The 56573-nt window shown below is 65.6% G+C and carries 50 protein-coding genes and 1 tRNA gene (2 of these 51 running past the window's edge); 22 read left to right on the top strand and 29 right to left on the bottom strand.

Annotation, left to right across the window (positions count from 1 at the left end; all coding sequences use genetic code 11):
- Nucleotides 1–544: the 3' portion of an OmpA family protein gene (locus LU671_RS11170; RefSeq protein ID WP_028689530.1), read on the top strand. The gene continues 176 nt to the left of window position 1, outside the view; the window shows 544 of its 720 coding nt (coding positions 177–720); its start codon lies off the left edge, out of view; the stop codon is at nucleotides 542–544.
- 145 nt (nucleotides 545–689) lie between these two features.
- Here LU671_RS11170 and pta read toward each other — a convergent pair whose 3' ends face one another.
- Together pta and LU671_RS11160 are read right to left on the bottom strand one after the other, a co-directional pair.
- Nucleotides 690–2780 (bottom strand): phosphate acetyltransferase, encoded by a 2091-nt coding sequence (gene pta, locus LU671_RS11165; protein ID WP_203650604.1) that lies wholly within the window; start codon nucleotides 2778–2780, stop codon nucleotides 690–692.
- Between the two features lie 32 nt (nucleotides 2781–2812).
- Nucleotides 2813–3115: a DUF3565 domain-containing protein gene (locus tag LU671_RS11160; protein ID WP_232855704.1), complete on the bottom strand. Its 303-nt coding sequence runs from the start codon at nucleotides 3113–3115 to the stop codon at nucleotides 2813–2815.
- Between LU671_RS11160 and LU671_RS11155 the strand changes: the two genes are divergently transcribed.
- Nucleotides 3114–3599, top strand: coding sequence for an FKBP-type peptidyl-prolyl cis-trans isomerase (locus LU671_RS11155; RefSeq protein ID WP_050706853.1), 486 nt, complete (start codon nucleotides 3114–3116; stop codon nucleotides 3597–3599). The genes LU671_RS11160 and LU671_RS11155 overlap by 2 nt on opposite strands.
- A gap of 146 nt (nucleotides 3600–3745) precedes the next feature.
- On the top strand, nucleotides 3746–4228 hold the full coding sequence (locus LU671_RS11150) for a glutathione peroxidase (RefSeq protein ID WP_203650605.1): 483 nt from the start codon (nucleotides 3746–3748) through the stop codon (nucleotides 4226–4228).
- A gap of 223 nt (nucleotides 4229–4451) precedes the next feature.
- On the opposite strand, the gene fecA is transcribed toward LU671_RS11150, so the two are convergent.
- From fecA to LU671_RS11135, 3 genes are all read right to left on the bottom strand, one after another.
- Nucleotides 4452–6761: a TonB-dependent Fe(3+) dicitrate receptor FecA gene (gene fecA, locus LU671_RS11145; protein WP_232855703.1), complete on the bottom strand. Its 2310-nt coding sequence runs from the start codon at nucleotides 6759–6761 to the stop codon at nucleotides 4452–4454.
- A 148-nt stretch (nucleotides 6762–6909) separates the two neighbouring features.
- The gene (locus LU671_RS11140; protein ID WP_232855702.1) at nucleotides 6910–7836 is read right to left on the bottom strand and encodes a FecR domain-containing protein; all 927 of its coding nucleotides are present in this window, start codon (nucleotides 7834–7836) and stop codon (nucleotides 6910–6912) included.
- 214 nt (nucleotides 7837–8050) lie between these two features.
- A complete protein-coding gene (locus LU671_RS11135) occupies nucleotides 8051–8545 on the bottom strand; it encodes a sigma-70 family RNA polymerase sigma factor (RefSeq protein ID WP_232855701.1) in 495 nt (164 codons plus the stop codon).
- 179 nt (nucleotides 8546–8724) lie between these two features.
- Between LU671_RS11135 and LU671_RS11130 the strand changes: the two genes are divergently transcribed.
- From LU671_RS11130 to LU671_RS11105, 6 genes are all read left to right on the top strand, one after another.
- Nucleotides 8725–9030 (top strand): DUF3649 domain-containing protein, encoded by a 306-nt coding sequence (locus LU671_RS11130; RefSeq protein ID WP_186712930.1) that lies wholly within the window; start codon nucleotides 8725–8727, stop codon nucleotides 9028–9030.
- Entirely contained in the window at nucleotides 9027–10589 is a 1563-nt protein-coding gene (locus LU671_RS11125) for a PepSY-associated TM helix domain-containing protein (RefSeq protein WP_232855700.1), read from the top strand. The genes LU671_RS11130 and LU671_RS11125 overlap by 4 nt, the downstream gene beginning before the upstream one ends.
- On the top strand, nucleotides 10589–10915 hold the full coding sequence (locus LU671_RS11120) for a DUF3325 domain-containing protein (RefSeq protein ID WP_232855699.1): 327 nt from the start codon (nucleotides 10589–10591) through the stop codon (nucleotides 10913–10915). The genes LU671_RS11125 and LU671_RS11120 overlap by 1 nt, the downstream gene beginning before the upstream one ends.
- Nucleotides 10916–10919: 4 nt before the next feature.
- Complete coding sequence (locus LU671_RS11115; RefSeq protein WP_232855698.1) at nucleotides 10920–11471, top strand: RNA polymerase sigma factor; 552 nt, start codon at nucleotides 10920–10922, stop codon at nucleotides 11469–11471.
- The gene (locus LU671_RS11110) at nucleotides 11468–12439 is read left to right on the top strand and encodes a FecR family protein (protein WP_232855697.1); all 972 of its coding nucleotides are present in this window, start codon (nucleotides 11468–11470) and stop codon (nucleotides 12437–12439) included. Before LU671_RS11115 ends, LU671_RS11110 begins: the two co-directional genes overlap by 4 nt.
- Before the next feature lie 180 nt (nucleotides 12440–12619).
- Nucleotides 12620–15022: a TonB-dependent siderophore receptor gene (locus LU671_RS11105; RefSeq protein ID WP_232855696.1), complete on the top strand. Its 2403-nt coding sequence runs from the start codon at nucleotides 12620–12622 to the stop codon at nucleotides 15020–15022.
- A 115-nt stretch (nucleotides 15023–15137) separates the two neighbouring features.
- Here the strand turns inward: LU671_RS11105 and LU671_RS11100 are convergent, their stop codons facing one another.
- The gene (locus tag LU671_RS11100; protein WP_232855695.1) at nucleotides 15138–16013 is read right to left on the bottom strand and encodes a helix-turn-helix domain-containing protein; all 876 of its coding nucleotides are present in this window, start codon (nucleotides 16011–16013) and stop codon (nucleotides 15138–15140) included.
- 222 nt (nucleotides 16014–16235) lie between these two features.
- Between LU671_RS11100 and LU671_RS11095 the strand changes: the two genes are divergently transcribed.
- Nucleotides 16236–17138 carry a DMT family transporter gene (locus LU671_RS11095; RefSeq protein ID WP_203650618.1) on the top strand — a complete coding sequence of 301 codons (903 nt, stop codon included), beginning with the start codon at nucleotides 16236–16238 and terminating at the stop codon, nucleotides 17136–17138.
- A gap of 112 nt (nucleotides 17139–17250) precedes the next feature.
- On the opposite strand, the gene LU671_RS11090 is transcribed toward LU671_RS11095, so the two are convergent.
- Both LU671_RS11090 and LU671_RS11085 read right to left on the bottom strand, forming a co-directional pair.
- Nucleotides 17251–18225, bottom strand: a complete 975-nt coding sequence (locus LU671_RS11090; RefSeq protein WP_232855694.1) for a 2-hydroxyacid dehydrogenase — start codon at nucleotides 18223–18225, stop codon at nucleotides 17251–17253.
- Nucleotides 18226–18450: 225 nt separating this feature from the next.
- A complete protein-coding gene (locus LU671_RS11085; protein WP_028689548.1) occupies nucleotides 18451–19398 on the bottom strand; it encodes a LysR family transcriptional regulator in 948 nt (315 codons plus the stop codon).
- A 180-nt stretch (nucleotides 19399–19578) separates the two neighbouring features.
- Here LU671_RS11085 and LU671_RS11080 point away from each other — a divergent pair, with 180 nt between their 5' ends.
- The 4 genes from LU671_RS11080 to LU671_RS11065 are packed head-to-tail and all read left to right on the top strand — an operon-like array spanning nucleotide 19579 to nucleotide 24340.
- Nucleotides 19579–21105, top strand: coding sequence for an efflux transporter outer membrane subunit (locus LU671_RS11080; RefSeq protein ID WP_232855693.1), 1527 nt, complete (start codon nucleotides 19579–19581; stop codon nucleotides 21103–21105).
- Nucleotides 21102–23279, top strand: a complete 2178-nt coding sequence (locus tag LU671_RS11075) for an FUSC family protein (RefSeq protein WP_232855692.1) — start codon at nucleotides 21102–21104, stop codon at nucleotides 23277–23279. Before LU671_RS11080 ends, LU671_RS11075 begins: the two co-directional genes overlap by 4 nt.
- Nucleotides 23269–23469 (top strand): DUF1656 domain-containing protein, encoded by a 201-nt coding sequence (locus LU671_RS11070; RefSeq protein WP_028689551.1) that lies wholly within the window; start codon nucleotides 23269–23271, stop codon nucleotides 23467–23469. The genes LU671_RS11075 and LU671_RS11070 overlap by 11 nt, the downstream gene beginning before the upstream one ends.
- Nucleotides 23470–23479: 10 nt before the next feature.
- The gene (locus LU671_RS11065; RefSeq protein WP_203650630.1) at nucleotides 23480–24340 is read left to right on the top strand and encodes an efflux RND transporter periplasmic adaptor subunit; all 861 of its coding nucleotides are present in this window, start codon (nucleotides 23480–23482) and stop codon (nucleotides 24338–24340) included.
- Between the two features lie 44 nt (nucleotides 24341–24384).
- Here the strand turns inward: LU671_RS11065 and LU671_RS11060 are convergent, their stop codons facing one another.
- From LU671_RS11060 to LU671_RS11050, 3 genes are all read right to left on the bottom strand, one after another.
- A complete protein-coding gene (locus tag LU671_RS11060; protein WP_232855691.1) occupies nucleotides 24385–24882 on the bottom strand; it encodes a type II toxin-antitoxin system YhaV family toxin in 498 nt (165 codons plus the stop codon).
- The gene (locus LU671_RS11055; protein ID WP_050704328.1) at nucleotides 24879–25205 is read right to left on the bottom strand and encodes a type II toxin-antitoxin system PrlF family antitoxin; all 327 of its coding nucleotides are present in this window, start codon (nucleotides 25203–25205) and stop codon (nucleotides 24879–24881) included. The genes LU671_RS11060 and LU671_RS11055 overlap by 4 nt, the downstream gene beginning before the upstream one ends.
- A gap of 109 nt (nucleotides 25206–25314) precedes the next feature.
- Nucleotides 25315–25761, bottom strand: coding sequence for a universal stress protein (locus LU671_RS11050; RefSeq protein ID WP_232855690.1), 447 nt, complete (start codon nucleotides 25759–25761; stop codon nucleotides 25315–25317).
- Nucleotides 25762–26002: 241 nt separating this feature from the next.
- Between LU671_RS11050 and LU671_RS11045 the strand changes: the two genes are divergently transcribed.
- The 4 genes from LU671_RS11045 to LU671_RS11030 all read left to right on the top strand — a co-directional run bounded on the left by LU671_RS11045 (nucleotide 26003) and on the right by LU671_RS11030 (nucleotide 31318).
- Nucleotides 26003–26923: a LysR family transcriptional regulator gene (locus LU671_RS11045; protein ID WP_232855689.1), complete on the top strand. Its 921-nt coding sequence runs from the start codon at nucleotides 26003–26005 to the stop codon at nucleotides 26921–26923.
- A gap of 238 nt (nucleotides 26924–27161) precedes the next feature.
- The gene (locus LU671_RS11040) at nucleotides 27162–28685 is read left to right on the top strand and encodes an MFS transporter (RefSeq protein WP_203650638.1); all 1524 of its coding nucleotides are present in this window, start codon (nucleotides 27162–27164) and stop codon (nucleotides 28683–28685) included.
- 27 nt (nucleotides 28686–28712) lie between these two features.
- On the top strand, nucleotides 28713–29774 hold the full coding sequence (locus tag LU671_RS11035; protein ID WP_232855688.1) for an HlyD family secretion protein: 1062 nt from the start codon (nucleotides 28713–28715) through the stop codon (nucleotides 29772–29774).
- 149 nt (nucleotides 29775–29923) lie between these two features.
- Nucleotides 29924–31318: an efflux transporter outer membrane subunit gene (locus LU671_RS11030; protein ID WP_232855759.1), complete on the top strand. Its 1395-nt coding sequence runs from the start codon at nucleotides 29924–29926 to the stop codon at nucleotides 31316–31318.
- Nucleotides 31319–31393: 75 nt separating this feature from the next.
- On the opposite strand, the gene LU671_RS11025 is transcribed toward LU671_RS11030, so the two are convergent.
- The 15 genes from LU671_RS11025 to yaaA form a co-directional block, all read right to left on the bottom strand.
- Nucleotides 31394–32206: an SDR family oxidoreductase gene (locus tag LU671_RS11025; RefSeq protein WP_232855687.1), complete on the bottom strand. Its 813-nt coding sequence runs from the start codon at nucleotides 32204–32206 to the stop codon at nucleotides 31394–31396.
- A gap of 134 nt (nucleotides 32207–32340) precedes the next feature.
- On the bottom strand, nucleotides 32341–32805 hold the full coding sequence (locus LU671_RS11020) for a multidrug transporter (protein ID WP_232855686.1): 465 nt from the start codon (nucleotides 32803–32805) through the stop codon (nucleotides 32341–32343).
- 166 nt (nucleotides 32806–32971) lie between these two features.
- On the bottom strand, nucleotides 32972–34426 hold the full coding sequence (locus tag LU671_RS11015) for a mannose-1-phosphate guanylyltransferase/mannose-6-phosphate isomerase (protein WP_203650646.1): 1455 nt from the start codon (nucleotides 34424–34426) through the stop codon (nucleotides 32972–32974).
- 34 nt (nucleotides 34427–34460) lie between these two features.
- On the bottom strand, nucleotides 34461–35108 hold the full coding sequence (locus LU671_RS11010; RefSeq protein ID WP_203650648.1) for an alginate O-acetyltransferase AlgF: 648 nt from the start codon (nucleotides 35106–35108) through the stop codon (nucleotides 34461–34463).
- A 20-nt stretch (nucleotides 35109–35128) separates the two neighbouring features.
- On the bottom strand, nucleotides 35129–36280 hold the full coding sequence (locus tag LU671_RS11005) for an alginate O-acetyltransferase (protein ID WP_203650650.1): 1152 nt from the start codon (nucleotides 36278–36280) through the stop codon (nucleotides 35129–35131).
- Nucleotides 36281–36290: 10 nt separating this feature from the next.
- Entirely contained in the window at nucleotides 36291–37748 is a 1458-nt protein-coding gene (locus tag LU671_RS11000) for an MBOAT family O-acyltransferase (RefSeq protein WP_232855685.1), read from the bottom strand.
- 214 nt (nucleotides 37749–37962) lie between these two features.
- On the bottom strand, nucleotides 37963–39066 hold the full coding sequence (locus tag LU671_RS10995) for a mannuronate-specific alginate lyase (RefSeq protein WP_232855684.1): 1104 nt from the start codon (nucleotides 39064–39066) through the stop codon (nucleotides 37963–37965).
- Nucleotides 39067–39073: 7 nt separating this feature from the next.
- Complete coding sequence (locus tag LU671_RS10990) at nucleotides 39074–40519, bottom strand: alginate O-acetyltransferase (protein WP_203650669.1); 1446 nt, start codon at nucleotides 40517–40519, stop codon at nucleotides 39074–39076.
- Between the two features lie 13 nt (nucleotides 40520–40532).
- Nucleotides 40533–42089 (bottom strand): mannuronan 5-epimerase AlgG, encoded by a 1557-nt coding sequence (gene algG, locus LU671_RS10985; RefSeq protein WP_186712910.1) that lies wholly within the window; start codon nucleotides 42087–42089, stop codon nucleotides 40533–40535.
- A gap of 19 nt (nucleotides 42090–42108) precedes the next feature.
- The gene (locus LU671_RS10980) at nucleotides 42109–43587 is read right to left on the bottom strand and encodes an alginate export family protein (protein WP_203650671.1); all 1479 of its coding nucleotides are present in this window, start codon (nucleotides 43585–43587) and stop codon (nucleotides 42109–42111) included.
- Nucleotides 43584–45119, bottom strand: a complete 1536-nt coding sequence (gene algK, locus LU671_RS10975; RefSeq protein WP_232855683.1) for an alginate biosynthesis TPR repeat lipoprotein AlgK — start codon at nucleotides 45117–45119, stop codon at nucleotides 43584–43586. Before algK ends, LU671_RS10980 begins: the two co-directional genes overlap by 4 nt.
- Before the next feature lie 12 nt (nucleotides 45120–45131).
- Nucleotides 45132–46298 carry an alginate biosynthesis protein Alg44 gene (locus LU671_RS10970; protein ID WP_232855682.1) on the bottom strand — a complete coding sequence of 389 codons (1167 nt, stop codon included), beginning with the start codon at nucleotides 46296–46298 and terminating at the stop codon, nucleotides 45132–45134.
- A gap of 34 nt (nucleotides 46299–46332) precedes the next feature.
- Nucleotides 46333–47814 carry a glycosyltransferase family 2 protein gene (locus LU671_RS10965; protein ID WP_203650674.1) on the bottom strand — a complete coding sequence of 494 codons (1482 nt, stop codon included), beginning with the start codon at nucleotides 47812–47814 and terminating at the stop codon, nucleotides 46333–46335.
- Between the two features lie 71 nt (nucleotides 47815–47885).
- Nucleotides 47886–49202 (bottom strand): nucleotide sugar dehydrogenase, encoded by a 1317-nt coding sequence (locus LU671_RS10960; protein ID WP_050704345.1) that lies wholly within the window; start codon nucleotides 49200–49202, stop codon nucleotides 47886–47888.
- An 859-nt stretch (nucleotides 49203–50061) separates the two neighbouring features.
- A complete protein-coding gene (yaaA, locus tag LU671_RS10955) occupies nucleotides 50062–50841 on the bottom strand; it encodes a peroxide stress protein YaaA (RefSeq protein WP_232855681.1) in 780 nt (259 codons plus the stop codon).
- Between the two features lie 149 nt (nucleotides 50842–50990).
- Between yaaA and LU671_RS10950 the strand changes: the two genes are divergently transcribed.
- Nucleotides 50991–52109, top strand: coding sequence for a polysaccharide deacetylase family protein (locus LU671_RS10950; RefSeq protein WP_232855680.1), 1119 nt, complete (start codon nucleotides 50991–50993; stop codon nucleotides 52107–52109).
- Nucleotides 52110–52124: 15 nt separating this feature from the next.
- Here the strand turns inward: LU671_RS10950 and LU671_RS10945 are convergent, their stop codons facing one another.
- Nucleotides 52125–53015, bottom strand: a complete 891-nt coding sequence (locus LU671_RS10945) for a bestrophin family protein (protein WP_232855679.1) — start codon at nucleotides 53013–53015, stop codon at nucleotides 52125–52127.
- A gap of 191 nt (nucleotides 53016–53206) precedes the next feature.
- Between LU671_RS10945 and LU671_RS10940 the strand changes: the two genes are divergently transcribed.
- Nucleotides 53207–53368, top strand: coding sequence for a hypothetical protein (locus tag LU671_RS10940; protein ID WP_232855678.1), 162 nt, complete (start codon nucleotides 53207–53209; stop codon nucleotides 53366–53368).
- A 157-nt stretch (nucleotides 53369–53525) separates the two neighbouring features.
- Here LU671_RS10940 and LU671_RS10935 read toward each other — a convergent pair whose 3' ends face one another.
- On the bottom strand, nucleotides 53526–54005 hold the full coding sequence (locus LU671_RS10935) for a GNAT family N-acetyltransferase (RefSeq protein ID WP_232855677.1): 480 nt from the start codon (nucleotides 54003–54005) through the stop codon (nucleotides 53526–53528).
- Nucleotides 54006–54421: 416 nt separating this feature from the next.
- Nucleotides 54422–54506: transfer RNA gene (locus tag LU671_RS10930), tRNA-Leu, on the bottom strand.
- Between the two features lie 108 nt (nucleotides 54507–54614).
- Between LU671_RS10930 and queA the strand changes: the two genes are divergently transcribed.
- Together queA and tgt are read left to right on the top strand one after the other, a co-directional pair.
- Nucleotides 54615–55664, top strand: a complete 1050-nt coding sequence (gene queA / locus LU671_RS10925; protein ID WP_203650703.1) for a tRNA preQ1(34) S-adenosylmethionine ribosyltransferase-isomerase QueA — start codon at nucleotides 54615–54617, stop codon at nucleotides 55662–55664.
- 14 nt (nucleotides 55665–55678) lie between these two features.
- Nucleotides 55679–56573, top strand: partial view of a tRNA guanosine(34) transglycosylase Tgt gene (gene tgt / locus LU671_RS10920; protein ID WP_023629281.1) — the 5' portion only. Its footprint extends 221 nt past the window's final position; the window shows 895 of its 1116 coding nt (coding positions 1–895); the start codon lies at nucleotides 55679–55681; its stop codon lies off the right edge, out of view.

Here is a 56573-nt window from a genome sequence, read left to right as displayed (position 1 = left end):
CGATCACAACAACCGCGGCAAGGGCGCGCTGATCGGCGCCGCCGCGGTGGGCGCCGCCGCCGCCGGCTACGGCTACTACGCCGACAAGCAGGAAGCCGAGCTGCGGGCCAAGATGGCCAACACCGGCGTCGAGGTGCAGCGCCAGGGCGACCAGATCAAGCTGATCATGCCGGGCAACATCACCTTCGCCACCGATTCGGCGAACATTTCCCCGAGCTTCTACTCGCCGCTGAACAACCTGGCCAACTCGTTCAAGCAGTTCAACCAGAACACCATCGAGGTGGTGGGCTTCACCGACAGCACCGGCAGCCGCCAGCACAACATGGACCTGTCGCAGCGCCGTGCCCAGGCGGTCAGCACCTACCTGACTTCCCAGGGCGTGGACTCGTCGCGGGTCAGCGTGCGTGGCATGGGGCCGGACCAGCCGATCGCCAGCAACGCCGACGCCAATGGCCGTGCGCAGAACCGCCGGGTCGAGGTCAACCTGAAGCCGATCCCGGGTCAGCAGTATGACCAGCAGGGGACTGTGCAGCAGTATCCGTAAGTTATAGTTCTGAACTGATGGGGCTGCTTCGCGGCCCTTCGCGGGTAAACCCGCTCCCACAGGGTTTGTGCATGACTTTGGCCTTGCGCGATACCTGTGGGAGCGGGTTTACCCGCGAAGGGGCGCGTAGCGGCCCCATCTGTTTTCAGCGCTCGGTACTGGCCTGGATCGCCGTCAACGCGATGGTATGCACGATATCGTCCACCTGCGCCCCACGGGGCAGGTCGTTGACCGGTTTGCGCAGCCCCTGCAGCATCGGCCCGAGGCTGACGCAGTCGGCGCTGCGCTGTACCGCCTTGTGGGTGGTGTTGCCGGTGTTCAGGTCGGGGAACACGAACACCGTGGCGCGTCCGGCCACCGGGCTCGACGGCGCCAGTTGCCGGGCGATCTCGGGGTTGGCAGCGGCGTCGTACTGCAACGGCCCGTCGATCACCAGGTCGTGCTCGGCCTGTTGCGCCAGGCGCGTGGCCTCGCGCACCTTTTCCACTTCCTCGTCGCTGGCCGCCGAATCGCTGGAATAGCTGAGCATCGCCACCCGTGGCGCGATGCCGAACGACTCGGCGGACTCGGCGCTCTGCCGGGCGATTTCGGCGAGCTCCGCGGCACTGGGGTGCGGGTTCATCACGCAGTCGCCGTAGACCAGCACCTGGTCGGGGAACAGCATGAAGAACACCGACGACACCAGGCTGCTGCCTGGCGCGGTCTTGATCAGCTGCAAGGCCGGGCGGATGGTGTTGGCGGTGGAGTGCACCAGGCCGGAGACCAGGCCGTCCACCTCGCCGAGGGCGAGCATCATGGTGCCGATCACCACCGGGTCTTCCAGTTGCTGTTCGGCCATCGGCGCGTTGAGGTTCTTGCTCTTGCGCAGCTCGACCATGGGTTCGACATAGCGGCCACGGATCAGCTCGGGGTCGAGCACTTCCAGGTCCGGCGGCAGGCTGATGCCCTGGGCGCGGGCCACGGCCTGCACGTCCTCGGGCTTGGCCAGCAGCACGCAACGGGCAATGCCACGGGCCTGGCACAGGGCGGCGGCCTGCACCAGCAGGGGCTCGGCGCCCTCGGGCAGGACGATGCGCTTGTTGGCCTGCTGGGCGCGCTGGATCAGCTGGTAGCGGAACACCGCCGGCGACAGGCGCAGTTCCCGTGGCGTGCCGCAACGCTGGTGCAGCCAGGCGGCGTCCAACTGGCCGGCGACGAAGTCGGTGATGAACTCGGCGCGCTCGCGGTCGTCCACCGGGATCTCGCGGTTCAGCGAGTTGAGCTGGTTGGCGGTGTCGTAGGAGCCGGTGCTCACCGACAGGATCGGCAGGCCGGCCTGCAGGGCGCCGCGGCACAGTTCGAGGATGCGCGGGTCGGGCTTGCTGTCGCTGGTCAGCAGCAGGCCTGCCAGGGGCACGCCGTTGATCGCGGCCATGCACACGGCGAGGATGATGTCGTCGCGGTCGCCCGGCGTCACCACCAGGGTGCCGGAGGTCAGCAGCGGCACGGTGTTGGCCACGGTGCGGGCACAGATGATGATCTTGCTCATGCGCCGCTGGTCGTAGTCGCCGGCGTTGAGCACCTGGGCACCGAGCAGCTCGGCCACGTCGCGGGTTCGCGGGGCGTTGAGCTCGGCCTGGTAGGGGATGCAGCCGAGCAGGCGGAAGTCGTTGCCACGCAGCAGCGGCGAATGCTCGCGCAGGCGCGTGGCGAAGTCGGCCATGCTTTCGTCGGTGCGCACTTTGTTGAGAATCACACCGAGCACCTTTGGGTCCCGCGGGCCGCCGAACAACTGGGCCTGCAGCTCGACGCGGCCGGACAGCTCGCTCAGTACCTCGTTCTCCGGCGCCGACACCAGGATCACCTCGGCGTCGAGGCTCTTGGCCAGGTGCAGGTTGACCCGGGCGGCATAGCTGGCGTGGCGGGTCGGCACCATGCCCTCGACCACCACCACGTCCTTGCCGACGCACGCCTGCTGGTAGAGGCGGATGATCTCCTCGAGCAGTTCATCGAGTTGGCCGTCACCGAGCATGCGCTCGACATGCCCCAGGCTCAGGGGCGTGGGCGGCTTGATGCCGTGGGTGCGGGCGACCAGTTCGCTGGAACGCTCCGGGCCGGTGTCGCCGGGGTGCGGCTGGGCGATCGGCTTGAAGAAGCCGACCTTGAGCCCCGCGCGCTCCAGGGTGCGCACCAGGCCCAGGCTGATGGAGGTCAGGCCGACACCGAAGTCGGTCGGCGCGATGAAAAATGTCTGCATGCGTGCTTCTCGAAATAAGCGGTGCAAGGAATTCAGCGGCCAAGGGTATCGCTAACCGCCCCTTGTGCGCACCAGCCACAGGCGAATACCTGGCCGATGCGTCGGGCGCGTTCGTCGGCGTCGAGCACCCAGGGCCGCGCCTGCCACGGCGGCTGGTGGCGCAGGTGCTGGGTGTGGCCGCAGGACAGCTCGACCACCCAGTGGCCCTCCTCGTCGAGGCGAAAGCCGGTGATCCGACTGATGGGCGGCCCTTGGTCCGAGTCGCGTTCGCAATCGGTCGATGCGTTGGTTACACTTGTCCGTTCTACATTCTTTTGCAAAAGGTCTTGCCCCATGCTGATCGCCGCCAACAAGGCTGTCTCCATCGACTATACCCTCACCAACGACGCTGGTGAGGTCATCGACAGCTCCGCCGGTGGTGCGCCGCTGGTCTACCTGCACGGTGCCGCCAACATCATCCCGGGCCTGGAAAAAGCCCTGGAAGGCAAGCAGGCCGGTGACGAGCTGACCGTTGCCATCGAACCGGAAGAAGCCTACGGCGAGTACTCGGCCGAACTGGTCAGCACCCTGAACCGCAGCATGTTCGAAGGCGTCGACCAACTGGAAGTCGGCATGCAGTTCCACGCCTCGGCGCCGGACGGCCAGATGCAGATCGTCACCATTCGCGACATCGACGGCGACGACGTGACCGTCGACGGCAACCACCCGCTGGCTGGTCAGCGCCTGAACTTCAAGGTCAAGGTTGTCGACGTGCGTGACGCCAGCGAAGAAGAAATCGCTCACCGTCACATCCACGGTGAAGGTGGCCATCACCACTGATTTTCTGCGCTAAGCTCAGAGAGTCGCCAGGCGCTCGGGCAAGCCGGACTTGCCCTCCTCAGGAGGGTGGACGGTTTGGCCGCGCGCCTTTTTAGTGGGCGGGATTCGCCCCAGCGGCAATCGGGAACCTGAGAGGGGATTTCATCATGAGTGCATTTCACGACCTGACGTTGAAGGCGTTGAACGGTGAGGACCTGCCGCTGGCCCCGTTCAAGGGCCAGGTGGTGCTGGTGGTCAATGTCGCCTCCAAGTGCGGGCTGACGCCGCAGTACAAGGCCCTGGAGAACCTGTATCAGGATTACCGGGACAAGGGCTTCAATGTGCTGGGCCTGCCGTGCAACCAGTTCGCCGGCCAGGAACCTGGCAGCGAGAAGGAAATCCAGGAATTCTGCAGCCTCAACTATGGGGTGAGCTTCCCGCTGGGCGCCAAGCTCGAGGTCAACGGCCCGCAGCGTCATTCGCTGTACCGCCTGCTGGCGGGCGAGGGCGCCGAGTTCCCCGGCGATATCACCTGGAACTTCGAGAAGTTCCTGGTTGGCAAGGATGGTCGGGTGCTGGCGCGTTTTGCCCCGCGTACCGCGCCGGACGATCCGACCGTGGTGCAGGCGATCGAGAAGGCGCTGGGCTGATCCATACCCACACCCCTGTAGGAGATTACGCAGCCCTTCCTGGCTGCGCTGTCGCGCAGGGAACAGGGTTCCAGCGTGGGAGCGGGCTTGCCCCGCGATCACCGGCGAAGCCGGTGCCAAACGCCGCATCGCGGGGCAAGCCCGCTCCCACGCTGCTCCAGTCAAATCACAGAATTATGTTTTGTTCCATGAGAGCGGCGTCATATACCTCTGCCCTAGGCCGTCAGAACGCTACCGACGTCTGCACATACAGCGTCCGCGGCTCGCCCACGTACTTGCCCTTGTTGTTGTCGTCGAACGAGCGGGTGTAGTACTCGCGGTTGAACAGGTTCTTCACTCCCACCGCCACCTTCAGGTTCGAAAGCGCAGGGCCGAAGTCATAGCCGGCGCGGGTGCTGACCAGCATGTAGCCGGGGATGCGCCCGGTGCTGCCGTCGGCGCTCTCGCCGCCGGTGTTGGCGTTGTCGGCGTACTGGCTGCTCTGGAAGCTGCTGTCCAGGTTCAACTGCCACGGGCCTTCGGTGTAGCCGATCCCCAGCGTGCCCTTGTGGCGGGACGAGAACGGTACCTGGTTGCCCTTGTTCGGGCCGTCCTCGCGGATGGTGGCATCGACGAAGGCGTAGCCGGCGTGCACGTCGAAACCGGCCAGGGCCGGGCTCAGGCCGTCGAGGGCGTAGCGCACGCTGGTTTCGATGCCCTGGTGACGGGTTTCGCCACGGGCGATCACCGAGTCGTTGGTCTGGTTGCTTTCGTACTGGTTATCGAAATTGATCAGGAAGGCGCCGATCTCGGCCTGCAGGTCGCCATTGTCGTAGCGAGTGCCGACTTCCCAGGTGCGCGCCTTCTCCGGTTTCACCTCGCCGCTGCTGACCCGGTTGGGCATTTGGCTGTACTGCACGCTGCCGAACGAGCCTTCGGTGTTGGCGTAGAGGTTCCAGTTGTCAGTGAGGTGGTACATCACGTTCAGTGCCGGCAGGGCGGTGTTGTAGCTGCCCTGGTACTGCTGGCCATTGAGCTTGTTGCTCTGCTCGGAGTCGATCATCTCGTAGCGGATGCCCGGGGTGATGGTCCAGCGGCCGATGTCGATGCGGTCGTCCAGGTAGATGGCGTGGGCTTCGGTGCTGCCGCGGGTGTCACGGTCGTTGCGGCTGGCGGTGGTCGGCAGGGCGCCGTTGACCGGCTCGCGGTAGCGCAGTTCATGCCCGGCCTCGTTGACGTAGCGGTAGCCGATACCCAGCTCGTGCCAGCTGTCGCCCAGGGCCACGCCCTGCGAGAAGCGGGTCTCGATGCCGCGCACCCAGTACTCGCGTGGCGACAGCGAGACGAAGCTGCCCTGGTCGAGGTAGCCGCTGCGCAGGGTCTTGGTGAAGAAGCTGTTGACGCTGAACTGGCGGTCGTCCTGCTTGTAGTCGTAGCCCAGGTTGAACAGCGTGCGGCGGCCCCAGAACTTGTCCTTCAGGCGGGTCGACTGGTACGGGTCGGCGTCGAAGTCGGCAGTGCTCAGGCCGCCGGGCATCTCGGCTTCACCCTCGTAGTACTGGGCCATGGCGTGCAGGCTGTTGGCTTCATCCAGTTGCAGCTTGCCCTTGAGCATCAGGTCGTCGATCTGCGTGTCGCTGTGTTCGCGCCAGTCGCTGCCGCGGGTGCCGGAGTAGAGCAGGGCGCCGCCCAGGCCGTTGGCATTGGTGCCGCCGATCAGCAGGTTGGCGCTGTTCTTCAGGCCATCCTGGCTGGACGAGGGGCTGATCTGGTTCTGCATCGCCGCCTTGAAGGTGGCTTCTTCAGGGATGGCGCGGGTGACGAAGTTGACGATGCCGCCGACGTTCTGCGGCCCGTAGCGCACCGCGCCGCCGCCGCGCACCACGTCTACGGCGTCCATGTTGCCCAGGCTGATCGGTGCCAGCGACAGCTGCGGCTGGCCGTAGGGGGCGAAGGGCACGGGGATGCCGTCCATCAGCACGGTGGAGCGCGAGGCCAGGCGCGGGTTCAGGCCACGGATGCCGAAGTTCAGCGCCAGGTCATGGCTACCGGTGCCGTTGTTTTCCGGGGCGTTAACGCCGGGGATGCGGTTGAGCACTTCGCGGGCGCTGCTGGCACCGCTGCGTTCGAACTCCTCACGGCGCACCACGTCGCGGGCGCCGGCATGTTCGAAGACGTTGTCCTGGCGAGCCTCGGCCAGCCAGTCGCCGACCACGGTCGAGGCGCCCAGCTCGACCGGGGCGTTGCCGCCCATGGCCGGCAGCGGTTGCAGGCTGTAGGCGTTGTCGGTCTCCTGGCGCGCCTGCAGGCCGCTGTCGCGCAGCAGGGCATCGAGCCCCTGGCCGACCTCGTACTGGCCCTCCAGGCCCGGGCTGCTCAGGCCCTGGGTCAGGCCCGGGCTGAACGAGATCAGCGCGCCGCTTTCGCGACCGAACTGGTTCAGGGCCTGTTCCAGTGTGCCGGGCGCGATGTGGTAGGCGCGGGGCTCTCCAGCCAGGGCGAGCGGGGCGGCGAGGATCAGGGCGTAGGCTAGGGGGCTGAGGCGCAGGGGCATGTGACGGAGGTCCTGTGACAAGGGGTTCTGTCTTCTCTGTCACGCGAGGTTTGGAAAATGGCTCAACTGATTTGAAATAATTTTGGGTTGGAGCCGATAATCGTGGGAGCGGGCTTGCCCCGCGATGGCCATGTCGGTTGCTTGCCTCTCAACCCGTTGACGCAGCCTCGAGCGACACCCAGTACCGGGTGAACCGCCGCACCTTTACCGGCAGTGTCACTTCCAGCATCTCCAGGATCTGCTCACTGTCTGCCAGCGGATACGATCCGGAAATCCGTAGATCGGCCACCCGCTCGCTGCATCCCAACTGCCCGAGTCGATACCGCGACAGCTCGGCGAGAAAGTCACCCAGGCGCATCTGCGACACCACCAGCATGCCCTCCACCCAGGCCGCCCGGTTAGGGTCCAGCGGTGCGATTGCCTGCCAGCCGCCTTGCGCGAAACGTGCCTGATGCCCGGCCAGCAGCGGTGTGCCGGCCACGCTGGCGCTGCCGCTGAACACCGATACCAGGCTGAAACCATCGAACTGACGGACGTCGAAGCGTCCGCTGTGCAGATGCAGCTCGCCCTGGGCCGTGGCCAGGCGCAGTGGCCGTGGATCGTTGATCACCTCGAGCAGCAGCTCGCCTTCCTGCAAGCGCACCAGGCGCTGCCGGCCGTCGAAGCGCACGTCGGCGGCGCTGCGGGTGTTCAGGTGCAACTGGCTGCCGTCGTCGAGGGTCAGGCGGCGGCGCTGGCCGACCGGGCTGCGGTAGTCGGCCATCAGCCCGGGTAGTGGATTGTGTTGTTGCAGGCCGAGCCCGGCGGCACTGGCCACTCCCGCCAGCAGCAGCGCCTTGAGGGCACGGCGCCGGGCCGGCGACGGCGGTGCCTGCAGGGTGGCGTGGACCACCGGGGCGGCGACGCCGCGCAGGCGCTGGTTGACCTGCTGGATATGGGCCCAGGCCCGCTGATGTTCGCTGTCGGCCTGCAGCCAGCGCTCCAGGGCCTGGTGCTGGTCGAAGTCGTCGCTCTGCGACTCGATCAGCCAGTGTACCGCCTGTTCGGCGATCTGCGAGGAAAAGGCAGCGTTCACAGGGGCAGCCCTTCCAAAGTGTTGAAAATTGGCGTCCGGTTTGGATTTGCCGGGGCCGCTGTGCGGCCCTTTCGCGGCGCAAGGCCGCTCCTACAGGTGACCGCGCCCCCTGTAGGAGCGGCCTTGTGCCGCGAAAGGGTCGCAAAGCGACCCCGGCAATCTTGAATTGGAGCGTTCATATCCAAAAAATCGCAAAAACCTCGAAAGGCAGGATTCACAAGGCGAAATAGCAGCGCAAGGCTGCCTTGTGCAGGTAGCGCTTGACCGTCGCCAGGGAAATGCCCAGCTCGCGGGCGATATCCCCCTGGCCCAGGCCATCGACCTGGGCCAGCAGGAAGGCACGCTTGACCAGCGGTGGCAGGCTATCGAGCAGGCGGTCGAGTTCGAGCAGGGTGTCGAGGATGATGGCTTTGTCTTCCTCGCTGGGGACCACCTGCTCGGGTAACTGGGCCAGGGCCTCGAGGTAGGCGCGCTCCAGCTCCTGGCGGCGGAAGTGATTGCACAGCACGCGCTTGGCCACGGTGGTGAGGAAGGCACGGGGTTCGATCAGCTGCGGTGCCTCGCGGGCCTGGAGCAGGCGCAGGTAGGTGTCCTGGGCCAGGTCGGCGGCACTCTGCGGGCAGCCCAGGCGTCGTCGCAGCCAGCCGGTCAGCCAACTGTGATGGGCGTGGTAAAGGCCTTCGACGGTGGAAGAGAGGGCACTGGACACCGATACGACTCCGGCGCCGCAAAGCGCAACTGGAAGTAAGAATTGTTCGCATTGTATTCATGCCACCGGTGTTCGGCAATCGCTGCCGACGCAAGGCATGCCTACCGCTGGCGCCGGCATGCTTTGCTTATGAGAATTGAAATCATTAGTATTGCAACCCCAATTCCCGGACCCTCGCCATGAAGAGCAAAGCCGCCGGCCTTCCCCTGAGCTACCGCCTGGCCGTGACCTCACGCAGCCTGGCCGCGTTGCTGGGCGGTTACCTGCTGGCGTCGATGGCCAGTGTCTGCATAACCCTGCTCGCGCCGATGACCCAGGCCGACGCGACGATGACCGGGATGATGCTGTCGTTCGTCTTCTACCTGATCGCCTTCATCTGGTGCTTCGCCTGCCGCAGTGCCTGGCGCGCCTGGTTGGGCGTGCTGCTGCCAAGCCTGGCCCTGGGGCTGATCAACGCGCTGGCCTACTGGATGAACCTGCCATGAAAGAAGGCTTCCGCCAGGCCATGGCCTGGCTGCATACCTGGACCGGCCTGATCTTCGGCTGGCTGCTGTTCGCCATCTTCCTTACCGGGACGCTGTCGTACTTCAAGGAAGAAATCAGCCACTGGACCCAGCCCGAGGTGCAGAGCCATCCGCTTGACCCGGTGAGCAGCCTCGGGCTGGCCCAGCGTTACCTGGAATCCAATGCCGGCCACGCCAGCACCTGGTTCATCCGCCTGCCCAGCGAGCGCGAGGCGGCGCTGAGCGTCAGCTGGCGCGACCCGAACGGCGGCGGGCGCCGCGGTTTCACCGACAAGGAACTCGACGCCCGCTCCGGCGAGGCGGTCGAGGCCCGTGACAGCCGTGGCGGCGAGTTCTTCTACCGCTTCCACTTCCAGCTGCAGATGCCCCACCCCTGGGGCCGCTGGCTGTCGACCTTCTGCGCCTTCATCATGCTGCTCGGGCTGGTCACCGGGATCATCACCCACAAGAAGATCTTCAAGGAGTTCTTCACCTTCCGCCCGGGCAAGGGCCAGCGTTCCTGGCTCGATGGCCACAACGCCATCGGCGTGCTGGTGCTGCCGTTCCACCTGATGATCAGCTACAGCAGCCTGGTGATCTTCATGTACATGGTCATGCCGGCCAGCATCCTGGCCAGCTACGGCGACAGCAGCGGCTATTTCAACGATGTGTTCGGCCGCGACGAAGTACCCAAGACGGCGGCTCAGGCCGCGCCGTTGGCACCACTGACCGAACTGTACGCCAAGGTCCAGGAACAGGCGCCGGGTGCACGCATGGGCTACATCCAGGTGCACAATCCCGGCGACCGCAACGCCCGGGTCACCTTCACCCGCGCCTCGGCCGACAGCGTCGCCTACCAGCGCAGCGCCATCTGGACCTTCGATGGCGTCAGTGGCGAACTGCTGCGACGTGGCGCGCCGGAAAGCGCGGCGATGACCACCTCCTTCACCTTCGTCGGCCTGCACATGGGCAATTTCGCCGGGCCCTGGCTGCGCTGGCTGTACTTCGTCTTCGGCGTGGCCGGCACGGCGGTGATCGGCACGGGGCTGGTGATGTGGCTGGGCAAGCGACAGCTCAAGCATGCCAAGAGCGAGCGCATGCCTGGCGAGCTGCGCCTGGTCGAAGCGCTGAACATCGCCAGCATGAGCGGCCTGTTGCTGGGCGTGGCGGCGTTCTTCTGGGCCAATCGCCTGCTGCCGCCGGCCATGGACGGGCGGGCCGACTGGGAGATAAACGCCTTCTTCCTGGCCTGGGGTGCGTCATTGCTCCACGCCATGCTGCGCAGCGGGCGCCGTGCCTGGGGCGAGCAACTGACCCTGGGGGCGCTGGCGTTCGCCGTGCTGCCGGTGCTCAACGCGCTGACCACCGACAAGGGGCTTGATCATTCCATCGCCGCGGGTGACTGGGCGATGGCAGGTTTCGACCTGACGGCGCTGGCCACCGGCCTGTTCCTGGCCTGGGCCGCCGGCAAGATGTTGCGTGCGCCCAAGCCGGTCGCCAAGCGTGCGCCACGCGCCGCCAAGACCGTGGAGGCGAGCTGATGCTGGGTGTCGCGCTGATGGGCTTCGCCGGTTTCGCCAGCCTGTGCCTGGCCATGGAAAAGCACTTCAACGACCTGCTCGGGCGCAAGCCTACGAGCCGGCAACTGCGAGCCCTGAAGGTCGGGGGCTGGGCGTTGTTGTTGCTGTCGTTGATCCTCGCCGTGCACGGGCGCGGCTGGGGCCTGGGCCTGGTGGAGTGGATCGCCGTGCTGATGGCCGGGGTGACGCTGTGGGTGTTCGGCCTGCCTTACCAGCCGCGCCTGCTGCTCGGCGCGGCGCTCGCCAGCCTGGTGCTCGGACCGCTGCTGGCCGTGCTGGCGGTCTAGGCCCTTGAGCGACTCCGAGGCTGGCGGCGGTCGGGCGCGCTTTCTCCAGGTGTTCCTGGCCCAGCGCGCACGCATGGAGGCGCTGGTCAGCCGGCGTGTCGGCTGCCGCGCCACGGCGTCGGACCTGGTCCAGGACCTGTTCCTGCGTTTCTGGCGGCGCCCCGAGGTGAAGGTCGAGGCGCTCGACACCTACCTGCTGCGCAGCGCCAGCAACCTGGCCATCGATTATCTGCGCAGCGAAGGCAGCCGCGACCGGGCCGCCGAAGGCCTGCACGACCCCGACGAGGCGCAGGGCAGCCAGGCCCCTGAGCAGGCCCTGGAGATTGATCACGACTTGCAGCGTATCGAGACGGCCCTGCGGGCGTTGCCCGAGCGCACGCGGCAGATCTTCCTGCTCAACCGCATCCATGGCTGCACCTACGGTGAGATCGCCAAGGCCATGCAGTTGTCCCAGAGCACGGTGGAAAAGCATATGATGCGCGCCCTCGAAGCGTGCAAGGCGAGCGTCGCCGAACCCGCGTCCCCACTGCGCCGGCCAGGGAGCGCCCGTCGATGAGTCTTGAACAGCCGATCACTGCCGCCCAGTCCCAGGCCGCCCTGCGCTGGCTGGGGCGCATCCAGCAGCAGCCGGCGCAGGCCGAGGGCGCGGCGTTCAAGCGTTGGTTGCTGGAGAGCCCGGCCCATCGCCAGGCCTATGCCGAGGCCCAGGCGCTGTGGCGCCTGAGCGAAGCACCGGCGGCGCGGCTGGCGGCCGAGGAGCGAGAGGGCCTGCAACAGTATCTGGACGCCATGCGCCGACCCGCGCGCAAGCGGCCGTGGTGCGGCCTGGCGGTGGCGGCGTGTCTTGTGCTGGCGCTGGGATGCGCGGCGGGCTGGCAGCCGCAGTTCTGGCTGCAGGACCTGCGTGCCGACTACACCAGCGGCGCGCAGGTGCGGCAGGTGACCCTGGCCGATCATTCGCGGCTGACCCTGGACGCCGGCACAGCCGTGGCGGTGGATTTCGCCCAGGGCGAGCGGCGCGTGCGGTTGTTGCGCGGCGCCGCATTCTTCGAGGTGACCCATACCGGCGAGCCGTTCCTGGTGGATGCCCAGGGCGGTGAAGTGCGGGTGCTGGGGACCCAGTTCGAGGTGCGCGGGCAGGGCGATGGCGCCCAGGTCACCGTGCGCAGCGGCCGCGTGGCGGTGACGGCGGCCGAAGGGCAGGCGGCCCGCGAGCTGACCGCCAACCAGCAACTGGCCTATGCCGACGGTGTGCCCGGTGGGATCGAGGCGGTAGACAGTGACAGCCGCCTGGCTTGGCGCCAGGGCTGGCTGAACTATTATCAGGTGCCGTTGGCGCAGGTGGTCGAGGACCTTGGGCGTTACTACCCTGGGCGAATCCTGTTGCTTGACGGTGAGCTGGGGCAGCGCAGGGTCAGTGGCAGTTTCCCGGTGGCGGAACCACTGTCCGCGCTGGATTCGCTGGGCAAGGTGATGGGTTTCTCGCGGCAGACGCTGCTGGGGCGGCTGACCGTCTTGCGTTGACCTGAGCCGACGCCATCGCGGGGGTTGCGCGGTCCCTGTAGGAGCGGGCTTGCCCCGCGAAGACGTCGGTGCAGCAAAAATTTTTCGATCAGGTGATGAGGTATCCCCCCACGGCATCCGTGTAGTGAGTGGAAGTGCGATTCATTCGCAAACGATCATCCCTCTCACAGGTCCGCGTCCATGAAGTTCACCCCGCGTTGCGTCCCGCTCTGGTTCGGCCTCTGCTCCCTGCCCGCTATCGCCATCGCGCCCCAGGCCCTGGCCGCGCAGCAGAGCCAGGTCTACAGCTTTGCCCAGCCAAGCCAGCCGCTGGCCCAGGCACTCAACGCCTTCAGCCGCGCCACCGGGCAGAGCGTGGTCTACACCCTGGTCCTGCCGGATGTGCAGGCCCCGGCGCTGAACGGCACCTTCGACGCCGACCAGGCGCTGCAGCAGTTGCTCGGCAACTCGGGCCTGGCCTGGCGCCGCCTCGACGCCCGCACCCTGACCCTGGAGCCGGTCGACAGCTCCGGCGCGCTGAACCTGCAGGCCACCACCATCAACTCGCAGCTGGACGACTACAGCTACCAGCCGCCGGCCAGCGCCTCGATCATGCGTGGCCAGGGCGCGACGCTGGACATCCCCCAGGCCGTCAACGTGGTCCCGGCCCAGGTGATCCGCGACCAGGCACCGCGCAACCTGGACGATGCCCTGTACAACGTCAGCGGCATCACTCAGGGCAACAACTTCGGCGGTACCGCCGACACCGTGATGAAGCGCGGCTTCGGCGACAACCGCGACGGCTCGATCATGCGTGACGGCATGCCGATCGTGCAGGGCCGCGCCCTCAACGCCAGCACCGAGCGGGTCGAGGTGCTCAAGGGGCCGGCCTCGCTGCTGTATGGCATCCAGGACCCGGGCGGGGTGATCAACGTGGTCAGCAAGCGCCCGCAACTGCAGCAGTACAACGCCCTGACCCTGCGTGGCTCGACCTACGGCAGCGGCAAGAACGGCAGCGGCGGCGGCCTGGACAGCACCGGGGCGCTGGGCGACAGCAACCTGGCCTACCGCTTGATCGTCGATCACGAGGACGAGGACTACTGGCGCAACTACGGCGTGCACCGCGAGTCGCTAGTGGCGCCGTCGCTGGCCTGGTACGGCGAGGACACCCAGGTGGTGCTGGCCTATGAGCACCGCGAGTTTCTCTACCCGTTCGACCGTGGCACCGCCTTTGGCAGCGACGGCCACCCGTTGAACATTCCCGTCACCCGTCGCCTCGACGAGCGGTTCAACGACATGGAGGGCCGGTCCGACCTGTACCGCCTGGAGGTCGACCATCGCCTGGCCGATGACTGGAAACTGCACTTCGGCTACAGCTTCAACCGCGAGACCTACGACGCCAGCCAGGTTCGCGTGACCGGCGTGGATGAAAGCAAGGGCACGCTGTCACGCAGCATCGACGGCACCCAGGGCGCCCTGAGCCGCGACCAGTTCGCCACCCTCAGCCTCAACGGCAGCGTTGAGCTGGCGGGCATGCGCCACGACCTGGTGGTCGGTGTCGACCACGAAGACCGCAAGGTCTACCGCGCCGACCTGATCCGCCAGAATAGCCGCTCGACCTTCAGCTACCTGAACCCGGTCTATGGCCGCGAAGTGGAAGGCACCAGCGTGCGCGCCAGCGACAGCGACCAGACCGACAAGCTGCGCACCGATTCGCTGTTCCTGCAGGACGCCTGGCACCTGGACGAGCACTGGATTCTGGTGGCCGGCGGGCGCTTTCAGCAGTACGACCAGTACGCCGGGCGCGGCCGGCCGTTCAACGTCAATACCGACACCAGCGACCAGACCTGGGTGCCCCATGCGGGCGTGGTGTACAAGGTCGATGACCAGCTGTCGTTGTATGCCAGCTACAGCGAGTCGTTCAAGCCCAACTCGACCATCGCCCCGCTGAGCATCGGCGGTGGCCGCACCCTGACCCTGGACTCAGGTATAGCGCCGGAGGAGGGCAAGTCCTGGGAAATCGGGGCCAAGCTCGATGTGCCGGGGGAGGTGACCGGTACCCTGGCGTTGTTCGACATCACCAAGCGCAACGTGCTGGTGGCCGATGGCGACACCCAGCCGGGCACCATTCTCTACAGCAACGCGGGCGAAGTGCGCTCACGGGGCGTCGAGCTGGACCTGACCGGCCAGCTCAGCGAGCGCTGGAGCCTGATCGGCGCCTACGCCTTCACCGACGCCGAGGTGACCAAGGACCCGCAGCTCAAGGGCAATCGCCTGCAGAATGTCGCCCGGCACAGTGGTTCGCTGTCGGCGGTGTATGACTATGGCAGCCTGTTCGGCGGCGATCGCCTGAGACTGGGGGCTGGTGCGCGTTATGTGGGGGAGCGTGCGGGGAACGCCACCAATGATTTCGACCTGCCGGCGTACACGGTGGCGGATGCCTTTGCCAGCTATGAAACGAAGTTGGACGAGCACAAGGTGCGGCTGCAGCTGAACGTGAAGAACCTGTTCGACAAGGTGTATTACAGCTCGGCGGTGAACCGGTATTTCGTCGCGGTGGGGGATGCGCGGCAGGTGAGCTTGTCGAGTACCTTGGAGTTCTAGATCGCCGGGACCGCGTTGCGGTCCTTTCACGGCACGAGGCCGCTCCTACAGGGTAACGCGGTCTCCTGTAGGAGCGGCCTCGTGCCGCGAAAGGGCCGCAAAGCGGCCCCAGGATTCAACCGGCGAACGCCGCCCGATACGCCCCCGGCGTCGCCCCCAGCGCCTGCCTGAACCGGTTGCTGAAATGGCTGGCACTGGCAAATCCGCACAACAACGCCACCTCGCCCAAAGGCAACATACCCATGCGCAGCAACCGACACGCCCGCTGCAGCCGCCGGGCCAGCAGGTACTGATGCGGCGGCAGTCCTAAGCTCGCCCGGAACATCCGCGCAAAGTGGTACTCGGACAGGTTGCAGCGCAGCGCCAGCTCCCCCAACGTCAATGGCTGGTCGAGGTTGGCCTCGATGAAGTCCACCAGTTGTCGACGCTGGTGCGGTGCCAGCCCGCCCTTGAGCTTGAGCCCCTGGCGCAGGCCGACCTGGTTGAGCACGGCATGGTCGATGATGTCGTGGGCCAGGCTGCTGGCCAGCAGCCGCTCGCCGGGCTCGGCCCAGTCCAGCCCGATCAGCTCGCGAAAGCGCCGGGCCTGCTGCGGATCGTCGAGGAAGGTCGCTTCGCGCAATTGCATCTCCCGCGGCTCGCGGTCCAGCAGGCGGGTGCAGCCAAGGGCGAACTGTTCCTCGCTGATATACAGGTGGGCCAGGCGGATCGAGCCGTTGATCACCCAGTTCGACTCGTGGCCGGCGGGCATCACGCACAGTTTGTCCGGTGCGCCGCGATCGCCAGGGCGCTGGCGACGGAAGGTGCCGGTGCCGTCGGCGATGTAGCACGACAGCGTGTGATGGCTGGGCGCCTGGTAGTCGCGGGCATCGTCGCGGTTGCTCCACAAGGCCGCCGCCAGCCCGTCGCCCAGTTGCGCGCTCAGCTCCAGCCTGGCGTGGGGCGAGGCGTTCAGGACGTTGAAGACCTGCAGGTGATCGAGTGGGGGCATGGGCGGTTCCTCTGCTGGCCATCGTACTGCGCCGGCACCGGGATGGCAGCTACCCGGGGAGGAAAAGCGCAAGTTTATGCAAGCGCCGAACAGCAATGGCGCAAGAAACTGGGCTCATGGGGTTTTCATCGCGGGGCAAGCCCGCTCCCATCGAGGTCGCATACGCCCTGTGGGAGCGGGCTTGCCCCGCGATAGGCCTGATACCTGTCGAGGGAGTCCATCATGAACCTGTCGCTCTACCTGCTCACCGTCCTGATCTGGGGCACCACCTGGATTGCCTTGAAATGGCAGTTGGGCGAGGTCGCCATCCCGGTGTCGATCGTCTACCGCTTCGCCCTGGCCGGGCTCATCCTGTTCGCCTTCCTGCTGCTCACCCGCCGTCTGCAACCGATGAACCGACGTGGCCACCTGGTGTGCCTGGCCCAGGGGTTGTGCCTGTTCTGCGTCAACTTCATGTGCTTCCTCACTGCCAGCCAGTGGGTCGCCAGCGGCCTGATCGCCGTGGTGTTCTCCACCGCCACCTTGTGGAATGCCATCAATGCACGGATCTTCTTCGGCCAGAAGATCGCCGCCAATGTGCTCGGTGGCGGCGCCCTGGGTCTGCTCGGCCTGGGCCTGCTGTTCTGGCCGGAACTCTCGCACCACGCCGCCAGCCGCGAGACCTTGTACGGCCTGGGGCTGGGCCTGCTCGGCACGCTGTGCTTCTCGGCCGGCAACATGCTCTCCAGCGTGCAGCAGAAGGCCGGGCTCAAGCCGATGACCACCAATGCCTGGGGCATGCTCTATGGCGCCTCGATGCTGGCGGTGTACTGCCTGGCAAAGGGCATCCCCTTCGACATGGAGTGGAGCGCCCGCTACATCGGCTCGCTGTTGTACCTGGTGATCCCGGGTTCGGTGATCGCCTTTACCGCCTACCTGACCCTGGTCGGACGCATGGGGCCGGAGCGGGCAGCCTATTGCACGGTACTGTTCCCGCTGGTGGCGTTGAATGTGTCGGCATTCGCCGAGGGCTACCAATGGACGGCGCCGGCATTGCTGGGCCTGGTGGCGGTGATGGCGGGGAATGTGCTGGTGTTTCGCAAGCCGAAATCCAGGCCGGTCATAATGACGGCCATGGCCAAGTAGGGCGCTAATCTTCACTGTTTTCTTCGCGGGTAAACCCGCTCCCACACGGCTTGCACAGTCCCTGTGGGAGCGGGTTTACCCGCGAAGAGGCAGAACGGTTGGCAGCAACCTTTCAGTGTTTCCACACCTGCGGATTCACCAGATCTCGCGGCCGCTCACCCAGCAACGCCGCCCGCAGGTTGTCCAGCGCACGGTTGGCCATGGCCTCGCGGGTCTCGGCGGTGGCCGAGCCGATGTGCGGCAGGGTCAGGGCGTTGGGCAGTTTGAACAGCGGCGAGTCGGCGAGCGGCTCTTTCTCGTAAACATCCAGCCCGGCGCCGCGGATCGTGCCGTTCTGCAGCGCCTCGACCAGCGCCGCTTCGTCCACCACCGGCCCCCGGGCGATATTGACCAGAAATGCGCTGGGCTTCATCAACTGCAGTTCGCGGGCGCCAATCAGCTTGCGGGTGGCCTCGGACAGCGGCACCACCAGGCAGACGAAATCGGCTTCGCCCAGCAGGGCGTCCAGGCTGCGGAACTGCGCGCCCAGTTCCTGTTCCAGCGCGGTCTTGCGGCTGTTGCCGGTGTACAGCACTTGCATGTTGAAACCGAAGCGGCCACGACGGGCGATGGCCGCGCCGATGTTGCCCATGCCGACGATGCCCAGCTTCTTGCCGTGCACATCGCAGCCGAACTGCGCCGGGCCGACGGTGGCCTGCCAGTGGCCGGCCTTGGTCCAGGCATCCAGCTCGGCGGTGCGCCGGGCACAGCCCATGATCAGGGCGAAGCCCAGGTCGGCGGTGCTTTCGGTGAGCACGTCGGGGGTGTTGGTCAGGGCGATGCCGCGTTCGTTGAAGTAGTCCAGGTCGTAGTTGTCGTAGCCGACCGAGACGCTGGACACCACCTCCAGCTTGCCCGCGCCTTCGAGCTGCGCCCGGCCGAGCTTGCGGCCGACGCCGATCAGGCCGTGGGCCTCGGGCAGGGCTTCGTTGAACTGGGCGCTGATGTCGCCGAGTTTCGGGTTCGGCACGATCACGTTGAAGTCTTGTTGCAGGCGTTCGGCCATGGCTGGCGTGATGCGGCTGAAGGCCAGGACGGTCTTTTTCATCGTGCTGCTTCTCTGCAAGGCGTGGGGTGGACTCGGGCAGAAGAGCGGGGCCGCTGTGCGGCCCTTTCGCGGCGCAAGGCCGCTCCTACAAGTGCCGGGTAACCCTGTAGGAGCGGCCTTGTGCCGCGATGGAGGGCGCAGCCCTCCCATGGCCCTGTCTGCCAGACACTGGAATCGATGGTTAGCAACCTACCATTGTCCCCACCCCCAATGCAGCCGCTTTTTTCAGTTGGCGATCAGCAGCTCATGAGTCTTCAGGTCGGCCTCATGGGCGGCAAGAATCTCCGGCAGCGAATTGCGCAGGTACTCGACCCAGGTCTTGATCTTGGCATCCAGGTACTGGCGCGACGGGTAGATCGCGTACAGGTTCAGCTCCTGCAGGCGATACTCCGGCATGATCCGCACCAGGCTGCCGTCGCGCAGGCCGTCGATGGCCGAGTAGATCGGCAGCACGCCTACGCCCATGCCGCTGCGGATCGCAGTCTTCATAGCGTCCGCGGAGTTGACCTGGAACGGCGAGGTGGTGATGTTGACCATCTCCTGGCCTTCCGGCCCGTCGAACAGCCACTTCTCCAGCGGTATTACCGGGCTGACCATGCGCAGGCAGGCATGCTTGAGCAGGTCGGCCGGCTTGTGCGCGCTGCCGTGGCGGGCCACGTACTCGGGCGAGGCGCAGACGATGCTGTAGGTGATGCCCAGGCGTTGCGAGACGAAGCCCGAGTCCGGCAGCTCGCTGGCCAGCACGATGGACACGTCGTAGCCCTCGTCCAGCAGGTCGGGCACGCGGTTGGCCATGGTCAGGTCGAAGGTCACGTCCGGGTGCGACTCGCGGTAGCGGGCGATGGCATCGACCACGAAGTGCTGGCCGACGCCGGTCATCGAATGCACCTTCAACTGCCCGGCGGGGCGGGCGTGGGCGTCGCTGGCCTCGGCCTCGGCTTCTTCCACATAGGTAAGAATCTGTTCGCAGCGCATCAGGTAGCGCTTGCCGGCCTCGGTCAGCGCGATGCGCCGGGTGGTGCGGTTGAGCAGGCGGGTTTGCAGATGGGCTTCCAGGTTGGAGACCGCCCGCGACACGTTCGCGGTGGTCGTATCCAGTTGCGCCGCGGCAGCGGTGAAGCTGCCGAGCTGGGCCACGCAACTGAAAGCACGCATGTTTTGCAAGGTGTCCATGGGTCACTCTCGGTTTAGAGGACAAAATTGTGACATGAAGTAACGGAGTTTCGCCTCCGACTAAAGCCGGATTATCGCTGTTTTGGTAACAAAGATTCGCAGGATTATGCGCTTATCGCCAGTGCGGGCGGCCCCTAGAATTGCCCGGCCCCTCCACCTCTTCCTCGGGAAATCGCAGCTGTGCCGCGTCGCCACATCAGAGCGCTCCATGCGTTCAGTGCCTGTGCCCTTTGTCTCACCTTGAGCGGCTGTATCGGAACCTGGGGCATCGCCCCGCAAAGCAAGACCCTCCAAGCCAACCAACTGACCACCGACGCCGCGATCCGCGAGGCCGCGCGCGACGCCCACTGGCCGGCCCAGCAATGGTGGCGCGTCTATGGCGACCCGCAGCTCGACGCCTGGATCACCCAGGCCCTGGCCGGCAGCCCGAGCATGGCCATGGCCGCCGCCCGGGTGCGGGAAGCCAAGGCGATGGCCGGCGTGGTCGAGTCGGCGGAAAAACTGCAGGCCAATGGCAACGCCACGCTCAAGCGTCACAACTGGCCCGAGGATCAGTTCTACGGCCCGGGCGCGTTGTCCGGCGCCAACACCTGGGACAACAACGCCGCCATCGGCTTCAGCTACGCCCTGGACCTGTGGGGCCGCGAGCGCAATGCCAGCGAGCAGGCCGTGGACCAGGCGCACGTGAGCGTCGCCGAGGCGCGCCAGGCCCAGCTGGAACTGGAGAACAACGTGGTGCGCGCCTATATCCAGCTCAGCCTGCATTACGCCCGGCGCGATATCGTCCAGGCCGAGCTTGCCCAGCAGGAGCAGATCGTCGGCCTGGCCAAGCGCCGCCTGGACGGCGGCATCGGCACCCATTTCGAGGTCAGCCAGGCCGAGGCGCCGCTGCCGGAAACCCACCGCCAGATCGACAGCCTCAACGAAGAAATCGCCCTGACTCGTAACCAGCTGGCCGCCCTGGCCGGCAAGGGGCCAGGGGAGGGCGCACAGCTGCAACGCCCGACCCTGACCCTCGGCGCGCCGCTGAAACTGCCGTCGAACCTGCCCGCCGAACTGGTCGGCCAGCGCCCGGACGTGGTTGCCAGCCGCTGGCAGGTGGCGGCCCAGGCCCGTGGCATCGACGTGGCCCACGCCGGTTTCTTCCCCAACGTCGACCTGGTCGGCGGCCTTGGCTTCATGGCCACCGGCGGCGGCCCGCTGGAGTTCCTCACCGGGCGCAAGTTCAACTACAACGTGGGGCCGGCCATCAGCCTGCCGATCTTCGATGGCGGCCGCCTGCGCTCGCAGCTGGGCGTGGCCTCGGCCGGCTATGACGTGGCCGTGGCACGCTACAACCAGACGGTGATCGGCGCGCTGAAAAACATTTCAGACCAGCTGATCCGCCGCGAGTCGATGAAGGAGCAGGCGCATTTCGCCGCCGAATCCGTGGCCGCCGCGCAGAAGACCTACGACATCGCCACCGTCGCCTTCCAGCGTGGCCTGACCGATTACCTCAACGTGCTCAACGCCCAGACCCTGCTGTTCCGCCAGCAGCAGGTGCAGCAGCAGGTACAGGCCGCGCGCCTGACCGCCCACGCCGAGCTGGTCACCGCCCTGGGCGGCGGCCTGGAGGCGGGCAAGGATGTCCCTGAGCAAGAGCGCCAGGCCGCCCCGAAAACGCCGGCCACCCTGGCCATCTTCGACCAGCCGGACCACGCCGAATGAGCACATCGAGCTTGCCCCTGCGCTGGCTGCGGAGCCTGGAATGGCGCCGGGGGTTCTTCGCCTGGGCGCGCACCGACGGGGTCACCTGGGTCTACATCTTCAAGGTGCTGGCCGCCGCGTTCATCACCCTGTGGCTGGCCATGCGCCTGGAACTGCCGCAGCCGCGCACGGCGATGATCACCGTGTTCATCGTCATGCAGCCGCAGAGCGGCCATGTGTTCGCCAAGAGCTTCTACCGGGTGCTCGGCACCCTGGCCGGCTCGGCGATGATGGTCGCGTTGATGGCAATCTTTCCGCAGAACACCGAGCTGTTCCTGCCCAGCCTGGCGCTGTGGGTCGGCCTGTGCTCGGCGGGCGCCATGCGCTACCGCACCTTCCGCGCCTATGGTTTCGTGCTGGCCGGTTACACGGCGGCGATGATCGGCCTGCCGGTGCTGCAACACCCTGACCAGGCGTTCATGGCAGCAGTGTGGCGGGTGCTGGAGATCGCCCTGGGGATTCTCGTCTCGACCTTCGTCAGTGCCGCGATCCTGCCGCAGTCGGCCAGTGCCGCCATGCGCAACGCCCTGTACCAGCGTTTCGGCGTGTTCGCCGGGGTGGTGGTCGAGGCCCTGCGCGGCGACAGCCAGCGCGACCGCTTCGAGACCAGCAACGTGCGCTTTGTCGCCGAGGCGGTGGGCCTGGAGAGCCTGCGCAACGTCACCGCCTTTGAGGACCCGCACATGCGCCGGCGCTCCGGCCGCCTGGTGCGGATGAACAGTGAGTTCATGGCCATCACCACGCGCTTCAACGCCCTGCACCGGTTGCTCGAACGCCTGCGCGCCCGTGGCCCGTTGCAGATCGTCAGCGCCATCGAGCCCGGCCTGGACACCCTGGCCGAGCTGCTGCAGCCCTATGTCGGTCGGGCACTGACCGATGCCGACGCGCTGCGCCTGGCCCTTGAACTGGGCACCTACAAGGAAGGCCTGCAGGCCCAGGTGCGCGGCTTGCGCGCCGAGTACCTGGAGACCAGCCCGAGTGAGTCAGACCTGCTCGATTTCCACACCGCCTTCGAGCTGCTCTACCGCTTCGTCGATGAGATGTACAGCTACGCCGAGACCCATGCCTCGCTGGCCGTGCACAAGCACGAGCGCGAACAGTGGGACGAGCCCTACGTGGCCCAGACCAGCTGGCTGGTATCGTTGGCTGCCGGCGTGCGCGCCTCGGCAGTGCTGCTGTTGCTGGGCAGCTACTGGCTGCTCAGCGACTGGCCCAGCGGCGCCATGATGACCCTGATCGCCACCGTCACCGTGGGCCTGTCGGCGGCCTCGCCGAACCCCAAGCGCATGTCGTTCCAGATGGCCTGCGGCACGGCGATCGGCGCCTTCGTCGGGTTCTTCGAGACGTTCTTCGTGTTCCCCTGGATCGACGGTTTCCCGCTGCTGTGCATGGTACTGGCGCCGGTGTTCGTATTCGGCGCGTTCCTCGCTTCGCGCCCGGCCTATGCCGGTTACGGCCTGGGCCTGCTGGTGTTCTTCGCCATCGGCTCGGTGCCGAACAACCTGACGGTCTACGACCCCTACACCTTCATCAATGACTACATCGGCATGGTCATCGGCATGTTTGTCTGCGCCGCGGCAGGGGCGATCATCCTGCCGCCCAACAGCCGCTGGCTGTGGAGCCGCCTGGAGCAGGAGCTGCGCGAGCAGGTGCTGTTCGCCATCGGTGGGCGCCTGCGCGGGTTGGGCTCGGCGTTCGAGAGCCGCACACGCGACCTGCTGCACCAGGCCTATGGGCTGGCAGCCGGCAAGCCGCAGGTGCAGAGCGAGCTGATGGGCTGGATGTTCACCGTGCTGGAGATCGGCCACGCGATCATCGAGCTGCGCAAGGAGCAGGCCCGTGCGCCGATCCACCCGGCCTACGCCGAGTCGCAGCCCTGGCGCCAGGCCATCCGCGTGATGGGCCGGGCCCTGGCGCGGCTGTTCCTGCAACCCAGCGCCAGCAACCACGAGCGCGCGCTGGTGGCGGTGGACCACGCCATCAGCCGCGTGCAGGCCACCGACGAACCCTTCGCCCGGCACTTTGACACCTCGGTGCTGCGCCGGGCGCAGAGCTACCTGCACTTCATCCGTTCCTCCCTGCTCGACCCACAGTCGCCGCTGGCCCCGGCGAAAGGATTGCACCATGCCCCGTGAGATCGCCTTCCATGGCGTGTACATGCCCACCATGACCTTGATGTTCCTGTTCGCCCTGGGCCTGGCCTGGGGGCTGGACCGGTTCATCGCAAGCGTTGATGGCTATCGCTTCTTCTGGCACCCGGCGCTGCTGCGCCTGTCGCTGTTCGTCTGCCTGTTCGGCGCCCTGGCGCTGTCGCTCTACTGGTGAGAATCCTGCAATGAAAAAGTTCTTCAGCCTGATCGCCACCCTGCTGGTGCTGGTCGCTGCCGTGGCGATCGGCCGTCAGCTGTGGCTGCACTACATGACCACGCCGTGGACCCGCGACGGCCGGGTGCGCGCCGACATCATCAACGTCGCCGCCGATGTGCCGGGCTATGTGGTGGACGTGCCGGTCAAGGACAACCAGCGAGTGAAGAAGGGCGATGTGCTGATCCGCATCGATGCCGAGCACTACCAGTTGGCGGTGGACCAGGCCAAGGCACTGGTGGCCTCGCGCAAGGCCACCTGGGAAATGCGCAAGGTCAACGCCAGGCGCCGCGCCGATCTGGACAACCTGGTGATCTCCAAGGAGAACCGCGACGACGCCAGCAACATCGCCAGCTCGGCACTGGCCGACTACCAGCATGCCCAGGCCCGGCTGGCGGCCGCCGAGCTGAACCTCAAGCGCACGCAGATCGTCGCCACCGTCGATGGCTACGTGACCAACCTGAACATCCACAAGGGCGACTACGCCCGCACCGGCGAGGCGGTGATGGCGGTGGTGGATGAGCAGTCGTTCTGGGTGTACGGCTTTTTCGAGGAGACCAAGTTGCCCCATGTGAAGGTGGGCGATGTGGCCGAGCTGCAGATGATGAGCGGCGAGCGGATCAAGGGGCATGTGGAGAGCATCGCCCGGGGCATCTACGACCGCGACAACCCGCAGAGTCGTGAGCTGATCGCCGATGTGAACCCGACCTTCAACTGGGTGCGCCTGGCGCAGCGGGTGCCGGTGCGGATCCATATCGATGAAGTGCCGGAAGGATTCCTGCTCGCGGCGGGGACGACCTGTACGGTGGTGGTTAAACCGAGCGAGGAATGATCCGGTTCTTGCGTTGACGCCGTTGATGGATTGGTGGGCAGGTGTCAGCGCTTGAGGGTGGCGTTGAATCGAGCTGTTGCCGCGGTCGCTTCCTGCAACAGTTGGTCCCAGTCATCAGGAGGGTGTCCGCTGCCCAGCATGCGACGGAACACTCTGTAGGCATCGTCACTGCTTTCGTAAGCGTGTTTGCTGTCGTCATCGTTCACCCACGCCAACACGATGATCTTGCTGGAGGCGTGATAGCGATAAAACAAGCGGTATTGCTGGAAGAGCTTTGCACGAAACCAGTGCTTGTGTTCCGCGCCCAGTGTGCCGCCCATTCGATGGTCAGCGTTGCCAGGCGCCTGGGCAATGACGTCGAAGGCCAAGCGTCTGACGGCCTTCAATCGTTTTGCCGCATTTTTCTTTACGTAGCCGACCGGATCCTTCTTCTGAAGCACTTCGACTTCATCGATGAGTGCCTCCAGTTTGTCGAGAAAGAGGGGGTGGGCGAACACGCTCCAGCCATGCACGCAAAGAGGTTTGCGCCTCGTTTCAGTCATTCATCATCCGCCGAGAGAGGTTGATCGAGATCGATTTCAACGTCGCCCACCAGTGCATCCAGGCGAGCGACGAGCTCTGCATCGACAACCTTCAATCGTTGCGGATTCGTGGCGATATCCCGGGCCAGGAAATCCAGGAACTGCCCCACGGCGGGGTCTTCCTCGGCTGTCTCTGCGCGGGTCAGTATCACCGCTCCGTCAGGGCGGATCGAGTAGTGAATCTTGTCACGCTTCTTCAGGCCCAAGGCACGGCGAACGGTTTCGGGGACCGTCGTCTGGTAGCGCTCGGTCAGGGTCGACTCGGCTTCGAAGGTAGTGGCCATGATCATAGGTCCGCGAGGGGTAATATCGAGCAAGGTAATGCGAGTGCATTACCTGGTCAATGCAGTTGCATTACCTGGTGTGTCCTGCCTGATCAACGGCTTTCCTGGCTCAAGCGGCCCCAACCAGCACTGGGACTTGTACCCGGTCGATCACCTTGGCACTGATTGACGGATCCAGCAGCCTTCCGACCCGCGACAGGTGGCGGTGGCCAATGATGATCAGCTCGCATTCAAGCTCTCGGGCCTTGGTGATGATCGCCTCCACCGGCTGGCCGGCCACCATGCAGCCCAGGCTGTCGAACCCGGCTTCGCGCAGGGTGCCCACGGCGCTGTTCACGGCGTGCTCGGCCAATTGCTGTTCGTCGCAGGCGGCGGGGTATTCCTCCAGCTCTTCCTCGGTGTAGGCCGTACGGTGGTCGTGCACGGCAAAGGTAGAGTCGATGGCCAGCAGCACGTGCAGGGTGTGTTCGCCCGGGCGGCAGTAACGGCGGGCGAGGTCGAGCAGGGCGTGGCTGGCGGGGGAGGCGTCGATGGCGATCAGGACCGGGCGGGGCATGGGGGTTCCTTGCAGGGTGGTGACATTTGTAGAAACCTAATCTCCCCATCGCGGGGCAAGCCCGCTCCCACGAACCTTGTGTGGCTGGCGTGGGAGCGGGCTTGCCCCGCGATTGGGCCGATACAGGCTGAAGCATTGACCGGCCGGGATAAATGGCCCCCCACGCACGGTGCCATTGCGCCTGACGCAATCCACCAACCTGATACCATCGCGTTTCCCACAGCTGTCACGGAAAACGGCCATGCAACTCCCGGACATGAACCTGCTCGTCGCCCTCGACGCCCTGCTCGACGAAGGCAGCGTGGTCGGCGCTGCCCAGCGCATGAACCTGAGCCCGGCGGCCATGAGCCGCACGCTGGGGCGCATCCGCGAGGCCATGGGCGACCCGATCCTGGTGCGCGCTGGCCGTGGCCTGGTACCGACGCCCCGGGCACTGGCCCTGCGCGACCAGGTACGGGCGCTGGTGGAGCAGGCCGGTCTGGTGTTTCGCAGTGGTGACGAGGTCGACCTGCCGAACCTCGACCGGGCCTTCAACATCCGTACCAACGACCTGTTCATCGCCCTGTACGGTGCGCGCCTGCTGCACATGATGCTCGAACAGGCACCGAACACCGTGCTGCGCTTCGTCCCCGAGCACCAGGGCGACGATGACCTGGTGCTGCGCCACGGGCAGATCGACCTGGTGGTCAGTTCGAGCATCGACATGGGACCGGAGATCAAGGTGCAGAGCCTGTTCGACACCTGGTTCGTCGGGCTGGCGCGGGCCGACCACCCGATCTTCGACGCCGAGATCACCCCACAGCGCTTTGCCCGCTACCCGCAGATCAGTGTGTCGCGGCGCGGGCGGGCCAATGGGCCGATCGACGTGGAGCTGGGCGCCCATGGCGTGCAGCGCAGGGTGGCGCTGATCACGCCGAGCTTTCATTCGGCGATGTTCTCGTTGCCGGAGTCGGACCTGATCCTGCCGATGCCGGCGAACATCCTCGGCAGCGTGACCAAGTTCGGCCTGCCGCTGCGATCGTTCGAGATCCCGGTGCCGCTGGAGCGGGTGCGGGTGATGCAGGCCTGGCATCCGCGTTTCGACAACGACCCGGCGCATCGCTGGCTGCGCCAGACCATGCGCGCCTGCTGCGCGGGCGAGCCCACGCCAGCTAACCTGTAGGAGCGGCCTTGTGCCGCGAAAGGGGCGCAACGCGGCCCCCGGATGTCGGCGTTAACGCAAAAATCGCCGGGGCTGCTTTGCAGCCCTTTCGCGGCACAAGGCCGCTCCTACAGGTGATGCGCATTTTTCATGGATTGCGTCTGACGCAACATAAACCTGCCAACAAGTCAGTTTTCGTCAGCATTCGACCTTCATAGACTTGCTCCAGCCCTGAATTTGTTGCTGGAGATGTCTATCCATGAGTTCCCTGACCGCGCCTACTGCCGCGCTGGTCGCCCCTGCGCAGACGGCGTTCGGCCTGCGGGTGGTGGTCGGCCTGTTCGGCGTGTTGCTAGCGGTGCTGTGCGCCGGGCTCAACGAGGCGGTGACCAAGATTTCGCTAAGCGACATCCGTGGTGCCATGGGCATCGGCGCTGACGAAGGCGCCTGGCTGCTGGCGGTGTATGCCGCCGCCTCGGTCTCGGCCATGGCCTTCGCGCCCTGGCTGGCCACCACCTTCTCGTTGCGCCGCTTCACCATGAGCGCCGTCGGCCTGTTCGCCGTGCTTGGCCTGATCCAACCCTTCGCCCCCAACCTGCACAGCCTGATGCTGCTGCGCGTGCTGCAAGGCTTCGCCTCGGGCGCCTTGCCGCCGATGCTGATGAGCGTGGCGCTGCGTTTCCTGCCGCCGGGCATCAAGGTCTACGGCCTGGCCTGCTATGCCCTGACCGCCACCTTCGGACCGAACCTGGGCACGCCGTTGGCGGGCCTGTGGACTGAATACGTCGGCTGGCAATGGGCGTTCTGGCAGATCATCCTGCCGTCGCTGCTGGCGATCGCCTGCGTCGGCTGGGGCCTGCCCCAGGATCCGCTGCGCCTCGAGCGCTTCAGGCAGCTGGACTGGCGCGGCGTGCTGCTCGGCCTGCCGGCGATCAGTTGCATCGTCCTCGGCCTGTCGCTGGGCGACCGCTGGGGCTGGTTCGACTCGCCGCTGATCTGCTGGCTGCTCGGCGGCGGCGTGTTGCTGCTGGTGCTGTTCATGTTCAACGAATGGTCCGAGCCGCTGCCGTTCTTCCAGTTGCGCATGCTCACGCGGCGCAACCTGAGCTTCGCTCTGGTGACCCTGGCCGGGGTGCTGATCGTGCTTTCGGGGGTGGGCAGCATTCCGTCCGCCTACCTGGCGCAGATCCAGGGCTATCGCCCGGCGCAGACCAGCCCGTTGATGATGCTGGTGGCCATGCCGCAGCTGATCGCCCTGCCGTTGACCGCAGCGCTGTGCAACATCCGCGCGGTGGACTGCCGCTGGGTGCTGGCGACGGGCCTGGCCATGCTGGCGGTCTCGTGCGTGGGCAGCAGCCTGCTGACCTCGCAGTGGATCCGCGGCGATTTCTATCCGTTCTACCTGCTGCAGGTGTTCGGCCAACCCATGGCGGTGCTGCCGCTGCTGATGCTTTCCACCAATGGCATGACCCCGCAGGAAGGCCCGTTCGCCTCCGCCTGGTTCAACACGGTCAAGGGCCTGTCGGCGGTGATCGCCGGCGGTCTGCTCGACGCCCTGGGTACCCTGCGCCGGCATTTTCATTCCAACCACCTGGTCGACAGCCTGGGCAACGCGCCATTGATCGACGACAACACCGTTGGCCTGGCCAAGCGCATCCATGAACAGGCCCTGGTGCTGACCTCGGCCGACCTTTACCTGGTGATGGCGGGCATCGCTGTCGCCCTGATCTGCCTGATCCCCTTCGTGCCTACCCGGATCTTCCCGCCGCGTGCGGTGGCCTGAATCCGTGGATGAATCCGAGACCTTGAAATGACCAACAACCGCAAGACAATCCTTATCGGCTCGGTGCTCGCCGTGGCCGTGCTGGCCGCCATCGTCGGCCCCTGGATGTTCGGCAGCGACCACCGCCAGAGCACCAACGACGCCTACGTGACCGCCGACTACACCGTGGTCGCGCCGAAGGTGGCGGGCTTCATCAAGGAAGTGCTGGTGGAGGACAACCAGCAGGTGAAGGCCGGGCAGTTACTGGCGACCATCGACCCACGGGACTACCAGGCCGCCCTCGACGCGGCCCAGGCCCAGTTGCTGGTGGCCAGGGCGCAGAGCCTGGATGCCCGCGCCACCCTCGAGCGCCAGGCGGCGCTGATCGCCCAGGCCGAGGCCGCGGTGAAGGCGGCCCAGGCCGAGGCCGCGTTCGCCGATCACGAAGTGACCCGCTACAGCCGCCTGGCCGAGCAGGGCGCCGGCACCGTGCAGAACGCCCAGCAGGCGCGCAGCGGCGTTGACCAGGCCCGTGCCCGGCTGGCCAACACCCAGGCGGCGCTGGTGGCGACGCGCAAGCAGGTGGATATCCTCGACGCCCAGGTGGCCAGTGCCGATGGCCAGCTGAAACGGGCCGAGGCCGGCCTGGAGAAAGCCCGGCTGGATCTTTCCTACACCCGCATTGCTGCGCCGGTGGACGGCATGGTCGGTGAGCGCGCCCTGCGCGTCGGCGCCTACGTCAATCCGGGCGCACGACTGTTGTCGGTGGTGCCGCTGGAGCGCGCCTACATCGTCGGCAATTTCCAGGAGACCCAGCTGACCCACGTTCAGCCGGGCCAGCCGGTGAGCATCAGCGTCGATACCTTTTCCGGCGAGAAACTCCACGGCCGCGTCGAGAGCATCGCCCCGGCCACGGGGGTGACCTTCGCGGCAGTGAAACCGGACAACGCCACCGGCAACTTCACCAAGGTGGTGCAGCGTATTCCGGTGAAGATTGTCTTTGACGATGGCCAGCCGTTGTTGGAGCGCCTGCGGGTGGGCATGTCGGTGGAGGCGGTCATCGATACCCAGGGCGACAAGCTGGCCGTTAAAGAGGTGACGGCGCGATGAGCAATGTGGTTGAAAAAATTGAGAGTGCCGGGGCTGCTGCGCAGCCCTTTCGCGGCACAAGGCCGCTCCTACAGGCGACCGCGATCCTTTGTAGGAGCGGTCTTGCGCCGCGAAAGGGGCGCGCAGCGGCCCCCTTGCTGCTGGCCGCGATGCTGGCCGGCTGCACCCTCGGACCGGATTTCCAGAGCCCGTCCAGCGAAGCGCCTCGGGATTGGGCCTCGTTGCAAAGTGAGGCAGCGGCCAGCCAGCCGGTAGCTGAACCGCTGGAACTGCGCTGGTGGGACAGCTTTCACGACGCCCAGCTGAGCGCGTTGATCCAGCAGGTCGCCGAACGCAATCTCGACCTGCAGATGGCCAGCGCCCGCCTGCTGCAAAGCCGCGCCTTGCGTAGCACCGTGGCGGCCGACGAGATGCCTTCGGTGGATGCAAACGCAGGCTACAGCCGGGCGCGTAACAGCGCCGAAGGATTGAACGACCCCTCCGGCAAGGCCGGCAAGTCGGCGTATAACTTGTGGCAAGGCGATCTGGTCGCCGGTTGGGAACTGGACCTGTGGGGGCGTGTGCGCCGTCAAGTCGAGGCCGCCGATGCGACCGTGGCGGTCGCCGAGAACGATCGCCGTGGCGTGCTGCTGGCGCTGCTGTCGGAGACCGCCGGCAACTACATCCAGCTGCGCGCCGTGCAGCACACCCTGGACATCACCCAGGACAACCTCAAGGTTGCCCGGCACAGCCTGAAGCTGTCCGAAGGCCGCCAGGCCGAAGGTGTCGCCACCCGGCTCGACGTCGCCCAGGCCAGCGCCCAGGTGGCGTCGATCGAGGCGCGCCTGCCGACCTTGGAGGCCCGCCGCGACGACCTGATCAATGCCCTTAGCCTGCTTGCCGCCGAACCGCCGCGCAGCTTGCAGTCCCAGCTGCTGCAGGGCGGCGAATTGCCCGCGCCGCAGCAGCGCTTTGCCATCGGCGTGCCGTCGGAGCTGGCCGAGCGCCGTCCGGATATCCGCCAGGCCGAGGCCCGGTTGCATGCGGCCACCGCCAGCATCGGCGTGGCCAAGGCCGATTTCTATCCGAGCATCCGCCTGTCCGGAAGTGTCGGTTTCCAGGCCATGCAACTGTCCGATTTCGGCGCCTGGGATTCGCGCCGCTTCGCCTTCGGGCCGCAGTTGTCGTTGCCGATCTTCGAGGGCGGACGGCTCAAGGGCCAGCTGGAGCTGCGCGAGGCCCAGCAGCAGGAAGCGGCGCTGAACTACCGCAAGGTGGTGCTCGGCGCCTGGCATGAGATCGACGATGTGCTGCGCCTGTACAACGCCAGCCAGTTGCGTCGCGATCACCTGGCCGAGGCGGTGCGGCAGAACCGCATCGCCCTGGAGACCGCGCAGCGCCAGTATGTGGAAGGGGCGGTGGACTTTCTCAACGTGCTGACGGTGCAGTCGGCGTTGCTGGCCAGCGAGGAGCAGTGGATCGACAGCTCGGCGGCGGTGTCGCAGGCGCTGGTGGGGCTGTACAAGGCGCTGGGCGGTGGCTGGCAGGCGTTCGACCAGGTCTGAGCAGCATCGCGGGGCAAGCCCGCTTCCACGCATACCTGGGAGCCCCCGTGGGAGCGGGCTTGCCCCGCGACGACGTCAGAGCGGTCGCAACAATCCGAAGCGCTTGCGCAATACCCAATCCAGCAGGCGCTGTGGCAACAGCCGGGCCATCAACGGCAGGGCCGTGCTGCCATTGCCGATACGCACCAGTGCAGGCACAGGCGATTTGCGCGTCGCCGCCAGCAACCTCTGGGCGAACACCGCCGCCGACGTCGGCCGGTCCTGCGACGCTCGCGCCCGCGCCTGTACCTGTTCGCGCAACGGCCACCACGGCGAACCGCTCGCCAGCACCTGCTCGGCCTGCTGCTGCGCATTGCTGGCGAACTGCGAGGCGATCGCGCCCGGCTGCACCTCCATGACCCTGATTCCGAAAGGCGCCAGCTCCAGGCGCAGGGCATCGCTCAGCCCGTGCACGGCGGCCTTGGACGCACAATAGGCACCGGCGAAGGGCGTCACCAGCACACCCGACACACTGCCGATGTTCACCACCAGCCCCCGGGAACGGCGCAGCAGCGGGAACAGTGCCTGGGTCACGCCGATCAGGGCGAAGACGTTGGTTTCGAACTGCTGGCGCATGGCTGCGACGCCGCCGTCGAGCAGCGGGCCCATGGCGCCGTAGCCGGCGTTGTTGATCAGGATGTCGAGGCTTTGCAGCTCCTCGGCCAGGCGGGCGAGGGCTTCGGCGTCGTTCACGTCCAGTTGCCGGGCATTGAAGCCGGCAGCGGCCAGTTGTTCGACATCCTGTGCCTTGCGGGCGGTGGCCCAGACTTCATGGCCGGCATCGCGGAAGGCGTCGGCCAGGGCGCGGCCGATGCCGCTGGAACAACCGGTGATCAGGACGGTGGGCATGTAAAGGGCCTGTGATCGATAGATGGAGTGGGTCGTCTGTGCCGACCTCTTCGCGGGTAAACCCGCTCCCACAGGGATCACCACAACCCTGTGGAAGCGGGTTTACCCGTGAAGAGGCCAGATCGGGCAACGAATCAATTGGCGAATGTACCTTGCAGATGCTCGGCACGAAACTCCAGGGTTTGTGGCCGATAGCCCGAGCGCAGTGGCGGCAATGGCAGGCAATCGCTCCATTCGGCGCCCGGCTGCAATTCGCCGGGGCCACGATAGCGCGGGGCGGCGTAGGTGTTCTCGGCCAGGTTCACGGTATCGCCAGGCGCATAGGCGCCGACGCGCCAGCGCAGTTCGCCGAGCGGGACCTTGTTGCCGTTCTTCATGCGCACCTGCAGGGCGCGGTCGGCGGGGCACTGCTCGGGGGCGTAGGCCAGGCGGATATCGAGGCGGGCCAGTTGCGAGGCTTCGCGGGTGTCCTGCCAGACCACGTAGAGCGCCACCAGCCCCAGGCCACAAACGGCGGCCATGGAAATCGGCAGGGCCTTGGCCGGGTAGCGCAGCAGCAGGACCAGCCAGGTGAGGACGAGCAGGGCGCCGATGATCATGGTGGGGCAGGCCTTGGTGGCGGGGGTTCGATCATCGTAGCGGGAAATGGGTATTGGCTCAAAAGCGGGAGGGCTTTGCCCTCCTTTCGCGGCACAAGGCCGCTCCTACAGAGGGAACGCAACCTCCTGTAGGAGCGGCCTTGTGCCGCGAAGCGGTTCCAACGTTTTACTGCGCGATGGTCTTCACCGAAACCCCACGTTCCACCGGCGTCGAAGTCCGCCCATACACATCCTCGAAGCGCTCGATATCATCCTCGCCCAGGTAGCTCCCGGACTGCACCTCGATGATCTCCAGCGGGATCTTGCCCGGGTTGCGCAGGCGGTGCACCGAGGCGATGGGGATATAGGTGGACTGGTTCTCGGTGAGCAGGAACACGTTCTCGTCGCAGGTCACCTCGGCGGTGCCGGACACCACGATCCAGTGCTCGGCGCGGTGGTGGTGCATCTGCAGCGACAGGCTGGCGCCGGGCTTGACGGTGATGTGCTTGACCTGGAAGCGCCCGCCCATGTCCACCGAATCGTACGAGCCCCACGGGCGGTACACCTCCAGGTGGTTCTGGGTTTCCGTGCGGCCCTGGGCGTCGAGGGTGTTGACCAGCTGCTTGACCCCCTGAACCTTGTCCTTGTGGGCGATCATCATGGCGTCCTTGGTCTCGACCACCACGATGTTCTCAAGGCCAATCACCGACACCAGCTTGCCGTTGCCGTGGATCATGCAGTTGCGGCTGTCCTGCACCACCACGTCGCCCTTGGTGACGTTGCCGTCGGCGTCCTTCTCGTGCACGTCCCACAGCGACGACCAGCAGCCGACGTCGCTCCAGCCGGCCGACAGCGGTACCACGCAGGCGCGCTGGGTCTTTTCCATCACCGCGTAGTCGATGGAGTTGTCCGGGCAGCAGGCGAAGGTGGCTTCGTCGATGCTCAGCGCATCGGCGTCCTCCTGGCTGCGTTCCAGGGCCAGCAGGCAGGTGTCGTAGATGTCCGGGTCGTGCTTTTTCAGCTCTTCGAGGAAGCGGCTGGCGCGGAACAGGAACATGCCGCTGTTCCAGAAGTAGCCGCCGGCGCGGACGAACTCGTTGGCGCGCTTCTCGTCGGGTTTCTCGACGAACTGCGCGACCCGCGCCACGCCTTCGGGCAGCAGCGCGTCCTGGCTCGAGCGGATGTAGCCGTAGCCGGTCTCGGGCTTGGTCGCCGGCACGCCGAACAGCACCATCTCGCCGCGCTCGGCGGCCACGGTGGCCAGGGCCAGGGCGCGCTGCAGGGCCTTCTGGTCCTCGATCACGTGGTCGGCCGGCAGTACCAGCATCAGCTCGTCACGGCCTTCGTTGACCAGCTTCATCGCGGTCATGGCCACCGCCGGCGCGGTGTTGCGGCCGAACGGCTCCATGAGGATGGCCTGGGTTTCCAGCTTCAGCGCGTTCAGCTGCTCCTGGACGATGAACTTGTGATCCTTGTTGCAGACCACGATGGGGGTGTCCATGCCATCGAACACCAGGCGCTGGATGGTCTGCTGGAACAAGGTGTGCTCGCCGGTCAGGGCCAGGAACTGCTTGGGGAACTGCTTGCGCGACAGAGGCCACAGACGCGAACCGCTACCGCCAGAAAGAATTACCGGGATCATGATGTTTCTCCAATAAGGTCGTAAGGGGCAGGAATCAGTTGGTGGCTACGGGACGGGTGACCCACACCGGCGACAGGCTGCTGCCGCTGCCGGTGACGTACAGCACGGCGGCTTCGCCGCGCGCCAGGGCGACGGGTTTGACGTCGCCGACTTTCTTGTCGCCTTGATACAGGGCCAGGTTGACCTTGACCGGATTGATCTCGCGCTCGCCACGGCCCTTGGCGGCCACGGGGCTGACCACTTCGGTCTTGCCATCGGCGGTCTTCAGGGTCAGCGACTGGTCGCTGAGGTTCTGTACCCGCACCAGGGCCTTCTGCTTGTTCTTGAACGGCGGTTCCTCGATCAGCTGAGGGTTGCCGCTGGCGCTGTTGACCAGGGTGTAGTACTTGTCGGCGGCGAGTTTCACCGGGACGCTCTTGCCGCCTACCTGGGCGGTGTAGTCACCGCCGGGCAGGAAGCTGAAGTCGCTGCTGGCCTGGGCGCCGACCTGCTTGATCTGGGTGTTGCCGACCGACGCGGCGGCGGGGCTGCCGGCGGCGTTGTACAGGCGCACGAAGGTCGAGCCCTTCGGCGCGCTTGGGCCATAGAGGGCGGCATCGGCGCCGGCGAAGGCCTGCAGCGAGGCCAGGGACAGGCCGGCGGCGAGGGTGAGGGCTTTGGCAATGGAAGTCTTGGTGGTCATGTGCGTATTCCTCTCTATCTTCAGTGGTCCGTCCGATTGGACGACAGGGCCAGGTTTTCTTCGGATTGACGGGAGTTCTTCAGCTGCGCGATCCACTGCGGATCGAAAGCGCTGAGGTCGTTCTTCATTGGCAGATACCGTTCGGGGAATTCCCACACCACGACCTGTGGCGGGGCGTTCTTGAAAGCGTCGCTTTGCAGGTACTTGAGCATCGGCAGCAGCGGGCCATGGCCGTCCTCGGCGTAATTGGCGACGTCGCTGCGCAACGCCTGCTGCAGGGCGCCGAGGAAGTTCCAGTGCGGGTTGGCGCTGTAGCTGGTGCCCACCAGCGCCACCGGGATCCGGTTGTCGGCGAACAGCGCGTCATCGCCTTCGGCCTGCACCGGGTGAGTCTTGCGCTGCTGCAGGTTGTCCGGGGACGGCAACAGGTTGCTGAACAGCGGGTCCAGCGGCAGGAAGTTGGTCAGGTCGCCCTTGTACGGCGCGGTGGCGCCGGCCTCGGTGATGAACGCCTGGGGTTCGCTGTCGAGCAGGTTCTGGCGGCTGACTGCCTCGGCGATGGACTGCGCGACCACCTCGGCGCCCATCGGCGTCCAGTGAGTGTCGGTACGCAGGAACACCTGGCCGCGGGCCTTGGCCTGCTCCAGCGGCGCCAGCAGGTCGGGGGCGAACACATTGGCCTGGCGCGCCTGGGCGTGGAAGCGGTTGAACAGCTCGTCGTGCAGGCTGGCCGGCGTCTCCTTGCCGATGTACTCGGCGTACAGGCGCGCCTTGGCCGGCACGATCGCCAGCACCAGCTGGCTGCCGTGGCGTTGCAGGGCGTCGCGGATGCCGCGCACCAACGCCAGGTTGTCCTGCATCAGCTGCTCGGCGCCGGCGGTGGGCTTGAACTCCTCGTCGCTGAACAGCCACTGGTCGCGGCCCAGCACCACGCCGGGACGGCCTTCGTTGAACAGCTTGAAGTCCAGCGCGGCCCACAGGTTGGTGCCCAGACGCTTGATCGGGAACTGCTCGTCGTAGTGGGTCTCGGCGGCCTTGGCCAGCTTGCCGTCGAGCAAGGTCATCTGCCCTGTGCGGTTGAAGCTTTCCAGCCCGCCGAGCGAGGCCACGCCCAGGCCGACCAGCAGGCCCATGAACGACAGCGAATAGGTGATGCGAAGTGTCCGGTTCATGATCGGGGCCTCAGAACTGGAAGTAGAGGAACGGTGAGTAGCTCTGCGCCGAGAGCTTGAGCACCGAGGCGGTGAACAGCAGCAGGACCAGGGCGCGGGTCATGATCCGCGTCCAGTCCAGGCCTACCGAGCCGTCGGCGTTGACCTGCACCGGGGTGGCCTTGGGTGCTGGCGTTGCGTTGCGGTAGAAGTCGCGCAGGCCGAAGAACGCCAGGGTCAGGTAGGCGACGATCAGCGTGGCCACCTGCAGGCCGGTGAGGTTGGCGCGGTTGAGCTCCGACAGCTGCCAGTCGCCGAAGCTGAACATGGCGCCGTACATGCGTGCCGCCACGTGCAGGTTCTCGGCGCGGAAGATCACCCAGCCGACCACCACCAGCAGGAACGTGAAGGCCCATTTCACCGGGTTGAAACGCTGCGGGTTGGTGTCCAGGCCCAACGCCCGCTCGATCGCCAGCCACATGCCGTGCCAGGCGCCCCAGATGATGTAGGTGAAGTTGGCGCCGTGCCACAGCCCGCCCAGCAGCATGGTCAGGAACAGGTTGCGGTAGGTGTTGAAGGTGCCTTTGCGGTTGCCGCCCAGGGTGATGTACAGGTAGTCGCGCAGCCAGGTCGACAGGCTGATGTGCCAGCGCCGCCAGAACTCGGTGATCGACTGGCTGATGTAGGGCTGCTTGAAGTTCTCCATGAAGCGAAAGCCCATCATCAGGCCCAGGCCGATGGCCATGTCGCTGTAGCCGGAGAAGTCGAAGTACAGCTGCGCGGTGTAGGCCAGGGCGCCGAGCCAGGCGTCACCGGTGGTGGGGTTCTCCAGGGCGAAGCAGTGATCGGCGACCACCGCCAGGGTGTCGGCGATGAACACTTTCTTGATGAAGCCCTGCATGAAGCGGGTGCAGCCTTCGGAGAACTTGTCCAGGGTGTGGGTGCGGTTGTTGAACTGGTCGACCAGGTCCTTGAAGCGCAGCACGGGGCCGGCGATCAGGTGCGGGAAGATCGCCACGAAGGCGGCGAAGTCGATCAGGTTGCGGGTGGCCGGGGTGTCGCCGCGGTACACGTCGATGATGTAGCTGATCGACTCGAAGATGTAGAACGAGATGCCGATCGGCAGCAGCACGTGGGTGAGGATGAACGGCTCCAGCCCCATCGAGGTCATGATCGCGTTGAGGCTGTCGACGCCGAAGTTGGCGTACTTGAAGTAGCCGAGGATGCACAGGTCGACACCCACGCCGAGCAGCAGCCAGCGCTGCGCGGGCTTGGTGCGCACGCCGGCGGCGCCGACCTTCAGGCCGATCCAGTAGTTCCACAGGGTGACCCCGGCGAACAGGGCGAGGAAGTCCACCCGCCACCAGGCGTAGAAGATGTAGCTGGCAACCAGCAGCAGCAGGTTGCGATAGCGGTTCCCGCTCACGTAGTACAAGCCGAGGAAAACCGGCAGGAACAGGAACAGGAACACGTTGGACGAGAAGACCATCCCGGTTCTCCTTGTTGTTCACAGCATCCGGGGCACAGCGCCCCCCAAACCCCCCGCGAAAATGCAGGGGAAACCTTTGTTGCCTAAACCATTGCTGGCGAGGGCTTCGCCCTCGTTTCGCGACACAAGGCCGCTCCTACAGGATCAGCGCCGTCCCTGTAGGAGCGGCCTTGTGTCGCGATGGGCCGCGAAGCGGCCCCAATACAGGCGACACCTATTTCTTGCTCTCTGCGCCCGGGTCATAGACCCGCGTCACATCCCCACCCAGCCTGAAGCTGTTGAACGGCTGCATGTCATGCTTGCGCTCGAGGGTGTCGCCGACGCACTGGTACAGTGCGCACCACGGCTCGAGCCAGGCGTACTTGCTGTCGATCTTCAAATCCTTCAGGTCCTGCTTCACGCCGGCGCGGGTGTTGAAATGAACAGGATCGCGGGCACCGGCCAGCACGCCTTCGCCGAGGCGTTGCAGGGCGAAGTTGTTTTCCTTGCGCAGGTCCACGCCGTTGGCCTGGGCGAAGCTGGCGATCATCGCCAGCGGCGGCAGGGCGTAGTTGTGGTAGGCCAGGGCACGCTGGCGGCGCTTGAGCTCGTTGGGCAAAAAGCCCTGCTCATCGACCTGGTTGGCGCCGACCTTGTATTCCTTCACCGCCCAGTCGAAGAGGTCCTGGCGGTCGGTGGCCACCGCGGTGGCCATCACCGACCAGGCCGCCCAGTAGCTGTGGTTGTTGATCTTCTCCAGCGGCAGGTCGCTCCAGTCACGCACGGTCTGCCGGGCCAGGCGCACGAACCATTTCTCGATCTGCTCGGCCTCGGCCCGGTGCGCCGCCAGTGGCTGCGAGTTGGAGAACTTCAGGCGCAGCCACGACCCGCTCATGCTGCCCAGCGCCCATTTGCGCATGGACTTGCCGGTGTGGTTGTAATCGGTGGACATCAGCGCATCGGCGCGCGCCCAGGTGTCGAGCCAGGTCAGTGCGCAGTCCAGTTGCGCCGGGCGGCCATCGCGCATGTACTGGCCGACCATCTTGCTCACGCCCTTCTCGAGGGTGGTGATGTCCTCGGTGGATTTGCGAAAGGCTTTTTCCGAGGCGGCATTGAGCGTCGCCCGGGCCTTGTCCGAGCCTTCGTACTTGCTGCGGAACACCAGCGCGCCGGTATAGGGCTTGGGTGCGGCCTCACAGCGGAAATTGCCGTCGCCGGTCTTGAGTTTCTCGATGCCCTCGTAGTAACCCTGGGGCGGTACCAGCGCGGCCTGCGCCGCACCGCCGAACAGGGCGAGGGCGAGCAAAGCGGGTGCGGTCTTGCGGTGGATGGAAGTCATGCTTGCCTCACTGGCCGGCCTGCGCGGTGTGCTGCGCGGGGCTGGCGAAGTTGTTGCGTTTGCAGAGTTTGGCTTCGACTTTCTGCGTGCCGCTTTCCGGCCCCTGGACCTCCAGGGCGAGCAGGTTCTGGCCTGCCCAGTCTTCGTCCTCGCGCATCTGGAAGACGAAGCGTCCATCGGTGTCGGAGGTCTCGGGCTTCTCGATCTTGATGTCCTCGTGGCGGCCGTTGAGGTACCACAGAGTGGCCTGCAGCACTTTCACCGAGGTGTCCTCGAACTTGATGTCGAGCTGGTGGTTGCGGTTGACCAGGTCCTTGATCACGCCATTCTTGCCGTTGACCATCAGCTCGTTCTTGCCGGGCTTGAGGGTGGCGCTGGCGCTCATCTGCGCGGGACGGTCGTCGCAGCCGTCGTCGAGCAGGCCGAGGATCTGCCGCCAGATGGTTTCCTGGTCCAGGCGGTAGAGCGGGGAGAACTCCCAGACCAGGATCTTCGGCGGGTTGTTCTGGAACTCCTCGCTGCCCAGGTACTGGATCATCGAACCTTCCAGACCGCCCCCGGGGAAGGCGACGTTGAGCACATCGGCGCCAATGTACTGCTCGAGGAAGCCCGAGAAGTTGTAGTTCTTGCCGCTGTGGCTGGTGCCCACCAAGGTGATCTGCGCGTTGCCCGAATCACCGAACAGGTCGTCGCCGCCGCTGGCGCCGCCCTTGGGCTCGGTGGCGAACTGGTCCATGTACTGCACCGCGTAGCTGGTGCCGCACAGCTGGCCGGCGACGTTGTGCAGGGTGCCGGTCTTGCCCATGCGTCCGGACTTCCTGGTCTCGAATTCCTTGCGCGGGATGCCTTCGAAGGCCGGCATCTGGTGCACGGTGTCGGCGACGATTTTCGCCGCGCGCTCGGCGCCGTAGGGCGTCCAGTGCTGGTCGCCGCGGAAGTAGAAGTCCTTGCCCTGGTCGGCCGCGGCCAATTGCTCGTTGGTCAGCGGCGACAGGTCGGGCACGTTGTAGCCCATCTTGGCGAAGCGCTGGAGCATGGCCTGGTAGTTGCGCAGTGCCTTCTGGTAATCGAAGGCGGCCTTTTCCTCGGGGTTGAGCATGTTGCGGTTCACCAGGCCGCGAGTCGGCTGGTACACCACCACCAGCTCGACGCCGCGCTTCTTGAACGCGTCGTGCACCTGCTGCAGGCGCTTGTAGCCGCCCGGGGTGGTGTCGAATTCGGTGCGCAGGTCTTCGCGGGTACGGAACAGCCAGTCGCCCTGGGCCTGCACCAGAGTGGTGAAGTTCTGCTGGTAGCGCGTGGTGTAGCGGCTGGCGTCGTGGGCTTCGGGGCACAGCTGGCAGCAGGGCTCGGCGCTGAAGGTCGGCGCCTTGACCTCGTCGGCGCGCACGCCCTGGCTGATGGCCAGGAGGGCGGCGGACAGGCCCAGCAGTTTCATCAGGTGTGGAGTCATGGTCTGGGCTTCCTTAGTCGATCATTTCGGTCTGGCGTTCGACCGGGTCGATCAGCACGGCCTTCTGCTGGCGCACCAGCAGGTCGAGGATTTCGTCCTGGCGCTCGCCGAGCACGCCGTTGAAGCTGATGCCGTTGGCCTTGCGCGGCATCAGCATCGACACCTTGTACAGCTCCACCGACAGGGGCGAATCGATCGACAGCGGGCCGGAGCCGTTGGCCGCCAGCTCGCCGCCGACCACGATCAGCGACACCTTGGTGTCGAACGGGTCGAGGGCGATGTCGCGGTCGGTGTCGGAGAGGTCCTTGATGTGTCCGTACACGCCCACCAGACCGTTGGCCATGGCGACGTTCTCGTACAGGCGGATGTTCACGCTGTTGCGCACGCGGATGCCGTGGCGGCGGTTGTTGATCAGCTTGTTGCCCCAGATCAGGTTGTCGCCGCTCTCGTACAGGGTGATGCCGTCGGTATGGTTGCGGTAGATCTCGTTGTAGGCGATCAGGTTGTTGACGCTGTTGCGGTCGATCACCACGCCCGAGAGCTTGTTGTCGTAGCTCTTGTTGTTGATGATCCAGCTGTCGTTGACCTCGCGCGAAACGATGATCCCGTGCTTCTTCTTGGTGCCGTACACGGTGTTGCCGGCGATGATCAGGCGGTGCGAACGGTCGTGGGGGTCGATGCCGTAGACGATGTTGTCGCGGTAGGTCGAGTCCTTGATCACGAAGTCCTGGGTCTCGTAGCAGTAGAAGCCGTACCACATGTCGCTGAACTCGGAGCCGATGATCCAGCCGGTGGGTTCCGGGCGGCCCATCTGCTTGGCCATGTTCGGCGTGTACTGCGAGATGCTCACGCCGTACGACTTGGACTTGGCGTAGCCGAAGCTGGCCATCTTGCTGTTGACGATATAGGTCTCGGTGCCGCCCCAGCTGAGCAGGAACGGGCGGAATTCATCGGGCTTGCGGAAGGTTGCCGGGCCGTTGGCCTGCTCGCGCCAGCCGGTCACCCGGGTATCGCTGACGAACAGCTTGCCGTCGTTGACGATGAACGAGCCGGCCTCTTCGGACAGGCGCAGCTCCTTGACCTTGCCGTCGATCTCCAGCACGCCCTTGCGCCCGACCACGATCGGCAGGCGGGCGAGGTAGACCCCCGGCGCGGTCTCGCGCAGGTACTGGTCGGGCACCTTTTTGCTCAGTTCCACCAGGTCGACATGCCCGTCATCGACGAAGATCGCCTGGGGAATGCCGTGCTGGCGCCGCACCCACTCGGCGCCCTTATTGTCGCCGCCGATGAACTCCTTGAGGGTGTCCTCCTGGAGCATGCGGCGCACGCTGACCTTGCCCTTGTGGCGGCGGTCGATCTTCTTCTGCACGGCTTCGGCGGTGTAGCCGGAGAGGTCGGGCAGCTTGGGCGGGTCCATCAGCAGTGGCTCGATCGGCGCACTGGCAACGGTGTAGGTCTTGGCCTGTTGCAGCCCCTTGGCCATTTCCGGCTCGGCGGCCTGGGCCAGGCCTGCGGCCAGCAGCAGGGCGCTGGCCAGCAGGCTGTGGCGAAGGTTCGGGTGCAGGTTCATGTCAAATCCTCTCCCGGCCTCAGTAGCGCCAGATCACGTCGACGAAGGCGCGGTGCATGTACGAGTCGGCCTCTTTGCCATAGGCGTCGCCCGGCTTGAACACGCCGGCGCGCAGGCGCACCAGGGCCGACGGCTCGTCGATCGACTGGCTGATCGAGGCCGGCAGCAGGCCTTGCTTGAAGTACTTGGTGACGACCACGTCCATCTCCTGGCCGAGGTCTTTCTCACCCTGCACCAGCGGACGGTTGATGCCGCCGTCGTCGACCACCGCGTTGATGCCACTGGAGCCGATGTTCTGCTTGCCGTCGACGCGCCAGAACTTGTGGTAGATGAAGCTGGCGTCGTAGTCGTCGCGCAGCTGCCAGGAGGCGAACAGGGTGGCGGCCTGCAGGTTGCCCAGCTCGCCGCGGAACGCTTCGCCGAAGCGGTGCACCCGCGAGCGGGTGCCGGTGAAGTTGGAGCGGTTGCTCTCAAGGCCGGTCTGCTCGAAGTTGTTCGAACCGTCGCTGCCGCCACCGCCGCTGCCCCGGGCATAGGCCGCGCCGACCTGCCATTGCGGGTCCAGGCGCAGGCGGATGCCGAGGTCGGTGGCCCAGGCGTTGACGTCGCCGCTCTGCTTGCCGGTGGCGACCTGGTCGTTGCCCACCGCCTGGCTGCTGAGGGTGTCGCGATCGCCGGTCAGCCAGGTGACGCTGCCCCAGTAGTTGACGGTGTGGTCGTTGCGCCAGTTGTAGGCATCGCTGTTGGCCTCCAGGCCCAGCCAGGTGAGATCGCCCGTGCGAGTCTTGTCGAGGGCGTCGACGGTTTCGCCTGGGCTTTTCAGGCTGCCGCCGTCATGAGTGTGGTGGGCGCGCAGGCCGACCCAGTGGCCGGGTGTCCACTGCGTGGCGACGTTGCCATAGACGTGGGTGCGGTCCTTGTCCTCCGGGGCCAGCTCGGTGAGGTCGGTGCGGTATTCGCTGAAGCGCTGGGCCACGCCCAGGTCGGCCTTGAGCAGGGTGGTGTCGAAGGTCCAGTTCAGCGCCTCGATGTTGGTGTCGCGCCACATGCCGTCGTCGCTGCGCAGGCGCTGGCGGCCGAAGCGCAGCTGCTCGCCGGGGTAGGGGGTCAGGCCGCTGTAGCCGATCCAGAACTCGCGCATGGCCAGGTAGCTCTTGTCCGGCTTGCGGCTGTCGTCGCCGTTGTCGCTGGTGGTGCCGTCGTCGTTCTGGCGCAGAGTGTCGGTCTCGATGATGTCGGTGGCGGCCACCGCCTGGCCCATGGCGAAGGCGCTCCAGTGGCCGCGCTCACCGTACACCCAGGGTCGCAGGTCCAGGCCCAGGCCGTTGACGTCGCCGCCGGAGCGGGTGCCCAGGTCGCGGTCGTCCTCGGACTGGCCGGTGATCTTCACGTCGAGGCCGAAGTTCTTCTGCGCGGTTTCCGCCGCCAGGGTCGGCATCGACCACAGCAGGGCGAAGCCCAGGCCGATGCCGGCTTTCACGAAGGGGTTGAGCGTCATAGCGAATCCTCGGCGTCTACGTCGTCTTTCTCGTCCTGCAGCGCTTCGATGGCCAGGGTGCTGTTGGCGCCCTGGGTCATGCTGCCGCGCGCCTGCTTCTCCTGTGCCAGCAGGTTCTGCGCCTGGTTGCGCTGGTCGGGCGTGAGCTGCTGGTCGAGCTGTTGCAGCAGTTCGGTCGACTGCGGGGTCGGATTGACCTGGGACAGCTGGGCGAACACCCAGGCATTGGTCGGTGCCGGGCGGATGCCGTGGCCTTCGCTGAACAGCTGGGCCAGGGCGTAGTCGGCGCTGTTCTGGCCGCCGCGGGCGGCGGCGAGCAGGTGGTCCACGGCTTTCTGCGGCTCGACCTGGCCCAGGTAGCCACGGCGGTAGAGCTGGCCGAGGTAGTAGTCGGCGCTGACCTCGCCGGCGTCGGCGGCGGCCTGCAGGTGCTCCTGGGCCTTCTGCGCGTCGGCGGGCACGGTCTTGCCTTCGTAGTAGAGGCGGCCCAGCAGCAGTTCGGCGCGGGGTTGCTCGGCCTCGCGGCCCTTGTCGATGTAGGCCATCAACTGGTCGGTGTCGCCCAGCTCGGGGAAGTCGTAGAGCAGTTGCGCCAGGCTCACCCACGAGGCCGGGTTGGCCGGGGCGATGTGCTCGAGCAGGTCCTTGGCGGTCTTCTCGTCGGTCTGGCCGAGGCTGCGGTCGGCCAGCACCCGGGCGACGCTGTCGACCCGGGTGGCCGGCACGGCGCCACGGGCATGGGCGGCTTTCAGTTGTTCGAGCAGGGCGGCCTGCTGGTCGGGCTGGGCGCGTTTCTGGTAGACGGTGGCCAGCTCGACGTAGCAGATGTCGGTGCTGGTCAGTGCCGCCTTGCAGATCTTCTCCACATCGCCCAGGTGCTGGTCGTAGGTGCCCTGGGTGCGGTACAGCAGGACCTGGGCAAGGCCCGCCTCGGGGTTGCCGGCGGCGCGCCACTGGTCGATCTGCTGCTGGGCGTTGACCTTGGGGAAGCTCTGCGGGTACTGCAGGTAGAGCATCGCCAGCGGGATCAGGGTGTTGCTTTCGCCCTGTTGTGCGGCGTGCTTGAGCAGGGTTTCGGCCTCCTCGCGTTCGGCCTGGGTGCTGTCGGGCTTGGCCACCAGCAGGCGGCCGAGACGCGCCTGGGCACGGGGCGAGGTGGCGGCGGCGGCGCGGTAGGTGGCTTCGGCCTCCTTGAGTTTCGCCGGGTCGCGGGTGGCGACCTGGATATCGGCCAGGCCTACCTGGGCATCGCTGTAGCCGAGGTCGGCCAGGGCCTTGTAGTTGCGCTCGGCGGTGGCGGTGTCGCCGCGCTTGAGCGCTTCATTGGCCAGGCGCTGGTCGGGCAGGCCGGCGCAGCCGGCCAGGGTGATGGCGGCGGCCAGGGCGCACCATGCCAATGGGCGGGCGCTGCGCACCCGATCGCGGGGCAAGCCCGCTCCTACAGGGTGCGGCGCGGTCCCTGTAGGAGCGGCCTTGTGCCGCGATCCAGGCGACGCCACTCCAGCAGGAGAAAAACCATTCAAAGGTTTCATCGTCCGATCCTCTTACAACCCACGAGCCACGGCCTTGTCGATCAGCCAGTTCAGCGACGGACCACGATCACTGTTGACCGCGGCCGGGCGCCCGGCGAGCTCGGCCGGCAGGCCGCCGTCGGGCTTGATCTGCACGCGGATGTCGGAGGCCAGGTTGTCGGTGTCCAGGCTCGAGCTGCCGGTGATCCGCCCGGTGCGCACTTCGTCCTCGCCGGCGATCTGGAAGTTGACCCGGGTACCCGGCTTCACTTCGTCGAACTGGCGATAGCTGAAGCGCGCCTCGATGGTCGGGACGCTGGTGCGCGGGATCAGCGCGAACACCGGCTGGCCCTTGCTGGCGTACTGGCCGTCATCCACCAGCTGACGCGAGACCACGCAGTCGCACGGGCTGGTGAGGGTGCCGGAGAGCTGCTTGCCGAACAGCTCCTCGACCTTGGCCGGCTCCAGCTGCGAGTCGTCCAGGTGGCCCTTGAGCAGGTCGAGCATGCTGGTGTTGAAGGTCGCCAGCGGTGCGCCCTTGGCCACGCTCGCGCCGCTTTCCACCAGGCTCTGCAGACTGCCGTCGCGGGGCATGGTGACGTTGGTGGTGGGCACCGCGACCACGCCGGCCTCGGCATGGCTGACGAAGTACAGGCCGTACAGCGACTTGGCGACGAAGCCGAAGGCCACCAGGCCGACCACGAACACCCCGGCGGTCACGGTGACCGCGCGCAGGCGGCCAAAGGCGGAAAGGCCCGAGCCTCCGTCCTTGTGCTTGCGCGCCTTGGTGAAGTTGTCGCGCTGCAGGGTACTGAGCACGTCGCCGACGCTGATCAGCTCGCCGGACAGGTGGCTGGTGATGATGTGGCGCAGGGTGGCGATGTCGCGCGGCTCGAGGTTCTGGAACTCGGCGCCGGTGCGGGCGGTCTCGCGGCTGCTGGTGCGCACCAGCAGTTCGACGTCCATCGACAGGCCGAGGTTGTCGACCACGAACTGCAGGCGACCGCGCAGCACTTCGCCTTCAGGCAGAGGCTTCTTGGCGTGGAAGGACAGGCCCCCGGCGGACAGGTCGTCAACCTTCACCTCGTGCGCTTCGCGGTTGCCGTCCAGGTAGCGCAGCTTGGCGGGGATGCGCACCCGGGCGTGCTGGCGCTGCGCTTCGGATTCATGCACGACATTGACGTTCACGGCGGTATTCATGGCGATATTCGTTCCTGTTGTCCGATCCGGGGGCTCACACGACCATGAACAGCACGGCGACGAAGATGCTCGCGGCCGAGAAGGTCATGGTCCGCGAGGACCAGGTGTTGAACCATTGTTGAAAACTTGCGAGGTCGCGTTTGAGGGCAGTGGGCTGGCGGGTCCAGGACTGCCTGTCGAGGCGGAAGAACACGTAGATCTTCATCACCGCGCCGACGATCTGGTTGTAATAGAGGATCAGCGGGTAGGCCGGGCCGACGTTGTGACCCGAGCACAGCAGCATGATGGTGAGGATCAGGCGGGTGATGCCGATCCACAGCAGGTACACCAGCAGGAACTGCAGGCCGAACTTGAAGCTGGCGATCACCGCCACGGTCAGGCCCAGCAGGCTGGTCCACATCGACACGCGCTGGTCGAGCAGCACGATGCTGGTGAACAGCCCCAGGCGCTTGAGACCCAGGCCCAGGGCGCGGGAGTTCTGCCGCAGGTTGTTGCCGTACCAGCGGTACATCAGCTTGCGGCTGGCCTTGACGAAGCTCTTCTCTGGCGGGTGCTCGACCGTGTTGATCGCGGCATCGGGCACGTAGAAGGTGTCGTAGCCCAGGCGCATCAGGCTGAACCAGCTGGACTTGTCGTCGCCGGTGAGGAACTTGAAGCGGCCCAGGCGCCAGTGCATCAGCGAGTCGCTTTCGACGTCGGCGATGAACTCGGGGTTGGTCACTACGCTTGCGCGGAACATCGACATGCGCCCGGTCATGGTCAGCACGCGCTTGGACAGGGCCATGGAGCACATGTTGATGTGGCGCTGGGCGAAGCGCAGCTTGTGCCACTCGCTCATGATGTAGCCGCCGCGCACTTCGCAGAACTCGTTGGTGGTCAGGCCACCGACGTTGGGGTACAGGCGGAACCATGGCACGGTCTTGCGCACCACGCCCTCGGCCAGCACGGTGTCGCCGTCGATCACCGCCACCACGGCGTTTTCATCCGGCAGCATCCGCGAGATGGCGCGGAAACCATAGGCCAGGCCGTCACGCTTGCCGGTGCCGGCGATACGCACGATGTCGAGGGTCACGTGGGACGGCGGGTTGTACTTGGCCCACAGGCTTTTCACCAGCAACTCGTCGGACTTCTCCACCAGCGAGCAGACCACGGTGGTGGGGAAGCCGCAGTCGATCGCCTCGCGGATTACCGAGCTGTACACCTGGGCGGTTGTCAGTGCCTCGATGCGAAAGCTGGTGACCATCAGGTACACGTGCGACGGGTCGGCGTCCTTGCCGAGTTTCTGCACCTTGCGGCGCAGGTAGGGGTAGACGATGTACAGGAAGATCATGCCGCGGATGAAATGGGTGGCGCCCATGGAGTAGCGCCAGATGCCGACGGCACCGACCAGGAAGATGAAGTGCTTCGACTGCGAGTCGAAGATATCGCTGGGCAGGGCCAGGGCGATCAGCATGAGCAGGCTCATGTAGAGCAGCCAGCCGGCGCATTGCAGCAGCATGGTCTGGAACCTTTGCATGTTCGGCATCCGTCGAGAATTCGGGGGAGGGCGGGCGGCGCGCTGGGGAGGGACGCGCCGCCCGGCCGGGTTTACCAGCAGATACCTTCGGTGCGGCTGGTGGCGCAGGTCGGCTTGCTCATGAAGCCGACCAGGTCGATCACCTGCTTGCCTTCCGGTGCCTGCTGGGCCAGGGCGCGGAACTGCTCGTCACGGTTGCCCAGGATGATGATCTCGGCGTTGTCCACCACCTGCTCGAAGTTGGCGTTGAGCAAGGAGGAGACGTGGGGGATCTTCGACTCGATGTAGTCCTTGTTGGCGCCGTGGACACGGGCGTACTCGACGTTCTGGTCGTAGATGTCGAGCTGGTAGCCCTTGCCGATCAGGCGTTCGGCCAGCTCCACCAGCGGGCTTTCGCGCAGGTCGTCGGTGCCGGCCTTGAACGAAAGGCCGAGCAGGGCGACCTTGCGCTTGTCGTGGCTCTCGATGATGTCGAAGGCGTTCTGCACCTGGGATTCGTTGCTGCGCATCAGCGAGTCGAGCAGCGGCGCGCGCACGTCGAGGCTGGCGGCGCGGTAGGTGAGGGCGCGCACGTCCTTGGGCAGGCACGAGCCACCGAAGGCGAAGCCCGGGCGCATGTAGTACTGCGACAGGTTCAGCGCCTTGTCCTGGCAGACCACGTCCATCACCTCGCGACCATCGACGCCGACGGCCTTGGCGATGTTGCCGATCTCGTTGGCGAAGGTGACCTTGGTCGCGTGCCAGACGTTGCAGGTGTACTTGATCATCTCGGCCACTTCGACCGGCTTGCGGATGATCGGCGCGTCGAGCTCTTCGTACAGGGCCTGCAGCACGTCGCCGCTGGCGCTGTCCAGTTCGCCGATGACGGTCATCGGTGGCTGGTCATAGTCCTTGATCGCGGTGCTTTCGCGCAGGAACTCAGGGTTGACCGCGACGCCGAAGTCGACGCCGGCCTTCTTGCCCGAGCAGTCTTCCAGAATCGGAATGACCACGTTCTTCACGGTGCCCGGCAGCACGGTGCTGCGCACCACCACGGTGTGACGGCTGGCCTTGTCGCGCAGCACGTAGCCGATCTCGCGGCACACCGACTCGATGTACTCCAGGCCCAGGTCGCCGTTCTTCTTGCTCGGCGTGCCGACGCAGATCATCGACACGTCGCTGGCGCGGATGGCCTCGGCGAAGTCGGTGGTGCCGCGCAGACGGCCATTGGCGATGCCTTGCTGCAGCAGCTCTTCCAGGCCCGGTTCGACGATGGGCGACTTGCCCTTGTTGATCAGGTCGATCTTGGTGCTGGACACGTCCACACCAATCACTTCGTGGCCTCGTGCCGACAGGCAACCTGCACAGACTGCACCCACATAACCCAAACCAAAGATGCTGATACGCATCGCATTCACCTCGTGTGTTTATCACGCCAGCCCTTCAGCGAAGAGCCGACCGGGTTGATTGACCAGCAGTTTTCGGGCGCACGGATCCATGGCGAATTGACACTTCACCGAACGCAGGCATGAATAAATCCGGAGCGCAAAAAGTTATGCACTCAAAGTTGGCAGTCAAAGGCCAGTATTAAAAAGGCGTGCCCTGAAATGCAGCCGTCTTTATTGCAATTCACCGTTGGTGAAGTGCTGTGCTTGTTTTTTCAAGTGGATAAATCCTTTGAAATCAACCACTAGGACGAATTTTAGGGGCGCTTGTCTCCTGCATGGATCATGGCTTTTGGCACTTCCTGTACCGCCGTTGAAGTTTTCGGGCCGGCTGAGAATGGCGGCCCTTTGTCATCTGTAAGTCATCTCTCACGCCGGGCGCTTGAAACTCGTTACGGGTGCTATGAGCCATCTCCCTTGGCAGAAGTTCCGGGGGCGGTTTCGTCACGATGAAAGATTTCTAAATATTTTTTCAGAGGGAAATACTTTCAATCTGATAGCACGCGGCAGTTTCGTCCCCGTATATAAAGGGCGAAATCGCAGGGGGATGGTTTTAGGCCAGCATGCGAAAATTTTTTTCAATTTTCGTCAAAAAACTACGAACGGTCTTATGGCGTTTTGCAATAAGGATAGGGTGGTTGGTTTTTTGGCGTCTGTTATTTGGCGAATTCGAGGGTGAAAGCGTGCCCCGTTGCAGGGCAAGGGTGGGATGGGGCTGCTTCGCAGCCCTTTCGCGGCACAAGGCCGCTCCTACAGAGAACAGCGCGGTCCCTGTAGGAGCGGCCTTGTGCCGCGAAAGGGGCGCAAAGCGCCCCCGGGGCCATCAGCCCTCAGCGTGATCGCGCAGGAACACCAGATGATCCGGCTTCGACTGCTCGGCGCTGTAGTAGTAACCCTGCACATCAAAGCGCTTGAGCTGCTCCGGGTCGCTGATCCGCTCCTGGATCACAAAGCGGCTCATCATCCCGCGGGCCTTCTTGGCGTAGAAGCTGATGATCTTGTACTGGCCGTTCTTCAGGTCCTTGAAGTCGACATTGATCACCCGGGCCTTCAGCGCGCTCTTCTTCACCGCGCTGAAGTATTCGTTGCTGGCCAGGTTCAGCAGCACGTCGTCACCCTGGTCGGCCAGGGCCTGGTTCAGCCATTCGCTGATGCGCGTGTCCCAGAAGGCGTACAGGTCCTTGCCGCGGGCATTGGCCAGCTTGGTGCCCATTTCCAGGCGGTAGGGTTGCATCAGGTCCAGCGGGCGCAGCAGGCCGTACAGGCCCGAGAGCATGCGCAGGTGGTCCTGGGCGTAGCTGAAGTCGTCCTCGCCCAGGCTCTCGGCGTCGAGCCCGGTGTACACGTCGCCCTTGAACGCCAGCAGCGCCTGCTTGGCGTTGGCCGGGGTGAAATCCGGGGTCCAGCTGCCGAAGCGGGCGGCGTTGAGGCCGGCGAGCTTGTCGGAGAGGTGCATCAGCTCGGCGATCTGCGCCGGCGCCAGTTCGCGCAGTTGCACGATCAGTTCCTGGGAGTCGTCCAGGTACTGGGGCAGTGTGTGGCGCTGGGTTACCGGCGGGGTGTCGTAGTCGAGGGTCTTGGCGGGGGAAATCACCGTCAGCATCGGGTCGGCTCCTGGAATCGTCGGGCGAATTCTACGGGGCCGCTGGCACAACGCCAAACTATGGCGACGATAGTCACCGAACATCGCCACATTAAACCGCGGGCGGTCGCGCTATAGTGCGCGCCATGCCTTCAAGGAGATTGCTCATCGTGCGTATCGCGTTTGCCCTGTTCGCCGGGCTGCTCAGCCTGGGCGCGCAGGCGGCCCCGGCGGATTTCGTCAGTTTCGACCGTGAGCTGTGGCCCGAGCAGTTGGACAGCCCGACGCTGTTCGACGTGGCGTCGCGGGCGGAGATCCTGTCGTTCGCCCGGGTGCTGCACGAAAGCGAGATGCTCGACGAGCAGGCGCTCAAGACCCGGCTCGGCTTGCGCCAGATCAACCTGCCCGTCGTGCGGGCCGTACGGGCACGTCTGTGGCAGCGCCTGTGGACAAGTTATCAACAGGCGCAGAAGAGTTGCGAGCAGGATGCCTCGTTCTGCTATCCGGTCGAGTCCATGGCCGATCTACGCACGCAGTCTGCTGTTTTCGCCGAGGATGTAGGCACGTTCTATACTGGATGGGTCGAGCCCAGTCATCAGTTCCACACTCGATACCTGGATGAACAGTTGCGCAAGGCCGCGCTGTTCCCGCAGACCACCAGCGAGGTGGCCAAGCTGTCCAACCGCGAGCGCAATGGCGAGGAGCTCAACGACCGGATGTTCCTCCTGACCTTCGTCGGCGGCCCGGGGCCGCAGGGCGGCAGCACCGATGCGGTGGCTGACTACCTGCGGCGGCAGAAGCTCGACGGGATTTTCTTCGTGCTCGGCAATCGCCTGCAGCAACGGCGCGACGCCGGCCCGGTGAATGAGCTGTATGCCGGCCAGTGCGTGGGTATCCAGGGTTGGGAGTACCGCTCCCACGCCCAGTGGCAGGACTGGCAGGACTCGCTGCGGCGCAGCCAGGCGCGGGTCCAGGCCGACCTGGCGGAGCAGTATGTGCCGTTGTTCCGTCCGCCCTACGGTCAGCGCCGCGCCGATGGCGAGGCATTCATGGACCGCCAGCAGTTGCGGGTATCGTTGTGGGACATCGACGCCCAGGATGACGGACCGCTGACCGCCGAAGCCTCGGCACAGCGGGTGCTGACGCTGATGCTGCTGTGGCGCAAGGGGGTGATCCAGTTCCGCGACAATCAGCCCAAGACGCAGCCGGCGCTGGAGTGGCTGTTGCAGCATACGGCCCAGAGCGGGATCGGCTGGGAGGATTGCCGGGAGTACGCCCGGCGGGAATAAAGGAGAGCGGGCGGCTCAGTGCGCCAAGGCGCCACATTGCGCCTCTCGCTGCATCGACTCCAGGTTGCGTTCGATCGTCTCGCAGATCGTGTCCATCGGGATCTGGTGCTCGCTGAGGCGGAACGGGCTCTGCAAGTCCGTGCCGATCCGCTCGATGGCCAGCAGCATGAAGCCGACCACCGTCGAGGCCAGCGGCGTGAACCAGCCCAGCGACTCCACCAGCCCCACCGGCACGATCAGGCAGAACAGCGTGATGAAAAGCCGCGGGAAGTACACATAAGGGTAGGGCAGCGGCGTATTGGCGATCCGCTCCATCCCGCCCTGGGCGTTGGACATGTCCACCAGGGTCGATTCCAGCCGCGCCAGGCGAATGCTGTCCAGTCGCCCGGCCTGGTACTCCTGGGCCAGCAAGGCCGCTGAACCGCCGAGGATGTCGTTGGCGAAATTGTTCGAACGATTGCGCCGCTCGAACTCCCCGGGCGGTATGAAGGCCATCAGCTCATCCGGGCACTGCTCGCCCTTGAGGTGCGCCGCCAGGCAGTTCACATAGGCGATATGCCGGCGCAGCAAGGTCGCCTTCACCGGGTTCGGCCCGTCGGCCGGATCGTCGACCAGCGTCAGCACCTGCCGGGCAAAGCTGCGCGAACTGTTCACCAGCGCGCCCCACAGCGTGCGCGCCTCCCACCAGCGGTTGTAGGCGCTGCTGTTGCGAAAGCTCACCAGCACCACCAGCGCCGAGCCCAGCAGGGTGAGCGGGATCAGCGGCAGGCTGAACTTGCTGTTGAAGAACAGCATGAAGTCGATGGTGACCAGCACGTCCCAGATCAGCAGCCAGAACAGCGACCAGCCGATGTAGCCGAAGGTCTTGACCACCAGGCGGTATTTGCGGGCGAGGAGGGCTTTCACGTGGGGGAACCTCGATGCGGGGGATGCAGGTTCCGACGTCGCGGGAAGGGCAAGGTTCGGTGGGATTTGACGCAGGGTGTTACGTGGTTTTTCTGGTCGGCAGTAAAGAAGAGGCCTACAGCAAGCGGTAAAGCTTCCCTCAGGGCTATGGTTTAGGCTCGTCACACATTCACATTGCGAGGTAGTCGAGCATGGCCAGTGAACTGACGCCATTCAATATTGCGGATCTACTGGATTCCGAGGCAGCGATTCAGGAATACCTGTTACAGGTAGCGGCCGAAGGTGACGCTGATGAAATCATTCGAGCACAGTCCCATGTCCAGGCCGCGCGCTTGCGCAATACAGAAGGCTAGTCCAGCCAGATCCCCTGTCACCCGGCGCTTTGTGCTGCGCTGTCGCATGATGAGCAGAGTCGCAAGCATCGCCAGCGTGGGTGCGGGCTTGCCCCGCGATGGGCTGCAACGCAGCCCCAACCCAGGCCACACCGCACACACGTAAATCACCTCAACCTCAGCTCAACACCTGCTTCATCTGCACCAGCGCGATCCGGCTTCCATCCGGTGCCTGTCGCTCCTCGATCCCGAACGGCACAAAACCGAGCTGTGGATAAAGCAGCAGCCCTGCGGTGTTGTGATTGAAACACGACACCCAGACCTCCCGCGCCGCGAAATCTTCGCGAGCCAGAGCGATCATGCATTGCACAAGGTAGCGCGCCACACCCTGGCCTCGCGCGGTCGGGGCCACCACCACATTACCCAGCGCGCAGACACCGTCATATTCAGCCTTATAGAAATTAGCGAAGCCAACGATCGCCCCGTCAGCCTCGATCACCGTCGAACCGCTGCGCTGGGCGATGGCTTCGCTTAGTTGTGCGGGTGTAAGCGGGTGAGTTGCTTTGGGGAACATATAGAAGAGTTCGTCCGCGCTTTGAGGGAAGCTACAGAGCGTGGCGATGTCGGCAGGTTGGACAGGGCGATGGCTTAGTGGCACGGGGAATGTTCCGATGGGGCTAGAAGCTACTTACCCTGTGCGGCCGGTAACATGAAGTCAATGCTGTGGCTCTACAGTAAATTGCACCAAGTGTGATTTTCTGTGCAGTCAGGAGAGTCGCCAAAGGCTTGGCTAGGTTTGGGAAATGGACTGCAGGGAGTGGGAAAAGCCTTAAAGTACTGGGCTTGAAACGAGCTCGAAGTCCGCCAGGCTTGCACGTTTTTTGTAGGAGCGGCCTTGTGCCGCGAAAGGGCTGCGCAGCAGGTCCAGGATCTCGGGCATGGCGCAAAACGTCGGGGCTGTGTTGCAGCCCTTTCGCGGCACAAGGCCGCTCCTACAGGGATCGCGCAGGTAGAGGCATAGGCTAATCGACAGGCACAAAAAAACCGACCATAAGGTCGGTTTCTTCTGGATCTTGGTGCCCCGAGGGAGACTCGAACTCCCACTCCTTTCGAAAACGGATTTTGAATCCGCCGCGTCTACCAATTCCGCCATCAGGGCTTGTGGCGCCGCAGTATAGAGAGGTGCCTTGGGTCGGTCAATCGGCTTTCATGGTCAATTTTCACGCATTGGGCTAAACTTTGCGGCCCTGTCGAACCGAACATCATCATGCGCGTCGCCGATTTTTCTTTCGAACTCCCCGATTCCCTGATCGCCCGCCATCCGCTGGCCGAGCGCCATGGCAGCCGCCTGCTGGTGCTCGATGGCCCCAGCGGCACGCTGGCCCACAAGCAGTTCACCGACCTGCTCGAGTACCTGCGCCCGGGCGACCTGATGGTGTTCAACAACACCCGGGTGATCCCGGCGCGCCTGTTCGGCCAGAAAGCCTCCGGCGGCAAGCTGGAAGTGCTGGTCGAGCGCGTGCTCGACAGCCACCGCGTGCTGGCCCACGTGCGCGCCAGCAAGGCGCCTAAGGAAGGCGCGCAGATCCTCATCGACGGCGGTGGCGAGGCCGAGATGGTGGCCCGTCACGACACGCTGTTCGAACTGCGCTTCAGCGAAGAGGTGCTGCCGCTGCTCGAGCGCGTCGGCCACATGCCGCTGCCGCCGTACATCGACCGTCCCGACGAGGGCGCCGACCGTGAGCGCTACCAGACCGTCTACGCTGAGCGCGCCGGCGCCGTGGCCGCGCCCACCGCCGGCCTGCATTTCGACGAAGCGCTGCTGGCGAAGATCGCCGCCAAGGGCGTCGAGCGCGCCTTCGTCACCCTGCATGTGGGCGCCGGCACCTTCCAGCCGGTGCGGGTCGACAAGATCGAAGACCACACCATGCATAAAGAGTGGCTCGAAGTGAGCCAGGACGTGGTCGACGCCGTCGCCGCGTGCCGCGCCCGTGGCGGCCGGGTGATCGCCGTGGGCACCACCAGCGTGCGTTCGCTGGAGAGCGCGGCGCGCGATGGCGAGCTCAAGGCCTTCAGCGGCGACACCGATATCTTCATCTTCCCGGGCCGACCGTTCCATGTGGTCGATTGCCTGGTCACCAACTTCCACCTGCCGGAGTCCACGCTGCTGATGCTGGTCTCGGCCTTCGCCGGTTACCCCGAGACCATGGCCGCCTACGCGGCGGCGGTCGAGAACGGGTACCGCTTCTTCAGTTACGGTGATGCCATGTTCATCACCCGCAATCCGGCGCCACGCGGCCCAGAGGATCAAGCATGAGTCGCACCTGTCGAATGTCGTTCGAACTGCTGGCCACCGACGGCAAGGCCCGTCGTGGCCGGCTGACCTTCCCCCGTGGCACCGTCGAGACCCCGGCCTTCATGCCGGTGGGCACTTACGGCACGGTCAAGGGCATGCTGCCGCGTGACATCGAGGCCATTGGCGCCGAGATCATCCTTGGCAACACCTTCCACCTGTGGCTGCGCCCGGGTACCGAGGTCATCAAGAAACACAACGGCCTGCACGACTTCATGCAATGGAAAGGCCCTATCCTCACTGATTCCGGTGGTTTCCAGGTGTTCAGCCTGGGCGCCATGCGCAAGATCAAGGAGGAAGGCGTGACCTTCGCATCGCCAGTGGACGGTTCCAAGGTGTTCATGGGCCCCGAGGAGTCCATGCAGGTCCAGCGCGACCTGGGCTCGGACATCGTGATGATCTTCGACGAGTGCACCCCGTACCCGGCCGAGCACGACGTGGCGCGCACCTCCATGGAGCTTTCGCTGCGCTGGGCCCAGCGCTCGAAGAACGCCCACGGCGACAACACCGCGGCGCTGTTCGGCATCGTCCAGGGCGGCATGTACCAGGACCTGCGCATGCGCTCGCTGGAAGCGCTGGTCAACATCGACTTCGATGGCCTGGCCATCGGCGGCCTGTCGGTGGGCGAGCCCAAGCACGAGATGATCAAGGTGCTGGACTACCTGCCGGCGCAAATGCCTGCTGACAAACCTCGTTACCTTATGGGGGTAGGCAAGCCGGAAGATCTTGTAGAGGGTGTGCGCCGCGGCGTCGACATGTTCGACTGCGTGATGCCCACGCGCAATGCGCGCAACGGCCATCTGTTCGTCGACACCGGGGTGATCAAGATCCGCAACGCGTTCCATCGCCATGATGAATCGCCGCTGGATCCGA

Origin of the sequence: Pseudomonas sp. NMI760_13 (genome assembly GCF_021283245.1) — a bacterium.
Classification (GTDB): Bacteria; Pseudomonadota; Gammaproteobacteria; order Pseudomonadales; family Pseudomonadaceae; genus Aquipseudomonas; species Aquipseudomonas peradeniyensis.
The sequence above is the reverse complement of the archived record's forward strand: the minus strand, read 5'-3'. Positions and strand labels throughout refer to the sequence as shown.

Bases quoted from the DNA above. Each gene is read 5' to 3' on its own strand.
- LU671_RS11005 (WP_203650650.1), bottom strand. From the start codon at position 36,280: ATGAACCGGACACTTCGCATCACCTATTCGCTGTCGTTCATGGGCCTG.
- LU671_RS10990 (WP_203650669.1), bottom strand. From the start codon at position 40,519: ATGACTCCACACCTGATGAAACTGCTGGGCCTGTCCGCCGCCCTCCTG.
- LU671_RS11050 (WP_232855690.1), bottom strand. From the start codon at position 25,761: ATGCCCCGCCCGGTCCTGATCGCCATCGACGCCTCCCCCGCCAGCCAC.
- LU671_RS10965 (WP_203650674.1), bottom strand. From the start codon at position 47,814: ATGCAAAGGTTCCAGACCATGCTGCTGCAATGCGCCGGCTGGCTGCTC.
- LU671_RS11105 (WP_232855696.1), top strand. From the start codon at position 12,620: ATGAAGTTCACCCCGCGTTGCGTCCCGCTCTGGTTCGGCCTCTGCTCC.
- LU671_RS11045 (WP_232855689.1), top strand. From the start codon at position 26,003: ATGCAACTCCCGGACATGAACCTGCTCGTCGCCCTCGACGCCCTGCTC.
- LU671_RS11095 (WP_203650618.1), top strand. From the start codon at position 16,236: ATGAACCTGTCGCTCTACCTGCTCACCGTCCTGATCTGGGGCACCACC.
- LU671_RS11035 (WP_232855688.1), top strand. From the start codon at position 28,713: ATGACCAACAACCGCAAGACAATCCTTATCGGCTCGGTGCTCGCCGTG.
- LU671_RS11065 (WP_203650630.1), top strand. From the start codon at position 23,480: ATGAAAAAGTTCTTCAGCCTGATCGCCACCCTGCTGGTGCTGGTCGCT.
- LU671_RS10995 (WP_232855684.1), bottom strand. From the start codon at position 39,066: ATGACTTCCATCCACCGCAAGACCGCACCCGCTTTGCTCGCCCTCGCC.
- LU671_RS11025 (WP_232855687.1), bottom strand. From the start codon at position 32,206: ATGCCCACCGTCCTGATCACCGGTTGTTCCAGCGGCATCGGCCGCGCC.
- LU671_RS11125 (WP_232855700.1), top strand. From the start codon at position 9,027: ATGAAAGAAGGCTTCCGCCAGGCCATGGCCTGGCTGCATACCTGGACC.
- LU671_RS11075 (WP_232855692.1), top strand. From the start codon at position 21,102: ATGAGCACATCGAGCTTGCCCCTGCGCTGGCTGCGGAGCCTGGAATGG.
- LU671_RS11100 (WP_232855695.1), bottom strand. From the start codon at position 16,013: ATGCCCCCACTCGATCACCTGCAGGTCTTCAACGTCCTGAACGCCTCG.
- LU671_RS11110 (WP_232855697.1), top strand. From the start codon at position 11,468: ATGAGTCTTGAACAGCCGATCACTGCCGCCCAGTCCCAGGCCGCCCTG.
- LU671_RS11040 (WP_203650638.1), top strand. From the start codon at position 27,162: ATGAGTTCCCTGACCGCGCCTACTGCCGCGCTGGTCGCCCCTGCGCAG.
- LU671_RS11010 (WP_203650648.1), bottom strand. From the start codon at position 35,108: ATGACCACCAAGACTTCCATTGCCAAAGCCCTCACCCTCGCCGCCGGC.
- yaaA (WP_232855681.1), bottom strand. From the start codon at position 50,841: ATGCTGACGGTGATTTCCCCCGCCAAGACCCTCGACTACGACACCCCG.
- LU671_RS11150 (WP_203650605.1), top strand. From the start codon at position 3,746: ATGAGTGCATTTCACGACCTGACGTTGAAGGCGTTGAACGGTGAGGAC.
- algK (WP_232855683.1), bottom strand. From the start codon at position 45,119: ATGAAACCTTTGAATGGTTTTTCTCCTGCTGGAGTGGCGTCGCCTGGA.
- algG (WP_186712910.1), bottom strand. From the start codon at position 42,089: ATGAACCTGCACCCGAACCTTCGCCACAGCCTGCTGGCCAGCGCCCTG.
- LU671_RS11055 (WP_050704328.1), bottom strand. From the start codon at position 25,205: ATGGCCACTACCTTCGAAGCCGAGTCGACCCTGACCGAGCGCTACCAG.
- LU671_RS11000 (WP_232855685.1), bottom strand. From the start codon at position 37,748: ATGGTCTTCTCGTCCAACGTGTTCCTGTTCCTGTTCCTGCCGGTTTTC.
- LU671_RS10980 (WP_203650671.1), bottom strand. From the start codon at position 43,587: ATGACGCTCAACCCCTTCGTGAAAGCCGGCATCGGCCTGGGCTTCGCC.
- LU671_RS11155 (WP_050706853.1), top strand. From the start codon at position 3,114: ATGCTGATCGCCGCCAACAAGGCTGTCTCCATCGACTATACCCTCACC.
- LU671_RS11120 (WP_232855699.1), top strand. From the start codon at position 10,589: ATGCTGGGTGTCGCGCTGATGGGCTTCGCCGGTTTCGCCAGCCTGTGC.
- LU671_RS10970 (WP_232855682.1), bottom strand. From the start codon at position 46,298: ATGAATACCGCCGTGAACGTCAATGTCGTGCATGAATCCGAAGCGCAG.
- LU671_RS11060 (WP_232855691.1), bottom strand. From the start codon at position 24,882: ATGACTGAAACGAGGCGCAAACCTCTTTGCGTGCATGGCTGGAGCGTG.
- LU671_RS11160 (WP_232855704.1), bottom strand. From the start codon at position 3,115: ATGGGGCAAGACCTTTTGCAAAAGAATGTAGAACGGACAAGTGTAACC.
- LU671_RS10960 (WP_050704345.1), bottom strand. From the start codon at position 49,202: ATGCGTATCAGCATCTTTGGTTTGGGTTATGTGGGTGCAGTCTGTGCA.
- fecA (WP_232855703.1), bottom strand. From the start codon at position 6,761: ATGCCCCTGCGCCTCAGCCCCCTAGCCTACGCCCTGATCCTCGCCGCC.
- LU671_RS11085 (WP_028689548.1), bottom strand. From the start codon at position 19,398: ATGGACACCTTGCAAAACATGCGTGCTTTCAGTTGCGTGGCCCAGCTC.
- queA (WP_203650703.1), top strand. From the start codon at position 54,615: ATGCGCGTCGCCGATTTTTCTTTCGAACTCCCCGATTCCCTGATCGCC.
- LU671_RS11070 (WP_028689551.1), top strand. From the start codon at position 23,269: ATGCCCCGTGAGATCGCCTTCCATGGCGTGTACATGCCCACCATGACC.
- LU671_RS11090 (WP_232855694.1), bottom strand. From the start codon at position 18,225: ATGAAAAAGACCGTCCTGGCCTTCAGCCGCATCACGCCAGCCATGGCC.
- pta (WP_203650604.1), bottom strand. From the start codon at position 2,780: ATGCAGACATTTTTCATCGCGCCGACCGACTTCGGTGTCGGCCTGACC.
- LU671_RS11020 (WP_232855686.1), bottom strand. From the start codon at position 32,805: ATGATCATCGGCGCCCTGCTCGTCCTCACCTGGCTGGTCCTGCTGCTG.
- LU671_RS10940 (WP_232855678.1), top strand. From the start codon at position 53,207: ATGGCCAGTGAACTGACGCCATTCAATATTGCGGATCTACTGGATTCC.
- LU671_RS11130 (WP_186712930.1), top strand. From the start codon at position 8,725: ATGAAGAGCAAAGCCGCCGGCCTTCCCCTGAGCTACCGCCTGGCCGTG.
- LU671_RS11015 (WP_203650646.1), bottom strand. From the start codon at position 34,426: ATGATCCCGGTAATTCTTTCTGGCGGTAGCGGTTCGCGTCTGTGGCCT.
- LU671_RS11030 (WP_232855759.1), top strand. From the start codon at position 29,924: ATGCTGGCCGGCTGCACCCTCGGACCGGATTTCCAGAGCCCGTCCAGC.